Annotated in this window: 52 protein-coding genes (1 of these 52 cut by a window edge); 25 read left to right on the plus strand and 27 right to left on the minus strand. The window is 70.1% G+C overall.

The window, feature by feature from the left end; genetic code table 11:
* Positions 1-180: 180 nt before the first annotated feature.
* Positions 181-783, minus strand: coding sequence for a flavin reductase family protein (locus C8D81_RS11430; protein WP_094404284.1), 603 nt, complete (start codon positions 781-783; stop codon positions 181-183).
* Positions 784-825: 42 nt separating this feature from the next.
* A complete protein-coding gene (gene fahA / locus C8D81_RS11435; RefSeq protein WP_094426431.1) occupies positions 826-1998 on the minus strand; it encodes a fumarylacetoacetase in 1173 nt (390 codons plus the stop codon).
* Positions 1999-2092: 94 nt separating this feature from the next.
* On the opposite strand from fahA, the gene C8D81_RS11440 reads away from it, so the two are divergent.
* From C8D81_RS11440 to C8D81_RS11450, 3 genes are read left to right on the plus strand one after another with little or no spacing between them, the layout of a single operon-like run.
* Positions 2093-2557, plus strand: a complete 465-nt coding sequence (locus C8D81_RS11440) for an SRPBCC family protein (protein WP_094426429.1) — start codon at positions 2093-2095, stop codon at positions 2555-2557.
* 2 nt (positions 2558-2559) lie between these two features.
* On the plus strand, positions 2560-3270 hold the full coding sequence (locus tag C8D81_RS11445) for a histidine phosphatase family protein (RefSeq protein WP_094356909.1): 711 nt from the start codon (positions 2560-2562) through the stop codon (positions 3268-3270).
* A 10-nt stretch (positions 3271-3280) separates the two neighbouring features.
* Positions 3281-3994 carry a transporter substrate-binding domain-containing protein gene (locus C8D81_RS11450; protein ID WP_094426427.1) on the plus strand — a complete coding sequence of 238 codons (714 nt, stop codon included), beginning with the start codon at positions 3281-3283 and terminating at the stop codon, positions 3992-3994.
* A 60-nt stretch (positions 3995-4054) separates the two neighbouring features.
* Here C8D81_RS11450 and C8D81_RS11455 read toward each other — a convergent pair whose 3' ends face one another.
* The 5 genes from C8D81_RS11455 to C8D81_RS11475 form a co-directional block, all read right to left on the minus strand.
* Positions 4055-4723 carry a DUF4333 domain-containing protein gene (locus C8D81_RS11455; protein ID WP_094426425.1) on the minus strand — a complete coding sequence of 223 codons (669 nt, stop codon included), beginning with the start codon at positions 4721-4723 and terminating at the stop codon, positions 4055-4057.
* Between the two features lie 126 nt (positions 4724-4849).
* Positions 4850-5692 (minus strand): hypothetical protein, encoded by an 843-nt coding sequence (locus tag C8D81_RS11460; protein ID WP_208109237.1) that lies wholly within the window; start codon positions 5690-5692, stop codon positions 4850-4852.
* On the minus strand, positions 5685-6920 hold the full coding sequence (locus tag C8D81_RS11465; protein ID WP_094426422.1) for a homogentisate 1,2-dioxygenase: 1236 nt from the start codon (positions 6918-6920) through the stop codon (positions 5685-5687). The genes C8D81_RS11460 and C8D81_RS11465 overlap by 8 nt, the downstream gene beginning before the upstream one ends.
* A 173-nt stretch (positions 6921-7093) precedes the next feature.
* Entirely contained in the window at positions 7094-8320 is a 1227-nt protein-coding gene (locus C8D81_RS11470) for an NAD(P)/FAD-dependent oxidoreductase (RefSeq protein ID WP_094426420.1), read from the minus strand.
* Positions 8320-8637: a 2Fe-2S iron-sulfur cluster-binding protein gene (locus tag C8D81_RS11475; protein WP_094426418.1), complete on the minus strand. Its 318-nt coding sequence runs from the start codon at positions 8635-8637 to the stop codon at positions 8320-8322. The genes C8D81_RS11470 and C8D81_RS11475 overlap by 1 nt, the downstream gene beginning before the upstream one ends.
* 119 nt (positions 8638-8756) lie before the next feature.
* On the opposite strand from C8D81_RS11475, the gene C8D81_RS11480 reads away from it, so the two are divergent.
* Together C8D81_RS11480 and C8D81_RS11485 are read left to right on the plus strand one after the other, a co-directional pair.
* Positions 8757-9668, plus strand: a complete 912-nt coding sequence (locus C8D81_RS11480; protein WP_094426416.1) for a LysR substrate-binding domain-containing protein — start codon at positions 8757-8759, stop codon at positions 9666-9668.
* Between the two features lie 121 nt (positions 9669-9789).
* Positions 9790-10992 (plus strand): cytochrome P450, encoded by a 1203-nt coding sequence (locus C8D81_RS11485; RefSeq protein WP_094426414.1) that lies wholly within the window; start codon positions 9790-9792, stop codon positions 10990-10992.
* Here C8D81_RS11485 and C8D81_RS11490 read toward each other — a convergent pair.
* Positions 10976-12205 carry a GAF domain-containing protein gene (locus C8D81_RS11490; protein ID WP_229119580.1) on the minus strand — a complete coding sequence of 410 codons (1230 nt, stop codon included), beginning with the start codon at positions 12203-12205 and terminating at the stop codon, positions 10976-10978. The two genes, C8D81_RS11485 and C8D81_RS11490, sit on opposite strands and share 17 nt — an antisense overlap.
* Before the next feature lie 161 nt (positions 12206-12366).
* Here C8D81_RS11490 and C8D81_RS11495 point away from each other — a divergent pair, with 161 nt between their 5' ends.
* A complete protein-coding gene (locus C8D81_RS11495) occupies positions 12367-14217 on the plus strand; it encodes a flavin-containing monooxygenase (protein WP_094426410.1) in 1851 nt (616 codons plus the stop codon).
* Between the two features lie 34 nt (positions 14218-14251).
* On the opposite strand, the gene C8D81_RS11500 is transcribed toward C8D81_RS11495, so the two are convergent.
* Entirely contained in the window at positions 14252-15649 is a 1398-nt protein-coding gene (locus C8D81_RS11500; protein ID WP_208109238.1) for an MFS transporter, read from the minus strand.
* A gap of 161 nt (positions 15650-15810) precedes the next feature.
* Here C8D81_RS11500 and C8D81_RS11505 point away from each other — a divergent pair, with 161 nt between their 5' ends.
* From C8D81_RS11505 to C8D81_RS11535, 7 genes are read left to right on the plus strand one after another with little or no spacing between them, the layout of a single operon-like run.
* On the plus strand, positions 15811-17286 hold the full coding sequence (locus tag C8D81_RS11505; protein WP_094431429.1) for a fumarylacetoacetate hydrolase family protein: 1476 nt from the start codon (positions 15811-15813) through the stop codon (positions 17284-17286).
* A complete protein-coding gene (locus tag C8D81_RS11510) occupies positions 17283-17957 on the plus strand; it encodes a GntR family transcriptional regulator (protein WP_094431427.1) in 675 nt (224 codons plus the stop codon). The genes C8D81_RS11505 and C8D81_RS11510 overlap by 4 nt, the downstream gene beginning before the upstream one ends.
* 37 nt (positions 17958-17994) lie before the next feature.
* Entirely contained in the window at positions 17995-19509 is a 1515-nt protein-coding gene (gene hpaE / locus C8D81_RS11515; protein WP_094431424.1) for a 5-carboxymethyl-2-hydroxymuconate semialdehyde dehydrogenase, read from the plus strand.
* Positions 19510-19538: 29 nt separating this feature from the next.
* Positions 19539-20636 (plus strand): 3,4-dihydroxyphenylacetate 2,3-dioxygenase, encoded by a 1098-nt coding sequence (gene hpaD / locus C8D81_RS11520; protein ID WP_133626099.1) that lies wholly within the window; start codon positions 19539-19541, stop codon positions 20634-20636.
* Positions 20636-21436 (plus strand): 2-keto-4-pentenoate hydratase, encoded by an 801-nt coding sequence (locus C8D81_RS11525; protein WP_133626100.1) that lies wholly within the window; start codon positions 20636-20638, stop codon positions 21434-21436. Before hpaD ends, C8D81_RS11525 begins: the two co-directional genes overlap by 1 nt.
* Positions 21421-22215 (plus strand): HpcH/HpaI aldolase family protein, encoded by a 795-nt coding sequence (locus tag C8D81_RS11530; protein WP_133626101.1) that lies wholly within the window; start codon positions 21421-21423, stop codon positions 22213-22215. The genes C8D81_RS11525 and C8D81_RS11530 overlap by 16 nt, the downstream gene beginning before the upstream one ends.
* Positions 22216-24138 carry an FAD-dependent monooxygenase gene (locus C8D81_RS11535; protein ID WP_133626102.1) on the plus strand — a complete coding sequence of 641 codons (1923 nt, stop codon included), beginning with the start codon at positions 22216-22218 and terminating at the stop codon, positions 24136-24138.
* Positions 24139-24276: 138 nt separating this feature from the next.
* Here C8D81_RS11535 and C8D81_RS11540 read toward each other — a convergent pair whose 3' ends face one another.
* The 4 genes from C8D81_RS11540 to C8D81_RS11560 all read right to left on the minus strand — a co-directional run bounded on the left by C8D81_RS11540 (position 24277) and on the right by C8D81_RS11560 (position 28207).
* Positions 24277-24792 carry a MarR family winged helix-turn-helix transcriptional regulator gene (locus C8D81_RS11540; RefSeq protein WP_094426399.1) on the minus strand — a complete coding sequence of 172 codons (516 nt, stop codon included), beginning with the start codon at positions 24790-24792 and terminating at the stop codon, positions 24277-24279.
* A gap of 112 nt (positions 24793-24904) precedes the next feature.
* Positions 24905-26383: a PRC-barrel domain-containing protein gene (locus C8D81_RS21265; protein WP_208109239.1), complete on the minus strand. Its 1479-nt coding sequence runs from the start codon at positions 26381-26383 to the stop codon at positions 24905-24907.
* A gap of 195 nt (positions 26384-26578) precedes the next feature.
* On the minus strand, positions 26579-27112 hold the full coding sequence (locus tag C8D81_RS11555; RefSeq protein ID WP_133626103.1) for a helix-turn-helix domain-containing protein: 534 nt from the start codon (positions 27110-27112) through the stop codon (positions 26579-26581).
* 72 nt (positions 27113-27184) lie between these two features.
* Positions 27185-28207 carry a serine/threonine-protein kinase gene (locus C8D81_RS11560; protein WP_166646781.1) on the minus strand — a complete coding sequence of 341 codons (1023 nt, stop codon included), beginning with the start codon at positions 28205-28207 and terminating at the stop codon, positions 27185-27187.
* A gap of 67 nt (positions 28208-28274) precedes the next feature.
* Between C8D81_RS11560 and C8D81_RS20925 the strand changes: the two genes are divergently transcribed.
* Complete coding sequence (locus tag C8D81_RS20925; RefSeq protein ID WP_166646782.1) at positions 28275-29468, plus strand: hypothetical protein; 1194 nt, start codon at positions 28275-28277, stop codon at positions 29466-29468.
* Between the two features lie 47 nt (positions 29469-29515).
* On the opposite strand, the gene C8D81_RS11565 is transcribed toward C8D81_RS20925, so the two are convergent.
* Together C8D81_RS11565 and C8D81_RS11570 are read right to left on the minus strand one after the other, a co-directional pair.
* Positions 29516-30376: an NAD(P)-dependent oxidoreductase gene (locus C8D81_RS11565; RefSeq protein ID WP_133626105.1), complete on the minus strand. Its 861-nt coding sequence runs from the start codon at positions 30374-30376 to the stop codon at positions 29516-29518.
* A complete protein-coding gene (locus C8D81_RS11570; protein WP_133626106.1) occupies positions 30373-31896 on the minus strand; it encodes a four-carbon acid sugar kinase family protein in 1524 nt (507 codons plus the stop codon). The genes C8D81_RS11565 and C8D81_RS11570 overlap by 4 nt, the downstream gene beginning before the upstream one ends.
* Before the next feature lie 78 nt (positions 31897-31974).
* On the opposite strand from C8D81_RS11570, the gene C8D81_RS11575 reads away from it, so the two are divergent.
* From C8D81_RS11575 to denD, 3 genes are all read left to right on the plus strand, one after another.
* Positions 31975-32670 carry a DUF1345 domain-containing protein gene (locus C8D81_RS11575; protein ID WP_166646783.1) on the plus strand — a complete coding sequence of 232 codons (696 nt, stop codon included), beginning with the start codon at positions 31975-31977 and terminating at the stop codon, positions 32668-32670.
* Positions 32671-32740: 70 nt separating this feature from the next.
* Complete coding sequence (locus C8D81_RS11580; protein ID WP_094356884.1) at positions 32741-33133, plus strand: phage holin family protein; 393 nt, start codon at positions 32741-32743, stop codon at positions 33131-33133.
* Between the two features lie 158 nt (positions 33134-33291).
* Entirely contained in the window at positions 33292-34317 is a 1026-nt protein-coding gene (gene denD, locus C8D81_RS11585) for a D-erythronate dehydrogenase (protein WP_133626108.1), read from the plus strand.
* Positions 34318-34363: 46 nt separating this feature from the next.
* Here the strand turns inward: denD and C8D81_RS11590 are convergent, their stop codons facing one another.
* The 4 genes from C8D81_RS11590 to trxB form a co-directional block, all read right to left on the minus strand.
* A complete protein-coding gene (locus C8D81_RS11590) occupies positions 34364-35956 on the minus strand; it encodes a DUF3352 domain-containing protein (protein ID WP_133626109.1) in 1593 nt (530 codons plus the stop codon).
* Positions 35957-36010: 54 nt separating this feature from the next.
* Positions 36011-36661, minus strand: a complete 651-nt coding sequence (locus tag C8D81_RS11595) for a hypothetical protein (protein ID WP_133626110.1) — start codon at positions 36659-36661, stop codon at positions 36011-36013.
* 3 nt (positions 36662-36664) lie between these two features.
* Positions 36665-36985 carry a thioredoxin gene (gene trxA, locus C8D81_RS11600; protein WP_094356880.1) on the minus strand — a complete coding sequence of 107 codons (321 nt, stop codon included), beginning with the start codon at positions 36983-36985 and terminating at the stop codon, positions 36665-36667.
* 112 nt (positions 36986-37097) lie between these two features.
* Positions 37098-38081: a thioredoxin-disulfide reductase gene (gene trxB / locus C8D81_RS11605; protein WP_094356879.1), complete on the minus strand. Its 984-nt coding sequence runs from the start codon at positions 38079-38081 to the stop codon at positions 37098-37100.
* A 119-nt stretch (positions 38082-38200) separates the two neighbouring features.
* Here trxB and C8D81_RS11610 point away from each other — a divergent pair, with 119 nt between their 5' ends.
* Genes C8D81_RS11610 through C8D81_RS11630 form a run of 5 tightly spaced genes read left to right on the plus strand, consistent with a single transcriptional unit; the run spans position 38201 to position 46383 of the window.
* A complete protein-coding gene (locus tag C8D81_RS11610) occupies positions 38201-39985 on the plus strand; it encodes an outer membrane protein assembly factor BamB family protein (RefSeq protein ID WP_133626111.1) in 1785 nt (594 codons plus the stop codon).
* Positions 39982-41910, plus strand: coding sequence for a hypothetical protein (locus C8D81_RS11615; protein ID WP_133626112.1), 1929 nt, complete (start codon positions 39982-39984; stop codon positions 41908-41910). The genes C8D81_RS11610 and C8D81_RS11615 overlap by 4 nt, the downstream gene beginning before the upstream one ends.
* Positions 41907-43316, plus strand: coding sequence for an MFS transporter (locus C8D81_RS11620; RefSeq protein ID WP_166646784.1), 1410 nt, complete (start codon positions 41907-41909; stop codon positions 43314-43316). The genes C8D81_RS11615 and C8D81_RS11620 overlap by 4 nt, the downstream gene beginning before the upstream one ends.
* The gene (locus C8D81_RS11625) at positions 43313-45313 is read left to right on the plus strand and encodes a hypothetical protein (RefSeq protein WP_133626113.1); all 2001 of its coding nucleotides are present in this window, start codon (positions 43313-43315) and stop codon (positions 45311-45313) included. The genes C8D81_RS11620 and C8D81_RS11625 overlap by 4 nt, the downstream gene beginning before the upstream one ends.
* Positions 45310-46383, plus strand: coding sequence for a glycoside hydrolase family 88 protein (locus C8D81_RS11630; RefSeq protein WP_166646785.1), 1074 nt, complete (start codon positions 45310-45312; stop codon positions 46381-46383). Before C8D81_RS11625 ends, C8D81_RS11630 begins: the two co-directional genes overlap by 4 nt.
* On the opposite strand, the gene C8D81_RS11635 is transcribed toward C8D81_RS11630, so the two are convergent.
* The gene (locus C8D81_RS11635; RefSeq protein WP_094356875.1) at positions 46364-46978 is read right to left on the minus strand and encodes a hypothetical protein; all 615 of its coding nucleotides are present in this window, start codon (positions 46976-46978) and stop codon (positions 46364-46366) included. The genes C8D81_RS11630 and C8D81_RS11635 overlap by 20 nt on opposite strands.
* A gap of 46 nt (positions 46979-47024) precedes the next feature.
* Between C8D81_RS11635 and C8D81_RS20930 the strand changes: the two genes are divergently transcribed.
* Positions 47025-47177, plus strand: a complete 153-nt coding sequence (locus C8D81_RS20930; RefSeq protein WP_166646786.1) for a DLW-39 family protein — start codon at positions 47025-47027, stop codon at positions 47175-47177.
* Positions 47178-47487: 310 nt separating this feature from the next.
* Here the strand turns inward: C8D81_RS20930 and C8D81_RS11640 are convergent, their stop codons facing one another.
* From C8D81_RS11640 to C8D81_RS11655, 4 genes are all read right to left on the minus strand, one after another.
* The gene (locus tag C8D81_RS11640; RefSeq protein ID WP_133626115.1) at positions 47488-48183 is read right to left on the minus strand and encodes an RNA polymerase sigma factor; all 696 of its coding nucleotides are present in this window, start codon (positions 48181-48183) and stop codon (positions 47488-47490) included.
* A gap of 236 nt (positions 48184-48419) precedes the next feature.
* A complete protein-coding gene (gene ngcE / locus C8D81_RS11645) occupies positions 48420-49868 on the minus strand; it encodes an N-acetylglucosamine/diacetylchitobiose ABC transporter substrate-binding protein (protein WP_166646787.1) in 1449 nt (482 codons plus the stop codon).
* Positions 49869-49890: 22 nt separating this feature from the next.
* A complete protein-coding gene (locus C8D81_RS11650) occupies positions 49891-50778 on the minus strand; it encodes a carbohydrate ABC transporter permease (protein WP_094356872.1) in 888 nt (295 codons plus the stop codon).
* Positions 50775-51692, minus strand: a complete 918-nt coding sequence (locus C8D81_RS11655) for a carbohydrate ABC transporter permease (RefSeq protein WP_094356871.1) — start codon at positions 51690-51692, stop codon at positions 50775-50777. The genes C8D81_RS11650 and C8D81_RS11655 overlap by 4 nt, the downstream gene beginning before the upstream one ends.
* Positions 51693-52048: 356 nt before the next feature.
* Here C8D81_RS11655 and C8D81_RS11660 point away from each other — a divergent pair, with 356 nt between their 5' ends.
* Positions 52049-53452 (plus strand): aldehyde dehydrogenase family protein, encoded by a 1404-nt coding sequence (locus C8D81_RS11660; RefSeq protein WP_094426366.1) that lies wholly within the window; start codon positions 52049-52051, stop codon positions 53450-53452.
* Between the two features lie 20 nt (positions 53453-53472).
* Here the strand turns inward: C8D81_RS11660 and C8D81_RS11665 are convergent, their stop codons facing one another.
* Together C8D81_RS11665 and C8D81_RS11670 are read right to left on the minus strand one after the other, a co-directional pair.
* On the minus strand, positions 53473-54132 hold the full coding sequence (locus C8D81_RS11665; protein ID WP_094356869.1) for a response regulator: 660 nt from the start codon (positions 54130-54132) through the stop codon (positions 53473-53475).
* Positions 54133-54175: 43 nt separating this feature from the next.
* Entirely contained in the window at positions 54176-55441 is a 1266-nt protein-coding gene (locus C8D81_RS11670) for a sensor histidine kinase (RefSeq protein WP_094404316.1), read from the minus strand.
* A gap of 178 nt (positions 55442-55619) precedes the next feature.
* On the opposite strand from C8D81_RS11670, the gene C8D81_RS20935 reads away from it, so the two are divergent.
* The gene (locus C8D81_RS20935; RefSeq protein ID WP_094356867.1) at positions 55620-56198 is read left to right on the plus strand and encodes a hypothetical protein; all 579 of its coding nucleotides are present in this window, start codon (positions 55620-55622) and stop codon (positions 56196-56198) included.
* Between the two features lie 113 nt (positions 56199-56311).
* On the opposite strand, the gene C8D81_RS11675 is transcribed toward C8D81_RS20935, so the two are convergent.
* On the minus strand, positions 56312-56851 hold the 3' portion of the coding sequence (locus C8D81_RS11675) for an EamA family transporter (RefSeq protein WP_166646788.1). 366 nt of this gene lie beyond the right edge of the window; the window shows 540 of its 906 coding nt (coding positions 367-906); its start codon lies off the right edge, out of view; the stop codon is at positions 56312-56314.

A 56851-nucleotide genomic window follows, 5' to 3' on the forward strand; every position in this document is an offset into this window, starting at 1 on the left:
GGTCGCTGCGCGACCTACTCGATGAACGTGAGGGCGCAGGGGCGAAGGGGTTCATCTCGACACGGTCGCTGCGCGACCTACTCGATGAACGTGAGCGCGCAGGGGTGGTACGGGTTCATCTCGACACGTCGGCCATTGCTCCGCTTCGCTGCGCATGGCCGACTACTCGATGAACGGGGGTCAGTCGGGGCGGGTGAGGCGGAAAAGGTCGCCAGGGGCGGCCCATTCGTCGGGGCCGCCGAGGCGGGCGACGGGGTTCAGCTTCTGGTATGCGGGCCGCGGGCGTTTGGCGTCCGGGTCGAGCACCGACTCCTCGATCGCGACGCAGAGCACCTCACCGATGACCAGGAAGCTGTCACCGACCTCGACGATCCGGTGCAACCGGCACTCGATGGCGATCGGGGAGGCCGCGACCCGGGGCGGTGCGACCAACCGCGCCGGTTCGGTGGTCAGTCCGACCTCGGCGAATTCGTCAACGTCGGCAGGAAAAGTCGCCGAGGTGGCGTTCGCGGCCCCGGCCAGCTCCTCGCTGACGAAGTTGACCACGAACTCCCCGGTCTCCCGGACATTGGTCAGCGAGTCCTTGACCCCGTTCGAGGTGAACTGCACCATCGCCGGCCGCCGGGAGGCGACGGTGAAGAACGAATGCGGCGCCAGATTCACCACCCCGGCCGCGGACACCGTCGACACCCAGGCGATCGGGCGCGGCACCACGCTGGAGGTGAGCAGGGGATAGCCGGCCCGGGGATCCTCCTCGGCCAGCACGATCTCGCGTCGGGTCATGACCCCACTGTTGCCCGCCACCCGGGGGTCGGCAAACCGGTCTCACGCACAGGGCGCCGGCAGGATCTGCCCGCGTACCTCGCCGAAGCCGATCCGCGACCCGTGCGCCCCCGGTGCGGTCGCCGAGATCGCCACCTGATCACCGTCCAGCAGGAAGGTGCGCTCCTCACCGTTGACGGTGACCGGCTCCTTGCCACCCCAGGTCAGCTCGATGAACGCACCGCGCTGCTCCTTCTCCGGCCCCGAGATCGTCCCCGACGCATAGAGATCACCGGTCCGCGCCGTCGCCCCGTTCACCGTCATGTGCGCCAGCATCTGCGCCGGCGACCAGTACATCTCCCCGTACGGCGGACGCGAGACGACCTGCCCGTTCCAGGCCACCTCCAGCTCGATGTCCAGCCCCCAGCCGCGCTCCTCACGCAGATAGGGCAGCGGTGTCGGATCCTGGCCGGGCAGCTCCCGGCGGGCCTCGGTGAGCGCCAGCAGCGGTACCACCCAGGGCGAGATCGAGGTCGCGAAACTCTTGCCCAGGTGGGGACCCAGCGGCACGTACTCCCAGGCCTGGATGTCGCGGGCGGACCAGTCGTTGACCAGCACGCAGCCGAACACCGAACGTTCGAAATCGGCGGTGGTGAGCTGCTCACCGAGCCGCGACCCGGTGCCGACCACGAAGCCCAGCTCGGCCTCGATGTCCAACCGGGTGCTCGGCCCGAAGGTCGGCTCGCTGGCATCGGGTGCCTTCCGCTGCCCGCACGGCCGGCGGATGTCGGTGTCGGAGACCACGACCGTGCCCGAGCGACCGTGATAACCGACCGGCAGATGCTTCCAGTTCGGCAGCAGCGGCTCGGCATCGGGGCGGAACAACCGGCCCAGATTGCTGGCGTGGTGTTCGGAGGCATAGAAGTCGACGTAGTCGGCGACCTCGATCGGCATCTGCAGGGTGACCTCGCTCAGCGGGATCCGGGTCTCGGCGGGCAACGCCTGCTCGGTGATCCGCTCCTGCAGCTGCCGCCGCACCTCCACCCAGGACTCGTAGCCGCTGGCCATGAACGCGTTCAGCGACGGCTGCTCGAACCGCGGATCGCCGAACAGCTGTGCCAGATCGATCACCTCATCCCCGAGGCGTACGCCGACCCGCGGCGCACCGCCATCGACCGAGAACACTCCGTAGGGCAGGTTTTCCGGGCCGAACAGGGCGGCGTCATCGGCGGGCATGGCACTCCTTCTGGGCAGGTGCTGCGGGCGTACGCCGATCCTAACGGCCGCGGGTTTCGGCCGGCGCCGGTCACCGATGTGACACGATCGAGTGGTGAACCAGGACCAGCCGCGCTTCGTCACCGCCAGCCTCGACATCGCCGCCGAGCCCGCGGCGATCTTCGAGCTGATCGCCGATCCGGCGCAGCAGCCGCGCTGGGACGGCAACGACAATCTGGCCGAGGCCGCGCCCGGGCAGCGGATCCGCGCCGTCGGCGAGGTGTTCACCACCACCCTCACCAACGGGAAGGTCCGCGAGAACCACGTCGTGGAGTACGCCGAGGGCCGCCGGATCGCCTGGCGGCCGGCCGAACCCGGTACCGAACCACCGGGGCACCTGTGGCGCTGGGAACTGGAGTCGGTGCCGACCGGCGGCACCCGGGTCACCCACAGCTACGACTGGACCGAGCTGACCGACCCGGCGCGGCTGGAACGGGCCGGCAAGACCAGCGCGGACTGGCTGCTCGCCTCGCTGCACCGGCTCGCCGCCCTGGCCGACCCGACCCGGAGCGACCGCTGATCGTGGCCGAACCATCGGACTGCCCGGCACGCCGGTCCGCGCATCGCCCGCAGCGGATCATCCTGGTCCGGCACGGCGAATCCCAGGGCAACGCGGACGACTCGATCTATGAGACCGTGCCCGACCACGCGCTGACGCTGACCGAACGCGGCCGCGCCGAGGTGACCGAAACCGGGCACCGGCTGCGGGAGCTGATCGGCACCGAATCCCTGCGGATGTGGGTATCGCCGTATGTGCGGACCCGGCAGACCGCCGAACTGCTCGACCTCGGCGTACCCACCGACGAGATGCGGCTGGAACCACGGCTGCGGGAACAGGACTGGGCGAACTTCCAGGACCCGGTGCAGATCGCCGAGCAGAAACGGCTCCGCAACTCCTATGGCCACTTCTGGTATCGCTTCAGCGAAGGGGAATCCGGCAGCGACGTCTATGACCGGGTGTCGAGTTTTCTCGAGTCCCTGCACCGGAACTTCGACGATCCGGCGATGGAGGACAACGTCGTGCTGGTCACCCACGGTCTGACGATGCGGTTGTTCTGCATGCGCTGGTTCCATTGGAGCGTTGAGTTCTTCGAATCGATCAGCAACCCGCCCAATGGCGGATTCGTGGTGCTGAACCGGCAACCCGACAACCGCTACCAGCTCGCGGAACCCTTTGTGCAATGGGATTCCACGGTGCAACCGACACCGCGCGAACGCAGTTCCTGGCCCTAGGATCGGCCCCATGACCTCGAGCCCCGGCAGCGCACTCGCCCCGACCGGCACCCTGCGTGCGGTGATCAACCTCGGCAATCCGGTGCTCGCCGCCGGCACCGCGGACGCCCCGACCGGGGTCACCGTCGAGCTGGCCCGCGAGCTCGCCGAGCGGCTCGGTGTCCCGCTCGCACTGCGGACCGTCACCGGTGCGAAGGCCGCCTTCACCGCCCTGGTCGACGGGGAGGTCGATCTCGCCTTCCTGGCCGACGAACCCGCGCGCGCCGCGCAGGTCACGTTCACCGCGCCCTACCTGTTCATCGAGGGCGGATACGCCGTGCCGGCGGCCAGCGGGATCGACTCGGCCGACCAGGTGGACCGACCCGGCGTGCGGATCGGGGTCAAGGAGGGATCGGCCTACGACCTCTTCCTGACCCGTACGCTGCAGCACGCCGAGCTGGTCCGCGGGACCGACGGCACCGCCGTCTTCGCCGAGCAGGGCCTCGACGTGGCCGCAGGCATCCGCCAACCGCTCACCGCCTACGCCGCCGAGCACGGGCTGCGCATCCTGGAGCCGGCGTTCATGCAGATCCGCCAGGCGGTCGCCGGCCCGCGCGAGCTCCCTGCCGAAGCCGCGGCGTACCTCGCCGGATTCGTCGAGGACGCCAAGGCCTCCGGGCTCGTCGCCGCGGCCCTCGAACGCGCCGGCCAGACCGCGACCCTCGCCCCCGCCGCCGGAGACTGAAGGACCCGGCCCGCGGGGGAGAGTCCGCGGACCGGGTGGCCTTCGTGGGGTGCCTCCGGGTCAGGAGACGTTGCGGAAGGTGAAGTTGACCTTGCCGTCGGGGTCGATCGTGGTCACCTCGACCTCGACCTTGCCCCTGCGATCGAGTGAACTCCAGTCGCAGGTCATCGTGGTGCCGACCTTGGCGGCGAGATCGCGCGGGCAGTCGACGATCACCGTCTGCCCGCTCTGGTCCTTGACCTTGTTCATGATCGCCAGCTCGACGTTCACCCGGGCGACCTTGCCCCCGCTGGTCGTCGGCTCGTCGGTGGGCTCGTCGCTGGGCTCCGGGGACGGGGTGGAGCTGGGCTCCTCACTCGGGCTGGTCGTCGGCCTCGAGGTCGGGCTCGCCGAGGGACCGGTGTTCCCGCCGGCCGGCGTGCTGTCCATCCGGAAGCTGTAGTCCACGGTGCTGCCCCGGACGCCGCTGACACTGACCCGGACGGGGTAGACATTGCCGTTGATCAGGGCGCTGCAGTCCATCGACGTGCCCTGCTCACCCTTGAGGTCGCTCGGGCAGGTGACCGTCGGCTGGGTGTTGGTCTGGTTCGCGATCTCGGTGGTCAGCTTCGCCTCGACGTCGGCCTTCTTGACCGACTTGCTGCCGAACGAGAATCCCGCCGTGCAGCCGGTCACGGACAGGACCGCGGCCAGGGTGGCGGCGGCCAGGGAGATGGCGGTGCGGCTCATGTTCACTCCTTTGCAGTGCACCCGGGGTCCCGGGCGGTGCCGCGGTTGCCGGGCACGCGTGGAGTGACGCAGCCTCTTTGCACCCGGTTCCCGAATGCAAATACTTCTGCAAAGTTTTTTGTCTGGTCAGTTCAGACCCAGCAGCTCGTCCAGCTCCTCGACGGGTTCATCGATGCTGCAGGTGCCGAAGGACCGGAACGAGCGGCGGACTCCCGGATCCAGACCGGCCAATCCGGCGGCGACCCGTTTCGGGTCACGTTCGGCCAGCGCCGCCGCGACCTGGTCGTCGTCCGCACCGGTCAGCGCGGCGCCGGTGGCGGTGAGCAGGTTCGCGAAGCCGTGCTGTTCGAGCTCACCGGCCTCGCTGTCGGCGGTGTTGCGGATCGCGTGGTGGAGCCCGGCGGTGGCCTTGAACGGCACCTGTGATCGCACGGCCGCCCGGATCGCGGTGGCCAGCTGCGCATCGGTGGGATAGAGCTCGGGGGTCACCCCACCGGTCCGCAGCTTGGCCATCACCGGGGTACCGGCCAGGGCCTCGATCACCGCGGTGTCGTAGCCGCCGTCGGCACCCCGGGGGATCTCCAGGAACAGTTGGACCCCGGGCAGCACGGCGGCGAGCTCGGTGAGCCGCCAGGTCAGCCGGTCCGGTGCCGGGTCGCCGAGCACCAGTTCGAGCGCGGCCAGCCGGATCGAGGAGATGGTGATCGCGTCCTCGGCCACCGCGGCCGCCTCGGTCACCGGGACACCGGTCAGCGAGATCTCCAGCGCCCCGTCCGCCCAGCCGCGGGTGAGCCGGGGGATCTCGTCCAGTGCGGAGCGCGGCAGGACCAGCGGGCCGACCAGGTCGCGGTGCGCGGAGCGGCGGTGTGCCCGATGATCGGGGACGGCCTGTTCGAGCGGTTTGTTGCCGGGCGGGAAGACCGCGGCGTCGTCCAGAAGTCCTTGCAGCAGGGGATTCGCGTCAGCCACGATCGCCCCCGGGCTTCTCGTCGGCGGCCGCGGCGCCACCCGCGTTCCGGACCCAGCTCCAGGCGTACGAGTCGTCCTCGCTGGCGGTGGCGCCCTCACCCAGATCGAGCGGGCGGAAGGTGTCAACCATCACCGCGAGCTCGTCGAAGAACTCCGCACCGATGGAGCGTTCGTACGCCCCCGGCTGCGGCCCGTGCACGTGGCCGGACGGGTGCAGGGAGACCGATCCCTGGCCGATGCCGGAGCCCTTGCGGGCCTCGTAATCCCCACCGCAGTAGAACATCACCTCATCGGAGTCGACGTTCGAGTGGTAGTAGGGCACCGGGATCGACAGCGGGTGGTAGTCGACCTTGCGCGGGACGAAGTTGCAGACCACGAAGTTGGTGCCCTCGAACACCTGGTGGCTGGGCGGCGGCTGGTGCACCCGACCGGTGATCGGCTCGTAGTCGTCCACGCTGAACTTCCACGGATACAGGCAACCGTCCCAGCCGACCACGTCGAAGGGGTGGTTGGCGTGCACCATCTCGGTGCCGGTGATGCCGGCCCGGCCGTGGTGCTTGGTGAGCACCGGCACGTCGGTACCGGTCATCTCGAAGGTCTCGTTCGGCCCGTGCAGGTCGCGCTCGCAGTAGGGCGCGTGCTCCAGCAGCTGGCCGTAGCGGGACAGGAACCGCTTCGGCGGGGCGATGTGCGAGTTCGCCTCGATGATGTACGCCCGCACCGGCTCGGAGCCGTGCGGCAGCCAGCGGTGGATGGTGGCCCGCGGGATCAGCAGGTAGTCGTGGCCGGTCGCCTCGATCACCCCGAAGACGGTCTCCAGCCGGACATCCCCGGATTCGATGTAGACCAGCTCGTCACCGGTGGCGTTCTTGTAGAGCGGGCTCTCGGCGCGGGCGACGACGTAGCCGATCCTGACATCGTTGTTGCCGAGCAGCAGCCGCCGACCGTTGACCATGTCGGTGCTCGCCCAGCTCTCCTCGGCGAACAGGTCGTGCAGCTTGAAGTGCCGGGGCAGCAGCGGATCGTTGGGCCGGGTCTGCTGGTCGGGCAGCTGCCAGGGCCGAGTCGCCGAGATCGCCGAGGGGATGTTGCGGTGGTAGAGCAGCGAGGAATCGGCGGAGAACCCCTCCTCACCCATCAGCTCCTCGTAGTAGAGGCCGCCGTTGCTGTTGCGGTGCTGGGTGTGCCGCTTCGGCGGAATGCTCCCCACGCTGCGGTAGTACGCCATCGATCCTCCCTGACCGGTCCGGACTCCCACGACTCAGTTAGTACATGGATGTACTAAATTGTACCCGACCCTCCGCACCATGTCAGCAGTTATCGCCCGTCTGAACGACGAACACCGGCGGATGGGGCCCAAGAGATTGCTCGGGCGAGTCGATCGGGGAATTGCCCGGTCGTTCAGGCCAGGGCCTTGGCGGCCGCCTTCAGGGTGAACCCGGGTTCCCGGGCCTGCTCGGGGGTGACCCCACCGCCGCCGGCGGCGATCAGCTTCCGGGCGGCCAGGTGATCACCCGGGGCGCCGACGCTCTCCACGCAGACCAGCCGGCCGTCGATGAAACCGAGCACGCTGCCCTTCCCGGCGTCCAGCTCCCCGGTGGTCACGGTCTCCATCTCCGGCACCGCCAGGCCCGCGATCTGCAGCTTCGTGCCGCACTGCACGGTCCAGAACCACGGCACCGCGGTGTACGCCTCCGCGGTCCCGGTCAGCGTCCGGGCCAGTGCCCGCGCCTGATCGGTGGCGTTCTGCACCGCCTCCAACCGGACCCGGCAACCGGCGTACCCGCTCGGATAGGAGGCCACGTCACCGATCGCATAGATGTGCGGGTCGCTGGTCCGCAGCTGCTCGTCCACCGCGATCCCGTTGTCGATCCTCAGGCCCATCTCCCGACCCAGCTCGTCGGCCGGGGTGATGCCCAACCCGAGCACCACCAGATCGGCCTCGTACCGGGCCCCGCTGCTGCCGATCACCGCGCTCACCCGGCCGTCGCTGCCCTCCAGTTCCGCCAGTCCCTCGCCGAAGACCAACCGCGCGCCCGCGGCCTGATGCCGCGCGCGATAGTGCTCGGACATCGCCGGGCTCAGCACCCGCTGCATCGGCCGCTCGGCCAGCTCCAGCACGGTCACCGCCAGGCCGCGCTTCTCGGCGGCCGAGGCGAACTCCAGCCCGATGAAACCGGCACCGACGACCACCACCCGCCGGGCGTCCGCGAGCATCGAGCGGACCCGGATCGCATCGTCCAGGGTGCGCAGGATCAACACCCCATCCAGCTCGGACCCCGCACAGGGCGCGGGCCGGCCGTGCGCCCCGGTCGCCAGCACCAGGTCGTCGTAACCCAGTTCGGTGCCGTCGGCCAGCCGGACGATCCGGGCCTCGCGGTCCACCCGCTCGACCGGGGAGCCGAGCAGCAGGCGTACCCGCTGGTCCGCCCAGAACTTCGCCGCCCGCATCGGCAGCGGGCTCGCGTCCGCGCCCGGATCGACGTAGTCCTTGGACAGCGGCGGCCGCTGGTAGGGCTCGTGGGTGGCGCCGTCGACGATCGTCAGCTCCCCGTCGTAACCCTGCCGGCGCAGCGCGTCGGCGGCCTCGACCCCGGCATGCCCGGCGCCGATGATGACGATCGCCATCAGACCTGCTCCTCGGGCAGGCGCACCGCGAGGGTCTCGAAGTCGGCGCCGGCGGTGAGCTGGCAGCCGAGCCGGGACTCCTCGGTCCGCTCGCTCGCGGTCTCCTCGAGCATCTCCTCCTCATCCTCGGAGATCTCCGGGAGGCCGGTCTGGTCGGCGACGTAGACGTGACAGGTCGCGCACATCGCCTGGCCACCGCACTCGCCGACGATCCCGTCGACCCCGTTCGCCAGCGCAGCGCGCATCACCGAGACCCCGGCCTCGACGTCGACCTCGTCGACGGAGCCGTCGGAATGGGTGTACGAAATGTGGGGCATCGTTGCTCCTCCTCGCCGGGCCGCACCTGCGCGGCGTCGTGGCACCGAGTGAAGCACGTCCCCAATCCTCGGGAAAAGCGCCTATTCTCGGGTTGCAAACACGACTGGATCGAGGAATCGTGCCCGACTTCACGCTGCGCCAGCTCGAGTGTTTCGTCGCGGTCGCCGACGCGGCCACCATCGCGGCCGCCGCCGAGCAGCTGCACGCCTCGCCGTCGGCGGTCGGGGCCGCCATCGAGGAGCTGGAGCGGCACCTGGGCGAGCGGTTGACGGTACGCCGGCGGGCGCACGGGGTCACCCTCACCTCCGCGGGTTCGGCCCTGCTGCCGCGGGCCCGGGCGTTGCTGACCGCGGCCGCCGACCTGCAACCGGCCGCCGACGGTGCGCTGGCCGGCAGTCTGGTGGTGGGCTGTTACGAGACCCTGGCGCCGTCGCTGCTGCCGCGCATCGTCGAGGGGTTCGAGGCGGAGCATCCGGCGGTGCGGGTACGCCTGGCCGAGGGCTCCCAGTACGAGCTGCTGGACGGGCTGGAGTCCGGTCTGATCGACGCGGCGATCCTCTACGAGCGCGATCTGCGCGGCGACCTCGACACCATCGTGCTCTACCGGTTGCCCGCGCACGTGCTGCTGCCGGCCGATCATCGACTGGCCGGCGCGGACCGGGTCCGGCTCGCCGACCTGGCCGAGGAGCCCTTCATCCAGTACAACGTCGAGCCCGCCTGGCAGAACACCCAGGCCCTGTTCACCGCGACCGGCGTACGCCCGAACGTCCGGTACGTGACCGGGAACTACGAGCTGGCCCGGTCCCTGGTCGGCCGCGGTCTCGGCTACACCGTGCTGGTGCAGCGGCAGGCCACCGACCGCACCTACGAGGGCGGCCGGGTGGCGGTCTGCGAGATCGATCCGCAGCCGCAGCCGACCACCATCGTGCTCGCCTGGCCCAGGGAGACGGGCCGCTCGCGGCTGCTGCGGACGCTGGTGGGGTGGGCGCCCGGCCAGGTGCAGAAGTGGCGGACCGGCGTACGCGGTTGACCGTGGGCCGCCCCGGGTGATTCCACGACTCACTCGCGTTTCCACCCCTGATATCTGCGCGTGCGCCGATGAAGCGGCGGTGCGAGACTCGGCACAGGCCTCCCGAGGAAGTGAGTACGCCATGCAGGATGCAGCAGCGCCGACCACCGCACCGGTCATCGACTGGTTCGACCCGCACGAGATGTTCGCCGACCCCTACCCCGGGTACGCCCGGCTGCGCGAGGTCGGTCCGGTCGTGCAGGTGCCGACCATCGGGCGCCACCTGATGACCAGCCAGGCGGCGGTACTGGCCGCCGAGCACGATCCCGAGACCTTCTCCTCGCACAGCTCACCCAATCTGATGGTCGAGGCCCTCGGTGGCCGGCCGATGCTGCGCCTGGACGACCCGGCACACGCCGAGGAGCGCGGCGCGGTGAACCCGACACTGCGGCCGAAGGCGATCAAGACGGTCTGGTCGGCGAAGTTCGAGAAATCCGTCGACCGCTGGCTGGACCGGCTGGCCGAGGTGTCCGACCCCGACCTGAACCGGGACTTCGCGGCCCCGGTCGCCAGCCAGAACCTGATCGACCTGGTCGGCTTCGACGTGGTCGACGGGGTCACCGTCGATGACATGGCCCGCTGGTCGACCGACTACATCGCCGGGATCGGCAACATCCTCGACGACCAGGACATCTGGGCTCGCTGCACCCGCTCCCGCGAGGAGGTGGACGCGGTCCTCGACGAGCTGATCCCGCGGCTGGCCAAGGAACCGAACGGCTCGGTGACCAGCCACCTGATGCAGGCCGGGCTGTCCGAGGACCAGGTCCGGGTGAACACCCGGCTGACGATCTCCGGCGGGATGAACGAACCCCAGCACATGATCACCGCGATGGTCTGGGCACTCGAGCAGCACCCCGAACAACGCGCGATGGTGCTCGATGACCCGTCGCTGTTCGGCGGCGCCTTCGAGGAGACCGTCCGCTGGCAGTCACCGATCGGCATGGTGCCCCGGCAGACGACCCGGGACGTCGAGGTGCTCGGGGTGCAGATCCCCGAGGGCGCCCAGGTCGGTGTGCTGCTCGCCAGCGCGAACCGGGACCCGGAGGCCTTCCCCGACCCGGACCGCTTCGACATCACCCGGCACGCCCGCGGCCATGTCGGCTTCGGCAACGGCGCCCACATGTGTGCCGGTCGCTGGGCCGCCAAGACCGCGGTCGGTGAGATCGCGCTGCCGCGGCTCTATCAGCGGTTCCCCGACCTGGCGCTGGCCGCCGACCGCCCGGCCAGCTGGGCCGGCTGGGTTTTCCGCGGGATCACCGAGCTGCCGGTCACGCTTCGGGCGTGACCCCCTCCTCGATGCGGAACCGGACATCCCGGGAGATCCGATAGGGGTGTGACTCCACCAGCGCGCCCACGCTGCGCCGCAACCGGGACAGCTCGGCGCGGATGGTGACGGCATGGTCGGGGTCGCCGTAGACCAGGTTGCTCAGCTCGGCCGCGGTCAGACCCGCCGCCGGAGCACCGGCCAGCAGCCGGAGCAGCTCGACGTGCCGGGCGGTCAGCGGCGCCCGCCACGGGCCGTCGGCGGAATCGACCTCGAGCACCCGCTCGGCGGCGATCAGCCGCGCACTCATCCGGGCCTCGGCGGCCTCCGGGCGCAGCAGCCACCCCTCGGCCAGCCGTTCGGGCAGGCAGATACCGAGACCGGGGACCGCCAGCGGGTGCTGCTGCTGCGGCACCTGGACCCGGTCCCGGCGGGCCAACCCGGCCTGGTGGGCCACCCAGCCCAGGTCGTCGACCACCAGCAGCGGGCCGCGGGCCCCGACCAGCAGCGGTTCGGCGGTCCGCCGCAACCGGTCCAGCCGCTCCCGGTGCAGGTCGCCCAGCCGGGCCTCGGCCAACCGGACCGCGCTCTCCACCAGCACCCGGATCGTCGGGTGCAGGGTGAGCGCCGGGCCGCTGACATCGACCACACCCAGCAGCTCACCGGTGCGCGGGTCGTGGATCGGCCGGGCCGAGCAGTACCACGGGTGCTGGGCCTGGGCAAAGTGTTCGGCGGAGAACAGCTCGACCGGCGCGGCCTCGGCCAGTGCGGTGCCGATCGCGTTGGTACCGACCGTCTGCTCGGTCCACAGCGCGCCCTCGGCGAAACCCAGGGAGTCGGCCTGGCGGCGTACCCGGGTCGATCCCTCGCGCCACAGCACCACCCCGTCCGCGTCGGTGACCACCATCAGATAGCTCGATGCATCGGCCACCGAGGTCAGCACGTGCCGGAGCTCGTCGATCACCAGGGTCAGTGCGGAGGCGGTACGCCGCCGCTCGACCTCGGCGAGCGGCAGCGGATCCCGGGCATTGCTCGCGTCCGCGGCCAGCCCGGTGGCCATCACCCGGCGCCAGGAGCGGACGACCAGCTCCCGCACCGGTGGGGCCTTCGTCGGCCGCAACCCCGACAGGATCGCGTCGTGCAGGACGCGGAGCTCCCGGGCACGCAGGCTCAGATCGGTCCCCGGCGCGACCGCGCCACCCCGCCTCGTTCGGTCCTGCATGGTTCGGGCCATCGTCGTCCTTGTCGTCGGCTCGCCTTCGAGGATAGATGCCGGATGTGACGGCCGCCACGCCCGCGCCCCGGACGTTGCAACACGATGCAACGCTGTCGCCCCCGCTGTGGTCGGGGTGTGATGTGACCCTCGCCACAGATGACCGACCAGGGAGGCACCGCATGACCCAGACCCTCGATCCGGCCGCCGACGCCACGACCGACACCGGGGCTCCCAGCGACCCGCAGGCCCGCGTCGACGCCTGGTTGGCCCGTTTCCAGCAGGCGCTGTCCGCCGCGGACGGTGCGGCGACCGCGGACCTGTTCGCCACCGAGAGCTACTGGCGCGACCTGATCGCGTTCACCTGGAACCTGAAGACCGTCGAGGGGCGGGAGCAGGTGGCGGACCTGGTCACCCAGACCGGCGAGCGGACCGCCGCCACCGGTTTCGCCACCTCCGAGCCGCCGGAGGAGGCCGACGGGGTGATCACCGCCTGGCTCCGCTTCGAGACCGCCGTCGGCCGCGGGATGGGCCTGGTCCGGCTCGTCAGCGAGGACGGTGAGGACCGCGCCTGGACCCTGCTGACGGCGATGTATGAGCTGAAGGGCCACGAGGAGCCACGCGGCACGCACCGCCCGATGGGTGCCGAACACGGTGCGAACAAGCAGCGCAAGACCTGGCAGGAGCGCCGGCAGGAGGAGGCCGAGAACCTCGGGTCGACCACCCAGCCCTATGTGCTCGTGGTCGGCGGCGGACAGGGCGGCATCGCGCTGGGCTCGCGGTTGCGGCAGCTCGGCGTACCCGCACTGGTCGTCGACAAGCATCCGCGCCCCGGTGACCAGTGGCGGCAGCGCTACAAGTCGCTCTGCCTGCACGACCCGGTCTGGTACGACCACCTGCCCTACCTGAAGTTCCCCGACAACTGGCCGGTGTTCGCGCCCAAGGACAAGATCGGTGACTGGCTGGAGAGCTACGTCAACGTGATGGAGGTGCCCTACTGGTCGAGCACCCAGGTGAAGAGCGCCTCCTTCTCCGAGGAGGCCGGCGAGTGGACCGTCGAGCTGGAGCGGGAGGGCCGGGCGCTGACCCTGAAGCCCACCCAGTTGGTGTTCGCGACCGGGATGAGCGGCAAACCGCGGATCCCGGAGATCCCCGGGGTGGAGAAGTTCAAAGGCGATGTGCACCATTCCTCCGCGCATCCCGGACCGGACGCGTACGCCGGGAAGCAGGCGGTGGTGATCGGCAGCAACAACTCCGCCTTCGACATCTGTGGGGCGCTGTGGGAGCACGACGCGGACGTGACCATGGTGCAGCGCTCGTCGACCCACATCGTGAAGAGCGGCAGCCTGATGGAGTACGGGCTCGGCGATCTCTATTCCGAGCGGGCACTGGCGGCGGGGGTGACCACCGAGAAGGCGGACCTGATCTTCGCCTCGCTGCCCTACCGGATCATGCACACCTTCCAGATCCCGGCGTACGAGAAGATGGCCGAGGCCGACAAGGACTTCTACGACCGGTTGGAGAAGGCCGGATTCTGGCTGGACTGGGGCGATGACGGGTCCGGGCTGTTCATGAAGTACCTGCGCCGCGGCTCGGGCTACTACATCGACGTCGGGGCCGCCGACCTGGTCGCCGACGGTCAGGTGAAGCTGGCGCACGGGCAGGTCACCGAGTTCACCGAGAACGGGGTCCGGTTCGACGACGGCACCGAGCTCCCGGCCGATGTGGTCGTCTTCGCCACCGGTTACAACTCGATGAACGGCTGGGTCGCCGACCTGATCGACCAGGAGACCGCCGACCGACTCGGCAAGTGCTGGGGGCTCGGCTCGGACACCACCCTCGATCCGGGTCCGTGGGAGGGCGAGCAGCGCAACATGTGGAAGCCGACCCAGGTGCCGAATCTGTGGATGCACGGTGGCAACCTGCACCAGTCCCGGCACTACTCGCTCTATCTGGCGCTGCAGCTCAAGGCCCGCCTGGAGGGCATCGACACACCCGTCTACGGCCTCCAGGAGGTGCATCACACCGGTTGAGAAGGGCACCGCCGCATCGGTGGATTCCGTTACCTCACACGGAATCCGCGCGGTGCCGCGGGGTCTCCTCGACCTCGGTCGGGTCACCGGGCCGCCAGCTGTCCCACTGCCCGGAGCGCTCGAAGCCGATGTCCAGAGGGATGTGGCTGCGGTCCTTCAGCAGGATCGCCGCCGTGGTGCCGATCGCGATCATCACCACCAGGTAGGCCACGATGGCCCAGGTGGTGCCGGTGGCCTGCAGCAGCGCCTGGGCGATCGAGGCGGCGAAGGCGCCGCCGAAGATCGCGCCGATCGCATAGCTGATCGAGACCCCGGAGAAGCGCACCGAGGCGGGGAACATCTCGGCGTACCAACCGGCCTGCGGACCATAGGTGAGGCCGAGCCCGATCGCCAGCAGGGAGGCGCCGAGACCGATCCCGGTGACGCCCTGCTTGACCAGCTCGAACAGCGGGATCGCCGCGGCCAGCAGCAGCACGTAACCGAGGATGAAGGTGCGCTTCCGGCCGAAGCGGTCGGAGAGCCAGCCACCGAAGAGGGTGGAGAGGAACCAGACGAAGGCGCTGACCAGGATCGCCAGCTGGACGCCGACCGGGTTGAATCCGTACCCGCCCTGGGCCGGTGGGCGGGAAGCCAGGCCCTGGATGTAACCGCCGGTGGTCATGTAGCCGAGCGCGTTGTTGCCGGCGAAGAGCATCGCCGCGAGCACGACGATCCCGCCGTACCGCTTGAACAGCACGCCGATCGGGGCCGACTCCTGCTCCTTGTGCTCCTGGATCTCCTGGAAGACCGGCGATTCCTCGACGGTGCGCCGGACCACGTAACCGACGACGATCAGCACGATCGAGACCAGGAAGGGCACCCGCCAGCCCCAGGCCAGGAAGGCCGGACCGGGCGCGACGCTGCGCATGATCGCCAGCATCGCGGAGGCGAGCATCATCCCCAGCGGTACGCCCAGCTGCGGGAACATGCCGTAGAGGCCGCGCTTGCGGGCCGGCGCGTGCTCGACCGACATCAGCACCGCGCCACCCCATTCGCCGCCGGCGGAGATGCCCTGCAGGATGCGCAGCAGCATCAGCAGCACCGGGGCGGCGACGCCGATGGTCTCGTAGGTGGGCAGCAGGCCGACCAGGGTCGTCGCGCCACCCATCAGCAGCAGCGTGAGCACCAGCATCGGGCGGCGGCCGAGCTTGTCGCCGAAGTGGCCGGCGAGGAACGCGCCCAGGGGCCGGAAGAGGAAGGACAGGCCGATGGTGAGCAGCGAGAGGATCGTCGCGAACTCCGGCCCGGCCGGTTTGAAGAAGAGTTCGGCGAACACCAGGTTCGCCGCGAAGGAGTAGATGAAGAAGTCGTACCACTCGATGGTGGTCCCCACGATCGTCGCCGCGACGACCTTCCTGCGTTCTCTGGGACTGCTGTGCACCGCTGTGTTCACGGGGAGACTCCCTTGTCTCGGTATGTCGGCGTCTCGGCTGTATCGGCCGCGGACGATTCGTATCATATACGATCCGGTACGCCGCGGCGAGAGTCAACAGTCGGATCCGGATCGGGCTCGAACCGTTGTCAGCCCTCGATGGATCGTATACGATGCATCCCATGGCGACGACGCACACCCCCTCGGTACCGGCTCCGGCCCAGCTGGCCTGGGAGCTGCTGGGCACCCGCCCCGGCACCGTGTTCGCGATGCACATCTCCTATCCGGCCCGCGCCGCGCAGAAGGGGCGTACGCCCGAGGCCCCCGGCTACTTCCTCAAGCCGCCCACCTCCCTGGCGCCGGCGGGGGAGGTCGAACTGCCGGCCGGCTGCGAGATCCTCGGTTTCGAGGGCGAGATCGCGCTGGTGATCGGCACCGGTGGCCGCCGGATCCCGGTCGAACAGGCCTGGGACGCCGTCGCCGCGGTGACCGCCGCCAACGACCTCGGCGTCTTCGATCTGCGCTGGGCCGACAAGGGGGCGAACGTCCGCTCCAAGGGCGGCGACGGTTACACCCCGATCGGCCCGGACCTGCTGCCGGCCGCCGAACTCGACCCGGCCGCCCTCGAGATCCGGGTCTGGAAGAACGGCGAGCTGGTCCAGTCCGACGACACCTCGACGCTGCTGTTCTCGCTGCCGCAGATCGTCTCCGACCTCTCCCAGCTGATCACCCTCGAACCGGGCGATGTGATCCTCACCGGCACGCCCGCCGGCGCCTCCACCTTCAGCCCCGGTGAGACCGTCGAGGTCGAGGTGCGCGCGGGTGAGCGGTCCACCGGCCGGCTCGCGACCACCGCGGTTGCGGGCAGCGAGCCGCTGCCGGCGTACAGCCCGCAACCGAAACCGACCCCCGAGCAGTGGGCGGATGCCTCCGGCCGGCCCATCGAGGAGTTCACCGGACCCGCGGAAACCACGCTGAGCAAGGAGACCGCCGAGCGGTTGCGCGGGGTCGCGGTCGCCACCCTGGCCCAGCTGATGCGCAAACGCGGGCTGAACGATGTCACCATCGACGGGCTGGCACCGCTGCAACCGGGCGCCCGCCTGGTCGGGACCGCGCGCACCCTGCGCTACGTCCCCGGCCGCGAAGACCTGTTCGCCTCCCACGGCGGCGGATACAACGCACAGAAACGGCTCTTCGACTCCCTGCGCCCCGGTGAGGTGGTGGTGATCGACGCCCGCGGCGAACGGGACGCCGGCACCCTCGGCGACGTGCTCGCGCTCCGGGCCCGGCAGCTCGGCGCCACCGGGCTGATCACCGACGGCGCGGTCCGGGACGCCGACGTGGTCGCCGAGATCGGCGTACCCACCTGGTCGGCCGGCTCCCATCCCGCCGTCCTCGGCCGCCGGCACGTGCCCTGGGCGCTCGATGAGACCGTCGCCTGCGGGGGCACCACCGTGCAGCCCGGGGACGTGATCGTCGGCGACGGTGACGGCCTGCTGGTGATCCCACCCGGAATGGTCGAAGAACTCCTCACCGCCGCCGAACAGCAGGAGGCCGAGGAGGAGTTCATCGCCGAGATGGTCCAACAGGGCCACAAGGTCGACGGGCTCTTCCCGATGAACGCCGAATGGCGGGCCCGCTTCCAGGAGCAGCGATGACCCGGGCGACGGCGAGCAAATCCCAACAGGCGTACGAGATCCTGCGTGCCCGGATCGTCGAGGGTCGCTACGAACCGGGGATGCGGCTGGTCCTGGCCCAGCTCGGCGCCGAGCTCGGTGTCAGCGTGGTCCCGGTCCGCGAGGCGATCCGCCGGCTGGAGGCCGAGGGCCTGGTCACCTTCGAACGCAATGTCGGGGCCCGGGTCGCCGAGATCGACGAGCGGGAATACCTGGAGACCGTGCAGACCCTGTCGATCGTCGAGGGCGCCGCGGTGATGTACGCCGCGGAGGTCCCGGACGCGATCGATCTGGAGCAGGCCCGCGAACTCAACGACCTGCTCCGCGACAGCCTGGCCGACCTGGAACCGGTCCAGTTCACCCGGCTCAACGAGGCCTTCCACCGGGCCCTCAGCGATCCCTGCCCGAACAGCCATCTCCGTGATCTGGTGGATCGCGGTTGGCACCGGCTCGCCCGCCTGCGCCGCTCCACCTTCGCCTACGTGCCGACCCGCGCGGCCGCCTCGGTCGCCGAGCACGACCGGATCCTCGAACTGATCGGCACCGGTGCCGACCCGCGGGCCATCGAACTCGCGGTCCGGGAACACCGGCTCGCCACCCCGCAGGCCTTCCTGCACCGCCCGGGCCACGAGGCGCCGGCGGACCTCCGATGACTCAGAAACCGTTCCACCGAAAGAAAGCAGGGCATCCATGAGCCAGCGACCAGCGAATCTGCCGAGCCACCTGCAGCACTACATCGGCGGACGGCACGTCGACTCCGTCGGCGGTGAGAAGTTCGACGTGCTCGACCCGGTGACGAACGAGGTGTACGCCACCGCGGCCGCCGGTCAGCAGGCCGACATCGACGCCGCCGTCGCCGCGGCCACGACCGCGTTCAAAGAGGGCCCCTGGCCGGGGATGAAAGCGCGCCAGCGGGCGAAGATCCTGCAGCGGATCGCCGACATCGTGACCTCCCGGGACGCCGAACTGGCGGCCTTCGAGACCTTCGACTCCGGCCTGCCGATCACCCAGGCCAGGGGTCAGGCGCAGCGCGCCGCCGAGAACTTCCGCTTCTTCGCCGACCTGATCGTCGCCCAGCGTGACGACGCCTACCAGGTGCCGCACAGCCAGCTGAACTACGTCCACCGCAAACCCAAGGGGGTGGCCGGGCTGATCACGCCGTGGAACACCCCGTTCATGCTGGAATCCTGGAAGCTCGGCCCCGCACTCGCCTCCGGTTGCACCGTGGTGCTCAAGCCGGCGGAGTTCACCCCGCTGTCGGCCTCCCTGTGGGCCGGGATCTTCGAGGAGGCCGGACTGCCCGAGGGGGTGTTCAACCTGGTCAACGGCATCGGCGAGGAGGCCGGTGACGCACTGGTCAAGCACCCCGGCGTCCCGCTGATCTCCTTCACCGGTGAGTCCCGGACCGGCCAGCTGATCTTCCGCAACTGCGCCGAGGGATTGAAGGCCATGTCGATGGAGCTCGGTGGCAAGTCCCCGGCCGTCGTCTTCGCCGACGCCGACCTGGACGCCGCCATCGACTCCACGCTGTTCGGGGTCTTCTCGTTGAACGGTGAGCGCTGCACCGCGGGGTCCCGGATCCTGGTCGAGCGGTCGATCTACGACGACTTCGTCGAGCGGTACGCCGCCCGGGCCCGCAACGTCGTGGTCGGCGACCCGTCGGACCCGAAGACCGAGGTCGGTGCGCTGGTCCACCCCGAGCACTTCGAGAAGGTGATGTCCTATGTCGAGATCGGCAAGGGCGAGGGCCGGTTGCTGGCCGGCGGGGGCCGGCCCGAGGGACTGGAGACCGGCAACTACGTCGCCCCGACCGTGTTCGCCGATGTCGCGCCCGAGGCGCGAATCTTCCAGGAGGAGATCTTCGGCCCCGTCGTCGCGATCACCCCGTTCGACGACGAGTTGGAGGCGCTCGAGCTGGCGAACGACACCCGCTACGGCCTGGCCGCCTACATCTGGACCAGTGATCTGGTCCGCGGGCACACCTTCGCCCAGGGCGTGGAGGCCGGGATGGTGTGGCTGAACAGCCACAACGTGCGCGACCTCCGCAGCCCCTTCGGCGGGGTGAAGGCCTCCGGTCTCGGCCAGGAGGGCGGCTACCGCAGCCTCGACTTCTATTCCGACCAGCAGGCCGTGCACATCACGCTCGGCGACGTCCACACCGCCCGCTTCGGCTCCGTCGAGGACGCCGCCGAACTGGCCGAATGACCTTACCCAGCAGCAAAGGAGCCGCACCCATGAGCGAGACACCCAGCACCGAGATGCCGCCGCCACCCGACATCGTCCGGTGCGCATACCTGGAGCTGGTCGTCACCGACCTGGCCGCCAGCCGGAAGTTCTACGTCGACCTGCTCGGCCTGCACGTCACCAAGGAGGACGACGAGGCGATCTACCTGCGCTCGCTGGAGGAGTTCATCCACCACAACCTGGTGCTGCGCAAGGGCCCGGTCGCCGCGACCGCCGCCTTCGCCTTCCGGGTGCGTACGCCCGAGGACGTGGACCGGGCCGAGGCCTGGTACCGGGCATCGGGGTGTCGCACCGAGCGTCGCGCCGACGGTTTCGTCGACGGGATCGGTGACGCGGTGCGGGTGGAGGACCCGCTCGGTTTCCCCTACGAGTTCTTCTACGAGGTCGACCACGTCGAGCGACTCACCCAGCGCTACGACATCTACGACGCCGGCGAGCTGGTCCGGCTCGACCACTTCAACCAGGTGACCCCCGACGTGCCGCGCGGGCGAGCGTACCTGGAAAGCCTCGGATTCCGTGTCTCGGAAGACATCCAGGACTCCGACGGGGTCACCTACGCCGCCTGGCTGCACCGCAAGCAGACCGTGCACGACACCGCACTCACCGGTGGCGACGGGCCGCGGATGCACCACATCGCCTTCGCCACCCACGAGAAGCACAACATCATCCAGATCTGCGACAAGATGGGCGCGCTGCGGATCTCCGACCGGATCGAGCGCGGGCCCGGCCGGCACGGGGTGTCGAACGCGTTCTACCTCTACATCCTCGATCCCGACGGGCACCGGGTGGAGATCTACACCCAGGACTACTACACCGGCGACCCGGACAATCCGACGATCACCTGGGACGTGCACGACAACCAGCGCCGGGACTGGTGGGGCAACCCGGTGGTGCCGTCCTGGTACACCGAGGCCAGCCTGGTGCTCGATCTGGACGGCAACCCGAAGGAGGTCGTCGAACGCTCCGACGCCCGAGAGATGGATGTCACCGTCGGCGCCGACGGCTTCTCCTACACCCGGGCCCCCGGGGACGCGGTCGCCGCCGAACCCGACGAGGAGGTCGGCTTCAAGATGGGTCATCAGGTCTGATGGCCGGCGGGGGGCGCGGCCTGGACGACCGGACCGTGGCGCAGCTGGCCGACGAACTCGCCGCGGCGAGCGAGTCGCGGACGACGATCGAGCTGATCACCGCCCGGTACCCGGAGATGACCATCGAGGACTCCTATGCCGTGCAGCGGGTCTGGCGGTCCCGGCGGGAGGCGGCCGGGCGGACGCTGGTCGGCCGCAAGATCGGCCTCACCTCACGGGCGATGCAGCAGGCGACCGGGATCGACGAACCCGACTACGGGGTGATCTTCGACGACCAGGTCTTCGACTCCGGCGTACGCATCCCCTTCGACCGCTACTCGAACGTGCGGATCGAGGTCGAGCTCGCCTTCGAACTCGGCGCCCCGGTCGCCGCCGGTGCCTCGGTCGAGGAGGTGCTGGCCGCGACCTCCGCGGTGATCCCCGCGCTGGAGGTGCTGGACTCGCACATCCAGCTGCAGGGCCGCACCATCGTCGACACGATCAGCGACAACGCCGCACTCGGGGCGATGGTGCTCGGCGAGCGGATCCCGCCCGGGCAGATCGACGACCTGCGCTGGGTCGGGGCGATGCTCTCCCGTGGTGAGGTGATCGAGGAGTCCGGGGTCTCCGGTGCGGTGCTCGGGCATCCGGCCCGCGGCGTCGTCTGGCTCGCCGACCGGCTCGCCGGACACGGCGATCAGCTGGCGGCCGGTGAGATCATCCTGGCGGGCTCCTTCACCCGGCCGATGTGGGTCGAACGCGGTGACCTGGTGAGCTGCGACTACCACGAGTTGGGACGGGTGACATGCTCCTTCGACTGAAACCGACCTTCGCCGACCGGCTCCGGGAGCGGACCGAGCCGCTGGTCGGGCTCTGGGCGGCCAGCGGCAGCCCGGTCGCCACCGAGATCGTCGCCGGTTCCGGTGCCGACCTGGTGCTGATCGATGCCGAGCACGGTCCGATCGACGCCAGCACCGCCCTGCCGCTGTTGCAGGCGGTCGCCGGTCACGACGTCACCGCCCTGGTCCGGGTGCCGTGGAACGACGCGATCGCGATGAAACGGTTCCTCGACATCGGCGCCCAGAACCTGATCGTGCCGACCGTCTCCAGCGCCGCCGAGGCCGAGGCCGCGGTCCGCGCGATGCGCTATCCGCCGGCGGGCGTACGCGGGATCGGCTCGGCGCTCGCCCGCGCCTCCCAGTGGACCCGGGTGCCCGACTACGTGCCGAACGCCGATGCGTACGTATCGCTGACCGTGCAGATCGAGACCGCGGAGGCGGTCGAGCGGGCCGCCGAGATCACCGCCGTCGACGGTGTCGATGCGATCTTCATCGGCCCCTCGGATCTGGCCGGGTCGATGGGGCAGCCCGGTCCCGAGGTGGTCGGTGCGGCGGTGCTGCGGACCATCGAGACCGTCCGGGCCGCCGGCAAACCGGTCGGGGTGAACGCCTTCGTGCCCGCCGACGCCGAGCGCTATCTGGCAGCCGGGGTGGACTTCGTCGTGGTGCAGGCCGATGTCACCGTGCTGGCGCGCGGGCTCGACGCCGCGGTGTCGCAGGCCCGCGGCGCCGTCCGGGAGGAGCAGGGAGGGGTGTACTGAGTGCAGTTCCACCATTTCGGTTATGTGACCAGCGATCCGCGGGTCCTGCCCGCGGCCGGGATCGGGCTGGACCGCCCGGCCGAGCTCCCCGATGAGATGGATGTGCTGGTCGTCGGCACCGGTCCGGCGGGGATGCTGCTCGGTGCCCAGTTGTCGATGTACCCGGGCGTGCATACCCGGATCATCGAGCGCCGCGCCGGACGGCTGGAGCGGGGCCAGGCCGACGGGTTGCAGCCGCGCTCGATCGAGACCTTCCAGGCCTTCGGTTTCGCCGACCGGCTGCTGGCCGAGGCGTACCGGATCATCGAGATGCAGTTCTGGCGACCCGATCCCACCGACCGGGCCCGGATCGCCCGCGCCGAGAAGGTGATCGACAGCGCCGCCCTGCCGGGGAGCGCGCTGAGCGAGTTCCCGCACGTGATCTGCAACCAGGCCCGGGTGCAGGACTACTTCGCCGAATACATGGCCAACTCGCCGAGCCGGATGACCCCCGACTACGGCTGGGAGCTGGCCGAGCTGCGCGTCGAGGAGTCGGGTACGCATCCAGTGGTGGCGACGCTGCGGCGTACCGCCGGTGACGAGGTGGGGGAGGAGCGGGTGGTCCGCGCCCGGTACGCGGTCGGCTGCGACGGTGCCCGCAGCCAGGTCCGCACCGCGATCGGCGGAACCCTGCGCGGCGACTCCCGGAACCATGCCTGGGGGGTGATGGATGTGCTGGTGAAGACCGACTTCCCCGACATCCGCACCAAGTGCGCGATCTCCTCCGATGCCGGCAGCATCCTGCTGATCCCGCGGGAGGGCAACTCGCTGGTCCGGATCTATGTCGACCTGGGGGATCTGGCGCCCGACGACGCGCACCGCATCCGGGCCACCCCGATCGAGAAGATCATCGAGATCGCCCAGCGGATCTTCCGGCCCTACCGGCTCGAGGTGCCGCACGTCGCCTGGTGGAGCGTCTACGAGGTCGGCCAGCGGCTCACCGACACCTTCGACGACGTCCCGGCCGAGCGGCGCGGTGCGCAGCGGCCGCGGGTGTTCATCGCCGGCGACGCCTGCCACACCCATTCGGCGAAGGCCGGGCAGGGGATGAATGTGTCCATGCAGGACACCTTCAACCTGGGGTGGAAACTCGGCTCGGTGCTGACCGGGCTGAGCCCGGCGGAGCTGTTGGACAGCTATTCCAGCGAACGCCAGGTGGTGGCGCAGAAGCTGATCGACTTCGACCGCGAATGGTCGACGCTGATGGGTGCGCGGACCTTCGACCCGGCGCATCCCGAGCTGGGTGGCATCGATCCGCAGGAGGTCTACGACCACTACGTGCGCTCGGAGATCCAGGCCTCCGGCTTCGGCGTGCACTACCAACCGTCGGTGCTGACCGCCGGGGCGGAGTACCAGGGGTTGGCGACCGGTTTCCCGATCGGGCAGCGGTTCCGCTCGGCACCGGTGACCCGGGTCTGCGACGCGGTACCGATCGAGCTCGGCCATCATGCGCGGGCCGACGGGCGGTGGCGGTTGTACGCCTTCGCCGGGCCCGAGGCGCCGGGACAGGGTGGCGCGATCGAGGCCTGGGCGGACTGGCTGCGCACCGCACCGGAGTCGCCCTATGTCCGCACCCGGGTCGACGGCGCGGATGCCGGGGCGGTTTTCGACGTGAAGGTGATCTGGCAGCAGGACCATGATCAGATCGAGCCCGGTGACGTGCCGGCGGTGTTCCGGCCCGAGTTCGGGCCCTTCGGGGTGATCGACGAGGAACTGGTGTACGCCGCCGACCCGGCCGAGGACATCTTCACCGCCCGCGGCATCGACCGCGCGGGCTGTGTCGTCGTGGTCCGCCCCGATATGTACGTCGGCGCCCTCCTCCCGCTCGACCGCCCCGACCTGCTCGCCGCCTACTTCGCCCCCCTCCTCCTCCCCGCCCCGTAGCAGTTGATCATGGTTTTACCCGACCCCGATGGGACTTTGTCAGCAGTTATCGCCCGTGTTCGAGCCCGGGACCGGCCGATCATGCCCAAGAGGTCAATGATCATGGATAGCATGATCATGGAACCACAACGAGTTTGATCATGGTCGGCCGCGGACCGGGAAATCGGTCCGGGTGATCAACTTCTCCAGCAGCCGGGTGAGGGTGGCCCGCTCCTCGGCGCTGAGGGCCTGGGCCCACTGCTGTTCGCGGCGGTGGTGCTCGGCGAAGAGTTCGGTGATCTCGGTCCGCCCGGTCTCGGTGAGTGCCAGGCGAACCGAACGTCGATCCTGTGGATCCGCGGACCGGGAGACCACGCCCGCCTCGACCAGTGGGGCGGTGAGGTTGGAGATGGCGGCCCGGCTCTGACCGGTCAGCTCGGCGGCGCGCTTGGATTCCAGGGGGCCGGCGAGCCAGAGCACGAACATCAGCCGGAACGCCGCCCAGGAGCGGCCGCGCGGCCGGTGGATGGAGGCCTCCAGGTCATAGGTCACGACCGCGGACGCGCGGTTCAGGGTGAGCAGCAGCCGGGTCGCCGACGGGTCCGTGCTGTGCCCGCTGTCGCTGAGCGTATTGCTGGCCGCCTCGACGAAATCCCAGAACTCACCGGCCTCCATGGCCTCGAGTCTGGCAGAGATCTGCGGGTCCGACCCCGGACACCACGAACGCCCCGGCTAGGTGCCGGGGCGTTCGCAGGTTGGTTGGTTGGCTGTACGCCGACCGAGCGGCTCAGCGGCCGCCGGGCAGGTCGCCGCGGCCGACGTTGCCGTCGCCGTCGCGATCCAGCTTGTCGCGCAGGTTGCCCATCTCACCGATCGGGGTCCCGCCGAGACCGTGCTTGTCGCCGGCCTGGCCCTGACCCTGCTGGGTCGGGTCCTGCTGGCCCTGGCCGCGCTGACCGGTGAGGTCATCGGCGCCGAGGCGGCCGTCGTTGTCGCGGTCCAGACGATCCTTCAGCCCGCCCTGCTGGCCCTGATCGCGATCCTGGTAGCCACCCTGCTGGCCCTGGTCGTAACCGCCCTGGCCGGTGCCCTGCTGGTATCCGCCCTGGCCCTGGTCGTAACCCTGGCCCTGACCCTGCTGGTAGCCGCCCTGCTGACCGGGGACCTGCTGGCCCTGACCATGCTGGTGACCGCCCTGCTGGGTGTAGTCCTGATCGGCGGAGCGCTGCGGGGCGCCACCGGCACCCTGCTGGTACCCGGACTCGCCCTGCATTCCCTGCCCCTGCAGGTTCTGCTGGCTCTGCACGCCCTGGCTCTGCTGGTAACCCGGCCCGCCCTGGACACCCTGGTCCTGCTGGTAACCACCCTGCTGGCCCTGCTGGTAACCGCCCTGCTGCTGCGAGGCCGCGCCGGCCGCACCACCGGCCGCGCCGGCGACGCCAGCGGCACCCGCCGCACCGGCCGCACCGTGGCCCTGCTGGCCCTGGCCGTAACCGGCGCCCTGCTGGTCGCGGTCCCGGCCGCGGAGGTCGTCGGAGTCGAGGCGGCCGTCGTTGTCGCGGTCGAGCTTGTCGCGTACGCCACCCTGCTGGTTGCCCTGGTCGTAACCGGCGCCCTGCTGACCCTGGCCGTAACCGGCGCCCTGCTGGTCGCGGTCGCGGTCGCGGCCGCGGAGGTCGTCGGAGTCGAGGCGGCCGTCGTTGTCGCGGTCGAGCTTGTCGCGGAGCCCGCCCTGCTGGTTCCCGGTGCGGTCGTCGTACTGACCGTCGCGGTCGCGATCCCGGCCACCGGCGGCAGCCCCGGCCGCACCCGCGGCACCTGCCGCGCCGGCAGCACCCGCAGCGGCGCCGGTTCCGACACCGCCGCCCTGACGCTCGTGGCGACGCAACCGCTGACGCTCGTCGGCGCCCTGGCCCTGGTTGGCGGTCATCCCGGTCTGCTGACCGCTCTTGTCGGCGATCCCGTAGTGGCTGTAGAGGCGGGCCTCCGAGTCGGGGGTCAGGTGCTCATCGACGTCGAGACTCGGGGCGTCCTTGATGGTCGCCTTGTCGTGCGGTACGCGGATCTCACCCTCGGTGTAGGTGGCGTCCTGGAGCGGGACGAACGTCTCCTTCGTGCCGAACAGGCCGGTCGACACGGTGACCCAGCTCGGTTGGCCGGTGTCATCATCCAGATAGAGCTGACCCACACTGCCGACCTTGGACCCGTCCCTGTCATAGACGGTGGCGTTCAGTAGGGCATCGATCTCGTTGTTGCTGTTCGTCATGCTCGCTCCTTGAACTGGGCTTAGCTGCCGATCGAGAAAGAAGATCAACCTTCCGGAAAATCACTATATCTCCGGGTCTCCGCGCACTGTCGAGACCTCAAAGTGAAGGGGGATTGACCCGACGAAAAGTGGGTAACTGTGAGAAGTTCCTCAATCAGGGCAGCAAATGCGGCGGGTTCGCCGTGTCCAGCGGATTCACTCGGCGAGGATGTTGTCGGTGTGCTGCACCGCGCGATCGGCGCGTTCGGCGCCATAGATCGACAGGAACTCCGCGATCTCCGGATACCGGTCCCGAACGAGTTCCGCGGCACCCATGAAATCGCTCGCCGATGCGGTCCGCCGGCAGATCTCCTGGATCTCGGTGGCCAGGTGACGGGTACGCCGGGGGGCGCCGGTCGTGGTCGTCGCGCCGAGCACCTCGGAGGACTCCGCATTGCGCTGCAGTTCGACCAGGGCGTCCGGCAGTGGGATCGTCCCGGTCTCCACCTGCTGGGCGATCTGGATCATCCACTGCAGCCGCTGCGCGGCGGCCGGGTTGCCGATCTTGATCCGGTGCCCGTTGATCAGCTGGGACAGCATCGGGGCGGAGATGCCGAGCAGTTCCGACATCCGTGCCTGGGTCAGATTGAGGGCGCGGGCGCAGCGGCCGAGCACGTCCTGCAGCGGTTCGCCATAGAGCTCGACCTGCCGAGCTCGGGTCTGTGTGACTGCGGCGTCCCCGCGCTGCATCGGACCTCCCAGGTGAGCCGAACATTCCACTCTTTGCACTGACCCCGAAATTTTACTCAAGCAAAGATCGGCTCAGAAGATAGCAAGCACCAGGGCCACCAGCAGACAGATCAGGCCGGAAATTCCCAACACCCACACCGATTTCGGCGTACGCCGCCGCGGTGCCGTCTCGACGGTGGTCCCGCCGGCCGGCGTACCAGTCCCCGTCCCTGTGATCGCAACCGTCGCCGCCGACGCACCCACCCGCGGCCCGGGGCCGTTCGGCCCCCAGCCCTCGGGCAGCGGGCCGATCTGGTCGAACACCTCGATCGGGTCGCTCTCCGCCGCACCGCTCGCGCGGATCCCGCGCAGCGCCCGGCGGGCCTCGGCGGCCGAGCCGAAACCGTGCCCGGACTCGGCGGCCAGCCGCTCCACGAATTCGGTCAACGGTGCGGAGACCCCGGCCGCGGCCAGGTCCACCGGCGGATCGGTCTCCCGGGGCCGCTGGCCGGTGAGCATCTCGCCGAGCACCATGGCGGTGGCATAGAGATCCTGGGCCGGTTCCGGATCGGTGCCCATCCGGGCGAGGGCGGACATGTAACCGGGCGTACCGACGACCTCGGTGGTGTGGGTGAGCCGTGGGTCGTCGATCCGGGCGGCGATCCCGAAGTCGGCGAGCCGGACACTCGGCAGCGCCGTCCCGGTCGCCGCCAGCAGCAGATTGCCGGGTTTGATGTCGCGGTGGATCAGGCCGCTGGCGTGCACGGTCTCCAGCGCCGACAGCAGCTGATCGATGATGATCATGGAAAACCAGTCGGGCAGTGGGCCATAGTCGTTGATCATGGTTCCCACCGAGCCGCCGCTGACCAGGTCCATGGTGAACAGCACCCGGTCGTCCTCACCGACCCAGGAGGTCGGGGCGAGCACGTGCGGGTGGTCGATCCGGGTGCCGGTCTCCCGGATGAAGCGCAGCAGCGCGATCGAGTCCGACTGCTTCATCAACTTCGCGGCCCGGTAGCCGAACTCCTTCCAGTCCCAGACCCGCCAGACCGTCCCGGCGCCGCCGGCGCCGATGGGGTCGACCAGCTCGAACCGCCCGCCGAACACCTCACCCATGCCGTCAGCATGCCAGCAGCCCCGCGCCGCTCCGGCGTACCGGGCCGGGCTGCGACACAATGGCGCGGTGAATCCTGGATCGCGCGGCCGGCTCCGCCGGTTGCTGGCGGGTACGCTCGCGGGCGGCCTGCTGCTCGGTGGTGCCGTCGCCGGCGCCCCGCTCGCCGCCGCCGCTCCCGGCGAGATCATCGGCAGCACCGACCCGGCCAATGCGACCGCGCTGCCGCTCGGGGACAGCCGCAGCAGCCTGGGCAACGGATTCGATCAGGTGGATCGGAACCGCTACTACCGAGTGCAGCGCAGCCAGCCGGACAGCACCATCCATCTGGGTGCGGTGATGCTGCCGCCGGGGCAGGGCCGGGACGGGTTCTCCATCGACACCTCGCTCGGTCAGGGCCGGGACTGCTTCTCCGGCAGCGAGTTCACCCCGACCCGCGGCGGTGGGGTGGTCGCGGTCAGCGGGGATGCGCTGGACGGCTGCGGCCCCGAACCCTCGGTGCAGGCCCGGGTGCAGCGGGTCAACCTGCCCGAGATGACCCGGGCCGCCGAACCCGCTCAGACGCTGCTGCGGGTGATCGAGGTGCCGCGGGCCCGCAACTACGACCAGCTGCCCGGCCCGGCGCCCCGGCCGAACCCCGATGAGCTGCCCACCGACAACCAGGCCCAGGTCACCGCGGGCACGCTCATCGACCCGGCTCCGATCGAGTCCGAGCGCAGCTATCGGCTGCGGCTCACCTCCGGACAGTTGCAGGTCTTCGCCACCGATCTCGACTGGGGGCAGTGGCTGCAGGTGCAGGCCCGGATCGCGCCCTCGACCGAGACGGCTCGGGTCGCCGATGCCGCCCCACAGTTCGGGATCACCGCACTGGGTCCGGATCTCGGCACGGTGGCCGAGACCTCGGCATCGCTGACCGGTGACGCCGACCAGGCCGACCTGGTCACCGACCCGGTGGCGCTGCGGGCCTACCGCGGTCGCGGCGGCACCCCGTTCCTGGCCGGCCGGCACCTGATCGCGGTCTGGCTGTCGCCCGATGCGCTGCCCGGTCCGTTGACGGTGGACTACACCCTGACCACCCGCGTCGGCGGCGCGGTCAGCGGTGTCCCGGACTTCGGCGGCGACCAGATCCGCGGGGCCGGTAGTGGCCGCCCGGCCTGGCGGATGCCGGCCGCGATCGGTGTCGGTGCGGTCGGGGTGGGACTGCTGGTCGCCGCCGGTGCCGTGTGGTGGGTGAGCCGGTGGCGTACCGGCGCGGCGCCCTAGCGAGCCGACCAACGCACCGGGTCGGGCGCCTTGACGGTCCCGACCCCTCAGCCGGGTCCGGACTCCCGGGCCAGTCGGGCGACCTCGACCAGCGCCGAGTCGTCGGTACGCCCCAGCCCCTCGCTCTGGCCGTCGCGGAACAGCCGCAGGGCGGTGTCGGCCAACGGAACCGGTTGGCGTACGCCCTCGGCGGCGTCGGTGACCAGGCCGAGATCCTTGGCGATGATGTCGACCGCGGAGGACACCGGCACCTCGGGATAGTCGAGCATCCGGGCGCCCCGGTCGTTGAACATGAAGGACTGTGCCGCACCGCTCCGCAGCACCTCCCAGCAGGTCCGCGGATCCAACCCCATCGCCTCGGCATAGGCCAGGGCTTCCCCGGCCACCGCGACGTGTATGCCGCAGAGCAGCTGGTTCACCAGCTTCAGCCGCTGCCCATCGCCCGGTTCGGGACCGACCACGTGCACCGACCCGAGGGCGTCCAGCACCGGTCGGGCCCGCTGCACAGCGGCCGGCTCCCCGCCGACCATCAGCAGCAGCTCACCGGTGCCGGCGCGGACGGTGCCGCCGGAGACCGGGGCGTCGACCATCCCGATCCCGCGTTCGGTCAGCCGCAGCGCCGCCTCCCGTGCCGAATCGGGGCCGATCGTGGCGAACACCAGCACCACCGCGCCCTCGGTGAGCGCGTCCAGCACCGAATCGAGCACGGCCTGCACCTGTGCCGGGGTGGCCACCATCAGCCCGACGACCTCGGCACCGGCGACCGCGGCAGCCGCGTCGGGGGCATCGGCGACGCCGGCCAGCCCGCGCACCACCGGGTCGAAACCGGTCACGGTGAAACCGCTGCGGGCCAACTGACCCGCCATCGGGCCACCCATCGCACCCAATCCGATCCACCCGACGTTCATCGCGCATTTCCTTCCTGGGCGTCATTCCCGGCGTCTGCATCGGAACGGGGGCGCTCCGCGGCGAAGCGGTCCAGCACCTTCGCCAGCGCGTACTCGTCGCCGACGTTGCCGGCGAAGACCACATAGGGCACGCCGACCACCTCCGGTGGTGCATCGAGGGCGCGGACCACCGACACCATGCCCTCGAAGAGCTGCCCGAGCACCAGCCCGCGGCGGATGCCGAGGCCGCGGACCGCGACGTCGTGGGAGGTGATGCCGCCCTTCGCGACCACCCAGGCCGGCCGGGCGTCGCGCACCTGCTTCACCACCTCGACGATCGCCTGGGAGACCTTGCGGGCGATCGCCAACGAGTCCTCGGGATCGTCGACGGCGACCAGTTCCCGGCTGGTGAGCAGCAGCACGTCGCTGTGCGTCAGCGAACGCGTCACCAGGCTGATCGTCGAGGCGAGATGGGTGTCCGCCTCCTTGCCGAGCAGGTCGGGTACCGAGAGTTCCACCTCGACCAGTCGCCCGCGCGCCCGCGCCCGGTCGAGCTGGCGGGTGGTCATCCCGACGTGCGAACCGACCACGAGCAGTCCGTGCCCGTCGTCGCGGCGACCCTCGGGCCAGATATCGGCGGCGGTGAGCACCGTCCGCGGTTCGATCCCGCTGAGCGCCCGGACATAGCTGGGCCCCGAGCGGGCCAGGAAGCTCGCCCCCTCGGCCTGCACCTGTTGCTGGGCGAGTGCGACGGTCTCCAGGTCGGCGTAGTCGGTGGCGTTCACCACGAACCAGGTCGGGCCGTCCGCGGTGGCGATTCCGATCGCGGCGCGCAGTGCGTCGGCCACGGCGGCGACCCCGCCACCGCGGATCAGCTCCAGCGACAGCGACCGGACCCGGTCACCGGCGAGTTCACCCGCGCTGAGTTCGGCCAGCAGCTCCTTCAGGTCGGAGGAGCGATAGCCGAAGGTGCGGTCCTTCGCGAACTCGGTCTCGCCGACGGGTACCGCCTCACCGCCGACCATCGCCCAGTGCACGTCACCGGCGGTGAACCGGCCGGCCTCGAGATAGGCCGGCACCAGCAGGACACCGTCGAAGCCGTTCCCGGTGACCTCGCGGCGGGCCCGGTCCAGTGCGGTCACCTCGGTGAGGATGTGCCCGCGCAGCGTGGAATCGCTGCGGCTGACCAGATCCAGCGGCCAGCCACCCTCGGCGGCCAGCGAGAACAACCCCGTGCCGAGCCGTTCGTTCAGCGTCATCGCCACGTTGCGGGCCAGGCTGCGGGAGTTGGTGAGCAGGAACGCGGTGGCACCGGGCTCGGCGAGCGCTGCGGCGTACTCGCTGCGCTCCAGCACGGTGACCACCTCCACCCCGTGCACGCTCTGCGAACCAGTGGGGTCGTCGTCGAGGGCGACCGTCCGTCGGCCCTGTTCCGCGCGCAGGCGCCGGATCTCGGCCCGCCGGCCCTCCTCGGGGACCGGTCCGGGTACCGCGTCGAGAATCGCCGTCAGGTCGGGAGAGCCCGCCGCATCGCTGGTCATGGCCCGATCGTTCCGGTTGCCGACCCCTCGGTCAAGGGACGTGGGCTGCGCTCCCGGACCCCTAGGATGACGCCGGTGATGAGCGAAGAGCACGCGGTGCGGCGGACCTGGATCCACAAGGAGATCAGTCGAGCGCTGGTGGCGATCGCGATCGCGCTGGTACCGGCGGTGATCGGTTACCTGGTCTTCGCCACCCTGCGCGGTGAGTTCTCCTCCAAGGAGATCGGCGCGGTGATGCTCGGTTGGGTCTTCTACGGGGTGGCCTACGGATTGCTGACCTGGCAGGCATTCCGGCGCGCCTCGGCGGCGGAGCTGACGGCGTTGGTCCGTCGGCCGCGCGGTGAGACGCGCGCGCTGCGCTGGTTCCTCGGTGGCGGCGACGGCCCGGACTCGGCGCTCGCGCTGGCCCTGGTCGCCTTCGCCGGCGCGTCGATCCTCCCGCGCATCGAGGCGGTGGGCAATCCGAGCGACCGCTCGATCCTCAGCGGGTTGGCGATCGGTGTGGTCGCGGTCAGTTGGATCATCGTGGTAGTCAGCTATGCCGTCTACTACGCGCGGTTGCAGGCCGACCACGGCGGTCTGGACCAGCCCGGCGGGAAACCGCAGGTCTTCTGGGACTTCCTCTATTTCGCGCTGATGGTCAGCACCACCTTCGGCACCACCGATGTCGACGTGCAGACCACCCGGATGCGCAAGGCCGTCTGCGGCCACGCGGCGCTCGCCTTCGTCTTCAACACCGTCATCCTGGCGCTGGTCATCGGCGCCCTCACCTGAGCAGGATCTCAGGGAAAACAGGGGGACATTCCCGCTGGTACGCCACCCGCCCGGCCACCAGCATGGAGACATGCGCACCGTCATCCAGATCATCGCCACCGCAATCGCCGTCTTCGTCGCCACCCTGGTCCCGGGCATCGACGTCACCGGCAGCAGCACCGCGGCCGTGATCGGGACCCTGCTGGCGGTCGCGGTGATCATCGGCGTCGTCAACGCGTTCGTGAAGCCCGTGGTGTCCTTCTTCACCGGCTGCCTGATCTGGCTCACCCTGGGGCTCTTCCTGCTGGTCATCAACGCGCTGATGCTGATGCTCTCGTCCTGGCTGGCCGGTGTGCTGGGCCTCGGCTTCCACGTCTCCGGCTTCTGGGCCGCGCTTTTCGGCTCGATCGTGATCAGCCTGGTCTCCGGCGTGGTGATCGGCCTCTTCGAGCGCTCCGGGGCGCGTACCCGCAACGCCGGCTGAGCGAGCGCAGCGAGTCGAAGCCACCGCTGGGGACCAACCCTCCCGCACGCTACGGAACTGCTGCCACTGTGGCAGCAGTTCCGTACACGTTCCGAGACGTCCTTCCTCGAACAGCGCACTAGGGTGATCCCAGCACCCGACTCGACGAGGAGGTCAGCATGCGCATCGTGATCACCGGCGGCCACGGATTTCTCGGCAACGCGGTCGCCCGCGAACTGTTGCAGCGGGGGAGTTTCGACGGCCGGCCGATCGACCAGCTCGTGCTCGCCGACCGGATGGCGCCCGACCCGGACCCGTTCGCCGACGACGAGCGCGTGACCACCGTGGTCGGCGATCTGACCGACACGATCGATGAGCTGTTCGCCGAACCGGTGGACGTGCTCTTCCATCTCGCGGCCGCCGTCTCCGGTGAATCCGAGCGGGATTTCGACCTCGGCATGCACGCCAACGTCGACGTCACCCGCGCGGTGCTCACCGCCTGCCGCGCCCAGCAGCAGGCCGGCGGTCCGCTGGTCCGGTTGTTCTTCGCCTCCAGCCTGGCCGTCTACGGCAGCGACGACGCCCTCCCGCTCGCGGCGACGATCGATGAGACCCAGCTGCCGATGCCGCAGGGCAGCTACGGCGCCCAGAAGGCGATCTGCGAATACCTGGTCAACGACCACACCCGCAAGGGATTCCTGGACGGCCGGGTCGCGCGGTTGATGACGGTCTGCGTACGCCCCGGCCGGCCGAACGCCGCCGCCTCCAGCTTCGTCTCCGGGATCATCCGCGAGCCGCTCGCCGGCGAGCAGGCGATCTGTCCGGTCGAACCCGAGCTTCCGGTGCTGCTCGCCTCACCCCGGCGTACCGTCGAAGGCATCCTCACCCTCGCCGAGGCCACCCGCGGTGACGGTCCCGGTGAGCTCACCGGACGGCTTCCGGTCAACCTGCCCGGGCTGCGGGTCACCGTCGGCGAGATGGTGGCCGCGCTGCGCCGGATCGCCGGCGACGAGGTCGCCGATCGGGTCGTCGTGCAACCCGACGACACCATCCGGGCGCTGGTCGTGACCTGGCCGCGGGATGCCGACAACTCCCGCGCCGCGACGCTCGGCCTGGAACCGGATCCGGACGTCGACACGGTGATCGAGCAGTACATCACCGATCACCCCGAGGCCATCGCCGGCTCCGACGATGAAGCTCGCTAGGCCTATCTAGGTCAGAAGCTAGAGAGTCGAATACGAGCCGATCGGGTCAGCGCGCGGTCACCCGGATCACCGAGGAGGACCAGTTGTCCCCGGCGTCGGTGGAGCTCACCCCGATCGACTGCAGCGGCTCGACGTTGCGTGCCTGCTCGGGATCCATGTTCCCGGTCAACTGCGGCTTGAACGCGTTCAGGTCCAGATAGAACACCGCCTGGGCCCCGCCGGCGTTGGCCACCGCGGCCTTGAAGTTCGGCGAGTCCTTCAGCTTCTGCGCCGGGTTGCTGAGCTTCTGGGCGTACGCCGGGCTGAGCGAGACATAGGTGGGTTTGTCACCGACCTTCGTCAGCTGCAGGCCGCTCTGCTCGAACTTCGCGAGCAGCGCGTCGAGTTTGGCCCGGTCGGTGTCCATCGCCAATCCGATCGGGATGGTGTCCGGATTCGTCGGGTCCACCCGGTTCGGGTCGAAACGGTCCGCGGCGATCACCAGATCGTCACCCAGCAGCGTCTCCAGATCGCCGGGGAGCTGCAGGCCGGTCTGCGCGGCGACCGTGCTGGGGTCCATGCCGGCCTTGGTGAGGGTGTCCATGATCTGCGGCACCAGGGTGCGGCCGCCGGCGATGCCGAGCGCCATGGTGGTCTCGGCCGGCAGGTCACCGACCTTCGTCTTCGCCGAACCGAGCGAGGTCCCACCGCGGGTGACGGCGGTCAGCTCGGGATTGCCACCGGTGAACCGCAGCGTGCCGGCGGTGGTCTCGAAGGGCGTCTGGGGGGCCGCCATGCCGATCCCGCCGGTCAGCCCGCCGGCGGCCTGCTGCAGGCCCGCACCATCGGCCCAGAAGCTGGCCACGCCGGTGCCACCGAGCTTGTCGATCGCATCGGTGAACGGCTTCTGATCGGCCAGCGACCCCTGGTCGGCGGCCCGGGCGGCGTCATCGGCGCTGCCCTGCCCCTCCGCCAGCACCAGGTGTCCGTTGCTGAAGGCCACGTTCATGTTCGAGCACTGGGCGAGCGGGGCGATGCCGTCGCGGGCCTGCTGCTCGTTCTTGGCGGCGAGCAGCACGATCGGCGACTGGGCGCCGCGACGCAGCGCGAACCCGGCCTGATCACCGAGCCACGGCTTGATCTGATTCTCGTAGTCGACCGGGCAGTTCTGGTCCTTGGTGATCGACTCGAACAGCTGCTGCTTCGGGTCACCGCCCTCACGCAGGTTCGTCTTCTCCCGCACCGAGGGGAACTTCAGCGCGAAGCGGATCATCTCCACCTGCTGGGCGGCTCCGGGGTTCAGATTGATGTTGGCGTACGCGATGGTGTCCGCCGGCGCGGCCTTGGCGGTCTCGGTGTTCGCGCGCATCCCGAGCGGGTCGACGGCGACGAAGGCGCCGACGCCGACCAGCACCAGCGCTGCCGCACCGGCGCCGATCTTCGCACCCAGCGGGATGCCCTTCTTCGCGGGCTGGCCCGGGCCTCCCGGCGGTACCGGCTGACCGGGCTGCTGCGGCGGGAACTGCTGCCCCTGCGGGTACTGCGGCTGTCCCTGCGGGTACTGCGGCTGTCCCTGCTGGTACTGCGGCTGCCCCTGCGGGTACTGCCCATAAGGCTGGCCGGGCTGCTGCCATCCGCCGTTGTTGGGTGGCTGGGTCACCGTTCCTCCTGAGGGCCGCGCGTTCGTCGCGCTCAGCCTAGGGGAGGAGGGCGGTCACTTCGTGCCCTGCAGGATCTCCTTGCCGGCCGCGACGAGCTCATCGACCGGCTGGCTGCGCAGCCCGACGACCAGCACCGCGGTCTGGCCGCGGCGTACCACGCAGACATCGAGTTCGTTGTCCGGCATCCGCCCGCACCAGGCGTCACCGATCTGGCGTACGCCGTTGGCCTTGATCTGGGTGAGCAGCGCGCGGCCGTCGGGCACCGGGCGGGCGCCGATCGCGATCAGCGCGGGCTGCCCGTTCTGCCGGTAGTTGGCGCTCGAGGTCTGCACGCTGCGGTCCACGCCGAACTCGGGCGGGGCCTCCACATTGCCCGGGTCGCGGGAGTACGCCCCGGCGGTCACCGGGAGGTCGGGCTTGCCGGTCGGCTCCGGGGCGAGCGGGGTGCTGGCCGGTGTCGGTGCCGCGGACTGCCGGGTGACCAGATAACCGACCCCGCCGAGGGTCGCCAACAGCACGACCAGGGCGACCACCATCACCACGACCGGGATGTTGCTGCGCTTGTGCGGCTCGTCCTCACCGGCCAGGCCGGGCAGCTCGGTCGGTTCGTCGGGCTTGTTCGCGGTCCCGGGTTCCGGGTCGGGCCGGCCGGACTGGCCCGGGGACCAGGGCGTCGAGCCCTGCGGCGGTTTGCTGTCACTCATGGATCAGACGTACTCCTCGATGGCCCGGGTGATGGTGGCCTTGGTCCGGGCGCCCTGCAGGCTCTGGACGAGTTCCCCGTCGACGAAGAAGTGCACCGTCGGCAGCCCCTTGACCGCATAGTTGGTCGGGGTGACCTGGTTGTCGTCGGTGTCCAGCTTCACGAAGTCCATCCGGTCGCCATAGGCGTACGACAACTCGTCCAGGATCGGCTCGAACTGCTTGCAGGGCGAGCACCACTCGGCCCAGTAGTCGACCAGCACCGGACGCTCGGAGCGCAGCACCATCTCATCGAAGGTGGTGTCGGTCACCTCGGTCACGGCCATTGCGGCGCCCCCTGGTCTGTCCAGTCGGTCGAAATCGTCGCCCCAAGTCTGCCGCGCCGGTCAAGTCGCGCCAACCCGCGCCTCCCACGTTCATCGAGTAGCAACCCCGGCCTCAGCCGACGACCGGGAGCTCCTCCTCGAGGACCACACCGGGGGTGGCCTCGTCGTCGAGTTCGGCCAGGTAGGCCTCCGCGTCCAGGGCGGCGGCGCAACCGGTCCCGGCGGCGGTGATCGCCTGCCGGTAGTGGTGGTCCACCAGATCGCCGCAGGCGAAGACGCCGCGCACATTGGTCCGGGTGGAGGGCGAGTCGACCAGCACGTAGCCGTCCTGGTTCAGCTCGACCTGGCCGTTGACCAGCTCCGAGCGCGGATCGTGGCCGATCGCGATGAACAGCCCCTGCACCGGCAGCTCGCGGGTCTCCCCGGTCACGGTGTCCTTGAGCGTCAACCCGGTCAGCGAGTCCTCACCGTGGATCGCGGTGACCTCGGAGTTCCAGGCGAAGTGCAGCTTGGGGTCCTTGACCGCGCGGGCCGCCATGATCTTGGAGGCGCGCAGCTCGTCGCGGCGGTGCACCAGGGTCACCGAGCGGGCGAAGCGGGTCAGGAAGGTGGCCTCCTCCACCGCGGAGTCGCCACCGCCGACGACGGCCAGATCCTTGTCCTTGAAGAAGAATCCGTCGCAGGTCGCGCACCAGGAGACGCCGCGGCCGGAGAGCCGGTCCTCATCGGGCAGCCCGAGCTTGCGGTAACCGGAACCGGTCGCGAGCACCACCGAGCGGGCCCGGTAGGTGCCGGACTCGGTCTCGACGACCTTGACGTGGCCGGTCAGGTCGAGCTTGATGGCGTCCTCGGTGAGGATCTCGGCGCCGAAGCGCTCCGCCTGCTCACGCATGTTCGACATCAGATCGGGGCCCATGATGCCCGTCGGGAAGCCGGGGAAGTTCTCCACCTCGGTGGTGTTCATCAGCGCCCCGCCGCCCTCGAGCGCACCCTCGATGACCAGCGGCTTCAGCTCCGCGCGGGCGGCGTACACCGCGGCGGTCCAACCCGCCGGGCCACTGCCCACGATGATGATGTCGCGCACCTCGTCCGTCATGTCCTCAACTCCCAATTGCGACCCGTTGCAGATCGCTTGCTGCAACAACCTTGCCGACCATATCCAACCGCCGCCACGGCACCGGTATTCCCAGACCGTTCGCTGGTTAGAGTCATCGCATGCGGACCGCGGCGACCAGGACCCCTCGGGGCTCCGGCTGGCTCGCCGGGGTGGTCGCGATCCTGCTGCTCGCCGGCCTGGTGGTGGTCACCGCGGTCGCCTTCGCGCCGATCTCGGCACTGCCGGCGAACGAGGGGGCCCGGTACGCCGCCACGCCCGGCAGCACCGAACGGGTCGGTCTCGGTCGCGCCGAGTTCCCCGCCTCGGTGGAGAACCGCCTGCTGGACGGCACCGCGGTCGCCCTGGCCGTGCCACCGGTGGTGCTGGCCGGGACCGGACCGGTCGGGCCGGTGACCACGATGCGCTGGCTGGAGGAGGTGGTCAGCCCCGATGTGCCCGGCGGACCGGGGGCCGAGGAGGTCACCGCCCAGGCCACCCTGCGCTCGGCCACCGATGCCGGGCTCTCCCTGCACGCCCGCTACGGGCGGGAGAATCTGGCGCTGGAACCGGCCCTGCTGGAGCTAGCGGCCCGGGTCGCCGTCGGCGAGCGCTGGTCCTCCGACGGCACCGTGACCAGTCCCCAGGGGCAGGGCCGCTACGCCAACCAGTCCGTCGCCCGGCCCGGGCCCGAGGGCTGCCTGGTGGTGGAGTCGACGACCACGCTGCGACTGGCCACCGAGACCACCCGGACCGATGTGGCGACCTGGTGCCGCGACCGCGGCATCGTCGACGGGACGCCGACCCTGGCCGGTCTGTCGCGGCAACCGTTCACCGACCGCTGGCCCGAGCCTGGTCCGGCGCTGCCCGCCGACTGGACCGGTGTCCGGGAGGAGCTGACCCGCCGCCCCCCGGTGGTGGTCCGCGGCCCGGCCGGCGGCACCGAACCCTGGCCCCGGATCGTCGACAGCGCCCGGCCCGCCGTGCTCAGCCGCAGCGGCACCCTGTTCAGCGTCGGTCAGCTCAGTGACGACATCGCCGGCCACCGCCCCGCCGGGGAGACCCTGCTGACCCGCTGGTGGGGGCTGCCCGCCGGCGGCGTACTGAACCTGAACACCACCGGAGACATCGTGCTCGCCACCAGCGGGGACCGCCGGCTGGTGGCGTACACCGAAGCCGGGCTGCGGCTGTGGTCGACCCGACTCAGCGACATCGCCCCCGACGGGGCGGTCGGCCTCGGATCGGACCGGGTGGTGCTGAGCACGCTGAGCGGCACCCTGGAGGCTTACGAGTTGCGCACCGGGCGGCGGCTGTGGCGCACCGAGGTTCCCGACGGCGCCGACGGGCGGCCCTGGGTGATCGGCGACACCGTCTATGTCAGCCGCAAGGCCGATGCCGGGCTGGCCGCCGTCGACGGCCGGACCGGTGCGCTGCGCTGGAGCAACAACGACCTCGCCTACGAGCTGGCCGGGGTGGCCGAGGACCGCGGGGTGCTGCTCGCGGTCTCCCGCTACGGCACCCTGTTGCGCATCGACGCCCGCAGCGGTGCCTCACGGAGCAGTGGGGTCGCCGGGCTCGGCAGCCGCCCGGACCGGCTGGTACCCGGCATCGACGACCCGGCGGTCTCCGCGCTGCGCACCCGGGACGGGGTGCTGCTGCTGGACACCGCGACCGGCGGCGTGCTCACCGAACTGCCCGGCGCGCGCGACGTGGTCGCCGCCGGCGAGGGCTGGTGGATCCGGGAGGACGGCTCGGTCCGGCTGCTCGATCCGCGCGGCCGGGAACTGCGCCGGCTCGCGGTGAGCGGCCCGGTGCCCGCCGATGCCCGGATCCTGCTCGGCCCCGACCGGATCTGGCTCGTCGGCAGCACCGATTCCGCTCTGGACGTGGTCTGGGTGGGCCGATGACGATCCTCACCCGGCTCTGGCAGGTGCTCCGCTTCATCGTCCTGCACACCTTCATCGACCCGATCCGCAGCGGCCACCTCAAGGAGAACCCGCAGCATCCCTGGCCGCGGGGGATGCGCTGGCTGGTCGGGATCAGTGTCGGGTTGTACGCCCTGCTGACCGTGCTCGGCCTGGCCGCCGGCCGGTTGCGGATGCTGGATCTGGCCACCGGGCGGGGCCAGTCGATCCCGTGGGCGACCGGGCCGTTCCTGCTGCTGGCCGCGATCGTCGGCCTCAGCCTGGCCTACCTGGCCGCGCTGCATGCGGGCTGGCGGTTGCAGCTCCCGCTGGCGGTGCTGCTGGCGGTCGTGCTCGGTGGTACGCCGACCAGTCCCGGACTGAGCGGGCTGCTGCCGACCGCGGTCGCGCTGCTGGTGCTGATCGGCTTCGGACTGTGGCGCCGGCGCCGGCCGCTGAATCCCTGGGAGTTCGTGGTCGCGCTGCTGGTGATCGGGTCGTTGCTGGCCAGCCGGTTGCTGGCGCCGCTGTTCATCGGGGCGGGGATGCAGCAGTGGGGCCTCACCCTGCTCGGCTACTGGATCAGTCTGCTCACCGTGATCACCGCTCCCTCCGCGCTGCTCGCCGGTGCGGCGATGACCGAGCTCACGGTCCGGCTCGGTGCCTGGACCGCCCGCGGCGTCTGGGAGGCGGTGCCCGGTGCCGATCCCGGGACGCGGACCCGCCGGCTGATCGGTGGCTGGTTGTTGGCGGTCGTGGTGGTCGGTTCGCTCGCCCGCGAGGTCTGGCTGGCGGTCACCGATGTGAACATGGAGCCGGCCGGGATCGCGTTGGCGGCCGGTTATCTGCTGCTGGTGGCGGCCGCCGGGTTGGCGGTGCTCCGGTTCGCGCCGGGCTCGGTGGCTCGCGGCGTACCCACCGATGTCGACGACCTGGCCAGTGCCTGGTCGCGGACCTCGTGGCCGCTGGCGCTGCTGCTGGCGCTGTCGGTGTTCGGCGGGGTGGTGCTGCAACTGCTGTTCAGCCTGTTCGGGCTGCGCCGGGTCCGGTTGGACTCCTTCTGGACCGGTGGCCTGGCCGCGGTCGCGGCGGCCGCGGTGGCGATCGGCCTGGGGGTGTTGTGGGCGCGCCGGGGCCGGACCGCGGCCGCGTTGCTGGCGACCGTGTTCGGCGGTGGGCTGCTGGTCACCCAGCTGGTGCTGCTGCTGCAGGTCACCTTCGACACCCGGCAGATCGTCTCGGCCTCGGTGCTGCTGGCCACCGGGGTGCTGATCTGGTTGCTCGCGACCCGGCGGCTCACCGCGGACCGGGGGCTGGCGATCGCCTCCCTGCTGCTGATCGGGCGGCTGCACGAATACCGCGACATCATCGACGAACCGTTGGCCGCCATCTTCGCCGCCACCGGTGGCGGGGCGCTGTTGCTGCTCGGTCTGCTCTGGCGCCAGCTCACCGAATACCAGATGGCCCGCGGCCACAGCCGGACCCTGCCGCACTACGTCCGGGTGCTGCTGGCGCTGGCCAACATGACCCTGATCGGGATGACCGTCTCGCACTTCGCGCTCAGCGGATCCCCGGGCACCGCGCAGCTCAAGGTGCTGGAGAACGGCGGCGACGACCAGCTCGGCGGGGCCCTGCTGCTCGCCGCCCTGGTCGCCGGGCTGCTGCTCGCGGTCCGCGGCCGCGAGGGCGGCGATCAACGCCCCGGTGAGGAGTTCCGGGTCGATCACCCGATCCTCGTCGAACCCAAGTCCCCGCTGGCTGCCAGCAGCGACCGTGTCCCCCCACGTTCCTCGAGTAGGTCGCGCAGCGACCGTGTCCCCCCACGTTCCTCGAGTAGGTCGCGCAGCGACCGTGTCCCCCCACGTTCCTCGAGTAGGTCGCGCAGCGACCGTGTCGAGAGGAATCCCCCCACCCAGGAATTCCCGTGACCCGCATCCCACCGGGTCCCGGGCGCGCGGAGCGGACCGTCTTCGCGCTCGGCGATGCGTACGCCGGGGGCGCGTCCTCGCTGATCGCGGTGCTGCACCTGGTCTTCCTCACCGACATCGTCGGGTTGAATCCGGCGCTCGCCGGGACCGCGGCGCTGCTCGCGAAACTCTGGGATGCGATCAACGACCCGCTCACCGGTGCGCTCAGCGACCGTACCCGGACCCGGATCGGTCGGCGCCGGCCGTGGATCATCGGCGGCGGGTTGCTGCTGATCGGCGGGATGACCCTGCTCTGGTGGCCGCAACCCCCGGTCCGCGACCAGCTCGCCCTGGCAGCGTGGGCGATGGGCACCTACATCGTCTACAACACCATCCAGACGACGATCGCGGTGCCCTATGCCTCGCTGAGCACCGAGTTGAGCACCGACCCGGCGATCCGCAACCGGATCAATGTGCTTCGGCTGCTCTGTTCCACCGTCGCCAGTGCCTCGCTCACCCTGATCGCCACCCAACTGGTCACCCTCTACCGCGAGGGGTCGCTCTCCGCCCGGGGCCTGCAGCTCGCCCTGGTCGGCGGCTTCGGGTCGGTGTTCACGATCCTGGTGCTGCTGGTCGGAATCTGTTGCCGGGAACGGGTTCCGCTGCCACCGAGACCGACGCGACTTCGCTTCTTCAGCGGGTTCGCCGCACCGCTGAAGGTGCCGGCCTTCCGGGTGCTGCTCGGCATGTACCTGGCGCAGGCGATCGCGATGGACATCATCTCCGCGACCCTGCTCTACTACTCCGCCAACGTGGTCCGCGGCATCAACCCGACCGTCTTCCTGGGCACCTTCATCGCCATCAACCTGATCGCCTTCCCGATCGTCGGGCAGCTGGTGAAGCGGGTCAGCAAACACACCATCTATCGCACGCTGCTGCCGGTGGCACTGGTCGCGATCTGGGTCGTCGCGCTCTATCCGCGCGGTGGCTCGCCGCTGGGGGTGTACGCCGCAGCGGCCCTGCTGGCGATCGGGATGTCGGGTGCCCAGCTGCTCAGCTGGGTGATCTTCCCCGATGTGCTGGACGCCGCCGAGTTGGCCACCGGACGCCGCGACGCCGGCTCCTTCGGCGGTCTGATGACCTTCACCCGGGGCGTGGCGGCGGCGATCACGATCCAGCTGATCGGGCTGATGCTCTATCTCACCGGTTACCGCGTCCCGGTCGCCGGGCAGCTCCCGCCGCAGCAACCGGAGTCTGCGATCTGGGGCATCCGGCTGGTACTGCTGGTCGGGGTGTTCACGCTGCTTTCCGTTGCCTGGTTCATTTCCCGACGCTATCCCCTCACCCTGGACCGCACCCGTGGGATCGCCGCGGAGCTGGATCGGCGCCGCGGCGCCACCGTGACCGACACCCTGGAGCAACGATGACGAGCGACTGGACGATCAGCGGAGCGACCGATGAGGCGCGGGCGCCCAGCGGTGGCGAGGATCCGGGGATGGCGGTCAAGATGACCGGCGCCTCCTTCGCCGGTATCACCGATCTGGCCGCCGGGCGGCGCATCGATGAGACCGAACTGCTCGCGCTCTGCGACTTCGTCGATGCCCGCATCGACTGCGCCGACTTCCGGATGATCACCCTGCTCAAGGTGCGCTATGAGTGGGCAGAGCTGATCTCGGTGGCGACGCTGGCCCGGATCGACGCCAGCATCCTCGGATTCCGCTACTGGATGGACGAACCGGGCGAGGACTCGATGTGCTACTGGTCGGAGAACCACCAGTGCCTGTTCGCGGTCTGCGAATACCTGGCCGGAAACCTCTTCCCGGACAGGATTTTCGGGAATCTCGGTGTCAACGGACTGCGGCGCCGGGAACGGGGTGCGGCACGGTTGCGGGTCTGGCTCGCCGACCGGTTCCGGTTCGGGTTCACCGAGTGGCTGTCGAACACCTACTACGAGGAGGACATCGCCCCGCTGGCGCTGCTGGTCGACCACGCCCCCGACGAGTCGTTGCGCACCGAGGCGACGATGGTGCTCGACCTGCTGCATCTCGATCTGGCGCTGCACCGATTCGGCGGGCGGTTCGTGGGCAGCGCCGGGCGCTGTTACGAGGCGCAGAAGCAGGATCCGGCGACGGCCGATGTGAACGACATCCTGCGGGATGCGTTCGGCGGGCCGGGTGAGCCCGATCCGACCCGGATCTCTGCCGCGTACATCTTCCGCAGCCGGTATCGGGTTCCCGAGGTGATCGCCGCGATCGCCGCTGAACAAGGGGATCTCCAGGTCCGTGCCAGCCACGGACTGGACCTGGCCGAGGTCACCACCGCGGTCGGCGGGGACCGGGTACGCCGGGGTCTCTTCTTCTGGTTGATGGAGGCCTTCACCACCCCGGAGTCCATCGACGACACGATGACGCTGTTCGACCGCTGGCGGTTGCGCAGCAACTCCTTCCTGGCCCCGCTGGCACCGTTCGCACCGCTGCGGCGTACCGGCCTGCTGCCGGTGCTGGTCCGGTTGCTCAACCCGGCCACCCAGGGCGTTGCGATCCAGCGGGCGAACGTGCTCACCACCCGGACCCGGGGTTGGCTGCTGTCGGCCGCACAGCGTTACCAGCCACGGAAATTCGGCGACCAGCAGCATCTGTGGCAGGCCACCCTGCCCGGTGATGTCACGGTCTTCGCCAACCACCCCGGGGCGCCGATGTTCGACGACACCGCCCGCGGCTTCTCTCCGGCCTACTGGGTCGGCAACGGCATCAACCCCGACGTGGTCGCCGACGGCAACGCGCTGCTCGCGGTGCACGATCTGCGCGTCCGGGGCGGTTATCTGGAGTCGACCAGGCCGCTGTTCAGCCATCTGTGGTTCCCCACCGAGCGCTTCGATGAGGTGCTGCGTGGACCGGACTGGATCTGTGGCCGGGCGGGGGACTCGCTGATCGGCGTCCGCGCCGCTCACCCCCTCACGTCGGCTGAGCGACGAGGAACGAGGAGTCGAAGCCACGTCCCCGCCCCGTCGGCTGAGCGAGGCCACCTCCCCCCGTCGGCTGAGCGAGCGCCAGCGAGTCGAAGCCACGCCAGCGACTTCGTCCAGTCCGGCGAACTCACCGGCTGGGCGGTGCTCTGCTCCGACATCGGCGAATCCGGCAGCCTGGCCGAGTTCGCTCGGGGCATCGCCGCCAGCCCGCTGCTGCTCGCCGGCGACCTCGCCAGCTGGCGGTTGCCCACCGGTCCGGCGGCCCGCGGCCGGACCACCCTCTCGCTGCGCCGCGACGGGCCGGCGCTGGTCGACGGGCAGCCGATCGAGACCGAGTATCCCCGGTTGGACAGTCGGTTCGCCACCGTGGCCAGGGGACCGGAGCAGATCGAGATCTCCCATGCCGGCAAGGGATTGCGGCTGGACTGGACGAATCGTCGAAGGGAAGCATGGTGACCACTCCCGATCCGCTGCGCACCGCGATCGCGCTCTGCGACGACCTCACCGCCCGGGACCTGGCACAGGGCCGGATCCGCCGGTGGAGCTGGGGTCCGGCGCTGCTCGGCTTCGCGCTGACCGAGCTGGAGGCGTACGCCCCCGGGCACTATGACGACTGGCTGGGTGCCTGGGCCGAGCACCATCTCACCCATCCGCCGCGGATCGACCAGTCCGACATGGCCGCGCCCGCGCTGATCACGCACCCGCTCGGGCGGCGTACCGACGATCCGCGACTGGCCGAACTCACCGAGCGGGTGGTGCACTATCTGCGGCACGAACCGCGGCTCGTCGACGATGTCACCAACCATCTCGGCCCGAGTGCGATCGGGCGGCTCTATCCGCGTTCGGTCTGGGTGGACAGCCTGATGATGTTCGGGGTGTTCGCCGCGATCCGCGGCCGCGACCGGGGCGAGGCCGATCTGGTCGAGCTGGCCGCCCGGCAGCCGGAGCAGTACGCCCGGTTGCTGCAGGACGAGCGGACCGGACTGTGGGCGCACGCCTGGTGGGCGGGTCGCCGGAAGCCTTATCCACAAGGGGTTTTCTGGGGTCGCGGCAATGGCTGGGTGCTGGCGGCGTTGCCGATGATCGTCGAGGCGATCGGGGTGGCGCACCCGCGCGCCGATGTGATCGCTGGCCTGCTGGGGCGTACTTCGTCGGCGATGGTGGCCCGGCAGCGACCCGACGGGGCGTTCAACACCCTGCTCAGCCAGCCCTCCTATCGGGAGCTGTCGGCGACCGCGCTGGCGGCGGCCGGCTGGTTCAGCGGGGTACGCCTGGGGCTGCTGCCGGCCTGGTATCGGGAGCCCGCCGAGCTGGCACTGGCCGCGGTCACCGCTGCGGTGCACACCGAGCGCGGCCAGTGGGTGCTACCGGAGATCTCCGGGCCGACCATTCCGCTGCCGCTGTTCCCGCGGACCGGTTATCTGCTGGTCCCGCGGGGCGCGAACTGGGACTACGGGGTGGCCGCGTTCGTCTTCGCGGCGATCGCCCGCGAGCGACTGCTCGGGGCTACTGCACCGGGCCGCTGAACTGGACCGGGCCCTTGTCGGCGGCGCCACCGTCGATCATGATCGTCACGTTCTGCAGCTGGTCGGCCGGGATCGCGAAGCCCATCGTCGCCTTGGCCTGCGCACCGGGTTGGACGACACCGGAGAAGGAATCGCCGAGCTGCTTGGTCTCGTCGACGATCTTGGGGGCGCCGACGTCGTCGTAGTAGCCCCAGACGGTGATCGCGGAGGTGTCGTAGGGCTGGCTGGACTGGTTGGTGACCAGGATCTCCGCGACCACCATGCTGCCCTCGGTGCCCTCGGCGCCGTGCTGCTGCGGATTCGTCACCGCCTTGGCGATGGTGGCGATCTCGACCAGCACCCCGTCGTCGTAGCGAGCCGCCTGGTCGAAGGTGAACTTGTCACCGGTCGGCGGATCGGTCGGTGCCGCCACCGGATCGGCGCGCGTCGGGCTCGAGCTCGGGATCGTCCCCGGCCCGTCCGCACCGGCCGAGGCGCCCGGTGTCGTTGCCCCCGGGGCGGGCGGCTTGCCGCAGCCGGCCAGTGGCAGCACGGCCAGGCAACCGATCGTCACTGCCACCAGGATGCCGTGTCGCGCGGTACGCCTCTGCTGCATGCGACCACCGTAGACCGCTTGGGAGCACCCCCGTAGCCTTTGCCCCATGAAGAAGCTGCTCGTGTTGCTGGCCGGGGTCGTCGGGACGCTCGGGGTGGTCATGGTGCGGCAGAACCGCAAGGCCCAGGCCGAGGCCGAACTCTGGGCCGAGGCCACCGACCCGCTGAGCCCCACCGAACGCCCCCCGCACGCCGGCTGAGCACTCGCCCCGCTCGTCGAGCAGCTCGCGCAGCGACCGACCCCCCACGTTCGTCGAGTAGGCCGCGCAGCGCCGGCCCCCCACGTTCGTCGAGTAGGTCGCGCAGCGACCGTGTCGAGACGAACTGGCTCATCTCGACACGCGATCCATTGCTCCGCTTCGCTGCGCATGGCTCGCTACTCGATGAGCGTGGGGGTGTCCGCTGGGCATGGCTCGCTACTCGATGAGCGTGGGGGTGTCCGCTGGGCATGGCTCGCTACTCGATGGGTGTGGGGGTGTCCGCTGGGCATGGCTCGCCATTCGATGGGCGTCAGGCGATCTCGGCGAGTTCGGCGGCGTGGGCGCGCATCCGGCGTACCGCGACATGGCAGCGCTGCCGGACGGCGCCGGGGTTGGCGTGGTGGCGTTCGGCGGCGGCCGCCCCGCTGCAGCCCTCGGCGTACACGGTGGCGAGCAGGGCGCCGGTGGCCCGGTCGATCAGGCCGAGCCGGCGGGCGGCGCGGATCAGCCGGCGGGCGGTGAGCTCGTCGGCGGTCTCCAGCACCGGCGGCAGCAATCGCTCCAGCTCGGGCTCGGCCACGGGGACCAGCTGCTGGTGCCGCTCCGCACGCACCGCCTTCAGCGTGTCCAGGGCCAGGTTGGCCGCGATCCGGCGTGGCCGGCGGTCCAGCGGATACCGCCGGATCACCAGCCACAGCTGCGCGAGATAGTCATCGATTCCGGCCGACGGGTCCCGCCGCGCCATCCGTCGCAGCTTCGGCAGCATGGTCTGCAGCACCACCCGCCCGGCCAGCGGGCAACCGGCGGCATCCTCGGCGAGCAGCGCCGCCAGCGTCGCATCGGGCTGCTCGGCGATCCGCTCCAGCACCGCCAGGGGCCCCTCGCAGCCGGCCAGCACCGGGTGTCGCTCGGCCCAGCCGCGGACCCGTGCCCCGCTGTGTTCGACCAGGTACGCCCAGTCCTCGGCGAGGTGGTCGAGGTGTTCGCGATCGCTGCTGCTGTTCATCATCTGCTCCCTTCGTCGGCCCTGGGATGAGCCTGTCCGGGGAGCGTTGCGGCAGGTGTTGTCCGAAACGTGCAGGTGTTGTCCGGACCCCGACACGCCGCCGGGAAACGTGACGAGGCGGCGCCATCCGCTCGGATGACACCGCCTCGTTTCGGTCCGGGACCCCGTGGCTTCGACTCGTTCCTCGCTCAGCCGACGGGGGATCTCGTTCCTCGCTCAGCCGATGGGGACCGGCATCACTTGACCTGGTACTTGGTGATCTTCGGATCCGCCTTCACCTGATCGGCGGCCTTCTGCATGTTCTCGCAAAACTGCTCCGGGGTCGCCTTGCCGGTGAGCAGGTTGCGGACCTGGTCCTTGGAGGCGTTCTTGATCGGCGCGTACCAGGTGTCGTACTGCAGGTTGAAGACATTGCTGCCCGCCGCCTGCTGGGCGTCGGCCACCGACTGCAACGCGGTCGAGGGGTTGGTCAACCGCTTGCCGGCGTCCTTCACCGCGACCAGGCTGCCGGTCAGCTCGGCGAACTTCGAGGTCGCCTCGTTGGACAGCATCTGGCGCATGTACTCCAGGCCGCCAGCCTTGTTCTTGCTGGCCTCGGAGACCACGAAGGGCTCACCCGCGCTGCCGCGGATCGCGGTCTGCGGCATCTTGTCACCGGGCAGCGACGGGGTGGTGAACACCTTCATGTCGAAGCCCGCCGGCGCCTTCGACTGACCGGTGGACTTGTCCTTGAGCTCGTTCTCCAGCCAGGACCCGACCGGGATCATCGCCGCCTTGCCGAGCGCCCACTCGGCCTGCGAGGTGGTGTGGTCCAGACCCTCGGCGCCCGGTGCGATGAAGCCCTTGTCGTAGTACTCCCGCCAGGCCTTCGCGACGGCGAGCATCGAGTCGTCGGTCCAGGCACCGTCCTCGAGGTTGTCCAGCTTCTTGGCGTACTCCAGGCCACCGTTCTTGACCGCCATGGTGGCGATGATCGACGCCATGTACTGGGTGTGCACACCGGTGTGGATGTAGGGCGCCATCGCGCCGTCGGCCTTGATCTTCTCCGACAGCGCCATGAACTCGTCCCAGGTCTTCGGCACCGTCCAGCCCTTCTCGGTGAAGAGCTTGGAGGAGTACCAGATGCCCCACATCGAGAAGACGTAGTTCAGCTCGCGCATGATGCCGTCGAAGGAACCCTGCTGGACGGTACCCGGGGTGAGGATGTCGCGGATCTTGGTGTTCGGGTCGTCGACCGTGGGCGCATCGAGCAGCGGGGTCAGGTCGGCGACCTGCTTCTGCGCAACCAGCTGGGCGCGGGGCAGCGCGTCGGCGCCGGAGTTGTCGAACACCTCCGGCGGATTGGCCGCCTGGAACCGCGGCTGCAGCTCGGTGGCGATCTTGGTGGTGGACTTCATCTTGGCGACGTCGCCGCCGGCCCACTTGTTGTAGAGCGCCACCTGCTCGGTGCCGTACTTGTCGCCGTAACCGCCGTTGAAGATGACCACCTCGATCGGGGCCGACTTGTCCACCCCGAACGGGTTGTCGGGCGACTTCTGCTCACCCCCGGAGCTGCCGCTGCTGCCCGAGGTGTTGCCGCCGCCGGTCGCGCAGGCGCTGAGGGAGCCGAGGCCGATCACCGCGGCGCCACCGACGGCGATCTGGAAGAGGCTGCGGCGGCTGATGTTGTGTGGATCTGGGCTCATCATCGAGACCTTTCTGTGGGAATTACTTGACTGCGCCGGCGGTCATACCGGTCTGGATCTGCTTCTGGAAGATGAAATAGAGGATGAGGACCGGCGCCATGCCGATCACCAGTCCCGCGAACAGGCCGGAGAAGTCGGACCGGTAACCGGCGTCGGCGGCCATCCGGGCCAGGCCCTGGGTGATCACGTACCGGCTCGGGTCGGGGTTCAGGAACAGCGGGATCAGGTACTGGTTCCACAACCCGACGAGGTTGAAGATGCCGATCGAGACCAGGCCCGGGCGGGCCATCGGCAGCATCACCAGGAAGAACGTCTTGAAGTGCCCGGCCCCATCGACGAAGGAGGCCTCGTAGACCTCCTTGGGCAGCGCCCGGAAGAAGGAGGTCAGGAAGAACACGGTGAACGACAGCGCCCAGGCGGTGTAGACCGCGATCATCCCGCGGTAGGTGCCGAGCAGTTCCAGCCCGCGCATGATCCCGAACAGCGGCACCAGGGCGACGAACATCGGCACCGCGTTGGCGCCGACGAAGATGCCGAGCAGGATCTTGCGGCCCGGGAACTCGTAACGGGCCAGGCAGTAGGACACCATCGAGCCGAGCACCATCACCAGCACCACCGAGCAGCCGACGATGATCACCGTGTTCAGGAAGTAGGACGCGAACCCGGACTCACCCCAGGCCCGCGCATAGTTCTGGAACATCAGCGTCTTCGGCAACTTCCAGGAGTCGACGAAGATCTCGTTGTCGGTCTTCAGCGAGCTGGAGAACACCCACAGCACCGGGATCACGGTGACCAGGGTCCAGATGATCAGCACCACCTGGGTGACCACGCTGAGTCCCCGGCCCGTGCGCTCCCGGCGCAGCGGCTGCTGCGTCGGCGCCTGCTCGACCTGCTCATCGGTGAGGGTCACAGTTCCACCTGCTCTCGTCGGGTGATCCGGAAGGCCAGGGCGAGCAGGATCGAGGTGAGGAAGAAGACCACCACCGCCTGCGCGGAGGCGTACCCGATCCAGGCCTGCTCCTTGAAGGACCGGTAGACCGAGAGCGCCATCACCTCGGTCGCGCCGTTCGGTCCGCCCGGTCCGACGGTCATCACCTGGATGATCGCCAGCCCGTCGAGGCAGAAGATCGCCAGATAGATCAGCGCGGTCTGCACCGCCGGCCAGAGCAGCGGCAGGGTGATCCGGAAGAAGGTCTGGAACTTGGAGGCCTGGTCGATGGAGGCGGCCTCCAGCAGTTCCCGCGGGATCGCGGCCATCGCGGCGGAGAAGTAGACCATGTAGAAGCCGACGTGCATCCAGACCATCACCGTGATCACCGCGCCCAGGGCGAAGCGGTCATCGGCCAGCCAGGTCGGCCCGTCGATGCCGACGACGGAGAGCAGCGAGTTCAGCAGCCCGCGCGGCTGGAAGACCTGCTGGAACATGATGCCCAGGGCGGCCACCGAGATCACCTGCGGCACGAAGAACAGGAAGCGGTACGCCGGGGCGCCCCAGACGCCGCGGATCTGGCCGGCGCGGGCGCCGGAGAGATTGAGCATGGTGGCGAAGAACAGCGCGATGGCGATCGTGATCAGCGGCACCAGCACCAGCAGGATCAGGTTGTTGCGCAGGCCCCGCCAGAAGGTCAGATCGGGCGGTGCGCCGATCCCCAGGATGTATTTGTAGTTCTGCAGCCCGACGATGTTGAAATCCGGGGTGAGGCCCGTCCAGTCGGTGATCGACAGATAGAAGGCCTGCGCGAACGGGGACAGCACGAAGATCCCGAACAGGACCAGCGGCGGCACCAGGAATGTCAGCAGGAACGGGACGCGCCCTCGCTTCATCTACTCGGCCCCATCGTCGTCGGTGGGTCACCCTGGTGGTGACATCCGTGGAACAGATTTCTGTCAAACTACAAACTCGCGGGCCAAAGTTCCACCAACTCCGGTAACGATTCCCTCACCAACTCGTTTCCGGGTGGGTTCACCGAACCGGTGACCGTGCCCGAGCGAACACGAGCGGCTCGAGCGGACACGAGCGGCTCGAATCGGCGTACGCGCAGGGTCCAGCCCGGTGCCGAAGCCACCGTGCGCCCGGTCGTGCACATTCTGCATCGAGCCGTGCGCTGCCGGACAAGCGTGGGTGCCGCCCGGCGGCGGATACTCGGTCCATCCTCGTTCAAGGGAGAGGTTGGGGATCGATGGAGACCTACGAAAGTCTGCTGGCAGCGGTGAGCGTCGAGGACGGCGAACCGATCACGAATCCGGCCACCGATGAGGTGGTGGGGCGGGCACCGCAGGCCACGGCCGATGATCTGACGCGGGCGGTCGCGGCCGCCGAGAAGGCCCAGCCCGGCTGGGCGGCCCTCGGTCACGAACGCCGATCGCAGCTGCTGAACGAGGCCGCGGACGCGGTGGATCGTTCGGCGGAGGCGCTCGCCGAGCTGATCGCCCGCGAGCAGGGCAAGCCGCTGAACGGGCCCGGTGCCCGCTTCGAGGCCGGTGGGGTCGCCGCCTGGCTGCGCGCCGCGGCGGCCACCCCGTTGGAGCCGGAGCAGGTGCTGGATGACGAGACCGGTCGCGCGACCCTGAGCTACCGGCCGATCGGTGTGGTCGGCGCCATCGGGCCCTGGAACTGGCCCGCGCTGATCGCCAGCTGGCAGTTCGCGCCGGCGTTGCGGATGGGCAACACCGTGGTGCTGAAACCCAGTGAGTACACCCCGCTGTCGGTGCTTGCGCTCGGCGCGATCGTCAACCAGGTGCTCCCCGAAGGCGTCCTGCAGGTCCTCTCCGGTGGCCGTGACCTCGGCGCCGCGATGACCAATCAGCCCGGTTTCGGCAAGCTGATGTTCACCGGTTCGACCGCCACCGGCAGGGCCATCGTCGCGGAGAGTGCTGAGCAGCTGCCCCGCCTCACCCTCGAGCTCGGCGGCAACGATCCGGGAATCGTGCTCCCGGATGTGGATCCGGAGGCGATCGCCGAGGACCTGTTCTGGGGCGCCTTCATCAACACCGGTCAGACCTGTGCCGCGCTGAAGCGGCTCTATGTGCACGAGGACGTCTATGACGCGGTCGTCGCGGCGCTCACCGCCGTCGCGGAGAAGATGGCGATGGGACCGGGTACCGACGAGCAGAACGTGCTCGGCCCGCTGACCACCCCCCAGCAGTTCACGATCGTCGATCGCCTGGTCGAGCAGGCCAAGGCATCGGGTGCGCGGATCGTCCTCGGTGGCGAGCCGGACCGGGATGCACCCGGAAACTTCTATCCGGCCACCCTGGTCGCGGACATCGATCCCGATCAGCCCCTCGTCATCGAGGAGCAGTTCGGACCGGCACTGCCGATCATCCGCTACCGGGATCTGGATGAGGTGATCGGGCTCGCCAACGCACTCGACGCGGGCCTCGGTGCCTCGGTCTGGTCGAGTGATCCGGGGGCCGCGCGAGAGATCGCCACCCGGATCCAGTCCGGCACCGTGTGGATCAACAGCCACGGTGGGGTGCACCCGATGGTCCCGTTCGGCGGGGTGAAGGGGTCCGGATACGGCTTGGAGTTCGGCGTCGAGGGCCTCAAAGCGGTGGCCGTGCCCCAGGTGATCAACGGATAGGGCCCATTGGCGGGTACGCCTCAGCGACCGGCGATACCGGTCTCGTAGGCGAACAGCACCAGACCCACCCGGTCCCGGGCCTGCAGCTTGGACAGCAGCCGCCCGATATGGGTCTTCACGGTGCCCTCGGCCATGTAGAGCCGGGCGCCGATCTCGGCGTTGGTGGCGCCGTGGGCGATCTCGGTGAGCACCTCCAGCTCGCGCTCGGTGAGCACCTCCAGCCGCGGGTCGGGGCCGCTCTGCCCCGGGTTGGCGGGCAGGCTGGGCGCGATGTGATCGAGCAGCCGCCGGGTCGCGCTGGGGGCCACCACGGCATCGCCGGCGGCGACGTCGCGGATCGCGGCGAGCAGTTCCGCCGGCCGGGCGTCCTTGAGCATGAAGCCGGAGGCGCCGGCCTTCAGGGCCGCGAACACGTATTCGTCCAGATCGAAGGTGGTCAGCACCAGGACCCGGGTCGGGTTCTCCGAACCGACGAGCCGGCGGGTCGCCTCCACCCCGTCCAGCACCGGCATCCGGATGTCCATCAGCACCACATCGGCCGGGCGGGCGGTCAGCGCGGTGACCGCCTCCTGCCCGTCCGCTGCCTCCCCGACGACCTCCATGTCGTCCTCGGCCTCGATGAGCATCCGGAAGCCACTGCGTACCAGCGACTGGTCGTCGGCCAAAAAGACCCTGATCATGCGAAGACCCTGATCATGCGTACCTCTTCTGTGCGTGTGCGGGTCAGCCCCGGGCGGGCATCCCCGGCTGGGGCTGGGTGCGGATGCTGCCGGTGGGCAGCACCGGTACCAGTGCGCGTACCCCGAATCCTCCCGCAGATCGGGGTCCGACCTCCAGCACCCCGCCCATCGCACCGACCCGTTCGGCCATGCCCTTCAGCCCGTTGCCCATCCCGTCGGAGGCCGAACCCTGTCCGATGCCGTCGTCGACGACCTCGGCGATGATGCTCTCCCCGGAGTAGCGCAGCGTGACGAGCGCGCGGGCCTGCGGGCCGGCGTGCTTGAGGAAGTTGGTCAGCGCCTCCTGCACGACCCGGTACACGGTGAGCTGGGTCGCGGCACCGCAGGGTGGTGGTGTCCCCTCGACGCGCAGTTCGACCCGGTCACCCATCCGCTGCACCATCTCGGGGATGTCGCCCATGCCGGGCATCGGGGCGTACGCCTCACCCTCGTCGGATCCGGAGCGCAGGACGCCGACGATCCGGCGCATCTCGGTGAGCGCCTCGCGGCCGGTGCTGGCGATGGTGTCCAACACCTCGGCGGCCTTCTCCGGCTTCTTGGCCGCCATCGCGCGGCCGCCCTCGGCCTGCACGACCATCACCGACACCGAGTGGGCGACGATGTCGTGCAGTTCGCGGGCGATCTGCTGCCGGGCGCTGATCTCGGCCATCCGGGCCCGCTGGTCGCGTTCGGCGAGCAGGTTCTGGATCCGTTCGGCCTCGGCATTGGCCTGCTGCAGCTTGGCCCGCTCCGATTCCCGCAGCCGGCGGCCGACCACGTAGGGGGTCAGCACCATGCCCAGGCAGACCAGCACGGCGAGCACCGCGACGTTGACGTCCCAACCGGTGTCGGCCTTGTACCAGCTCATCGGACCGAGGGCGGAGGCCGCCCCGCCGATCACCAGCGCGATCCGCGATTCCCGGGCATCCACCCAGCGGGCCACCGAATAGACGACCAGCGGGATCACGATCAGGCAGGGCAGCGGGGTGTCGGACAGCAGCAGGTGGAACACGCCACCGACGCTGACCAGGCCGAGCATCAGCATCGGGAAGTGGCTGCGCAGCGCCAGCGGGGTGACCATGGTCAGCCCGACCAGGATCTGCCCCCAGCCGGAGAACCCCCAGTAGCCGTAGGTGAGCACCAGGAAATAGGGGAACACCGTGGTGAGCAGCAGGAATCCGGTCAACGCCAGATCACCGATCCACCCACGCGGGTGGTCGGTCAGCTCACCGTCGGGGGTGAGCGTCGTGGCGCGGCGCAGCATGGACATGGCGCGTCCAGACTAGGCGTACGCCGCTGGCGGGACATCGGTCTGTGGTCGCTCGGTGCGGGCCCGGTGATCGGTCCGTGGAACGGGATTGCGCTCATATAGGAAGACCCTATAAGGTCATCGCATTCATCAATGAGGTGTCGGCGATGGCCGGCGCCCGTCAGCGAAAGGGACCGCCGTGGCCATCATCTTCAGCCACACCGTCGACGATCTGCTCCGGGCCCGGGTGGCCCAGATGGCGTCCGCGGTGGACTGTGGGGCGATGGCGCCGGACGAGGCGGTGGACCAGATCGCGGCCGCCGGGCTGCTGGGCCGCCCGGTCGGGGCCGGTCTGCAGCGCTCGGCGGACACGGTCGCCGCGCTGGCCGAGGAATGCCCCACCACGGCGTACGCGGTGCTGCGGTCGCTGGGTGCCGAGGGGATCGCGGCCGATGTGCTGGAGCTGTCCTGGTACGCGGGACTGATCCGGGGCGGGCTGGCCGATGCCGAGACCGTGGTGGACCGCGGGACCCACGAGCGGTACCGGGTCGAGGTCGACGAGCTGCGCGCGGAGAGCTATTCGCTGCTCGGCGGCTGGCAGCGCTGGGCCTGCAACACGATGGCCGGCAGCATCAGCGAACTGTGGGTGCTGCTCGGTGCCGCCCGGCTGCTGGCGCGGCGGGCCGGTGAGCTGGCGGTCGAGCTCGATGGCCGCCCGGCCGCCCGCCGCCGACTGGCCGCCGTCTCCGCCCCGGTCTCCTTCGCCCTGGCCGGCTGACCCCGACCCCCCGTTCATCGAGTAGCCGCCCCGGCACCGCGTCAGCGGGGCCGGGGCGGCGTGTCGAGATGAACCCTGCTTTCCGGGGGCCTACCAACCGTCGGTCCGCCCGCTCACGGGGTCCGGACCGGTGCGTTGACCGGATCGGCGCGCCGCCGCAGCCGCAGGGAGGCGTACAGCACGCCGCCGACGACCAGGCAACCGCCGAGCAGCTCGGCCCAGGCTGGTACCTCGTCGAAGGCGAGCCAGCTGGAGAGCACGCCGACCACCGGCACCAGCATCGACCAGGGCGCGACCTGGCTGGAGGGGTGCCGGGCCATCAGGCTGTTCCAGATCCCGTACCCCAGGATCGAGGCGCAGACCACGATGTAGAGCATCCCCAGGTTCGCCGGCAGGGCTGCCGGGGTGAGCGCGGTGCCGAGCGCCTGGCCGATCCGGTGCGGACCCTCGAAGAGCAGCGACAGCCCGAGCATCGGCAGCGGCGGGATCAGCGACATCCAGAAGGTCAGCTGGATCGGCTTGGGCGCCTTCGCCTGCCGGGAGCAGATGTTGCCGATCGCCCAGCCGAGCCCGCCGCAGAGTGTCAGCAGCACCGGCAGCAGGGCGGCGGCCTGGGCGCGGTGCCAGGCGATCACGCTCAACCCCGCGACCGC

Source organism: Enemella evansiae (genome assembly GCF_004362375.1).
Taxonomy (GTDB): domain Bacteria; phylum Actinomycetota; class Actinomycetes; order Propionibacteriales; family Propionibacteriaceae; genus Enemella; species Enemella evansiae.

Bases quoted from the DNA above. Each gene is read 5' to 3' on its own strand.
- C8D81_RS21265 (WP_208109239.1), bottom strand. From the start codon at position 26,383: ATGACGAACAGCAACAACGAGATCGATGCCCTACTGAACGCCACCGTC.
- C8D81_RS11525 (WP_133626100.1), top strand. From the start codon at position 20,636: ATGGCCGGCGGGGGGCGCGGCCTGGACGACCGGACCGTGGCGCAGCTG.
- C8D81_RS11530 (WP_133626101.1), top strand. From the start codon at position 21,421: ATGCTCCTTCGACTGAAACCGACCTTCGCCGACCGGCTCCGGGAGCGG.
- C8D81_RS11615 (WP_133626112.1), top strand. From the start codon at position 39,982: ATGACGATCCTCACCCGGCTCTGGCAGGTGCTCCGCTTCATCGTCCTG.
- C8D81_RS11555 (WP_133626103.1), bottom strand. From the start codon at position 27,112: ATGCAGCGCGGGGACGCCGCAGTCACACAGACCCGAGCTCGGCAGGTC.
- C8D81_RS11610 (WP_133626111.1), top strand. From the start codon at position 38,201: ATGCGGACCGCGGCGACCAGGACCCCTCGGGGCTCCGGCTGGCTCGCC.
- C8D81_RS11665 (WP_094356869.1), bottom strand. From the start codon at position 54,132: ATGATCAGGGTCTTTTTGGCCGACGACCAGTCGCTGGTACGCAGTGGC.
- trxA (WP_094356880.1), bottom strand. From the start codon at position 36,985: ATGGCCGTGACCGAGGTGACCGACACCACCTTCGATGAGATGGTGCTG.
- C8D81_RS11505 (WP_094431429.1), top strand. From the start codon at position 15,811: ATGGCGACGACGCACACCCCCTCGGTACCGGCTCCGGCCCAGCTGGCC.
- C8D81_RS11660 (WP_094426366.1), top strand. From the start codon at position 52,049: ATGGAGACCTACGAAAGTCTGCTGGCAGCGGTGAGCGTCGAGGACGGC.
- C8D81_RS20930 (WP_166646786.1), top strand. From the start codon at position 47,025: ATGAAGAAGCTGCTCGTGTTGCTGGCCGGGGTCGTCGGGACGCTCGGG.
- fahA (WP_094426431.1), bottom strand. From the start codon at position 1,998: ATGCCCGCCGATGACGCCGCCCTGTTCGGCCCGGAAAACCTGCCCTAC.
- C8D81_RS11655 (WP_094356871.1), bottom strand. From the start codon at position 51,692: ATGAAGCGAGGGCGCGTCCCGTTCCTGCTGACATTCCTGGTGCCGCCG.
- C8D81_RS11430 (WP_094404284.1), bottom strand. From the start codon at position 783: ATGACCCGACGCGAGATCGTGCTGGCCGAGGAGGATCCCCGGGCCGGC.
- C8D81_RS11470 (WP_094426420.1), bottom strand. From the start codon at position 8,320: ATGGCGATCGTCATCATCGGCGCCGGGCATGCCGGGGTCGAGGCCGCC.
- C8D81_RS11495 (WP_094426410.1), top strand. From the start codon at position 12,367: ATGACCCAGACCCTCGATCCGGCCGCCGACGCCACGACCGACACCGGG.
- C8D81_RS11475 (WP_094426418.1), bottom strand. From the start codon at position 8,637: ATGCCCCACATTTCGTACACCCATTCCGACGGCTCCGTCGACGAGGTC.
- hpaD (WP_133626099.1), top strand. From the start codon at position 19,539: ATGAGCGAGACACCCAGCACCGAGATGCCGCCGCCACCCGACATCGTC.
- denD (WP_133626108.1), top strand. From the start codon at position 33,292: ATGCGCATCGTGATCACCGGCGGCCACGGATTTCTCGGCAACGCGGTC.
- C8D81_RS11580 (WP_094356884.1), top strand. From the start codon at position 32,741: ATGCGCACCGTCATCCAGATCATCGCCACCGCAATCGCCGTCTTCGTC.
- C8D81_RS11640 (WP_133626115.1), bottom strand. From the start codon at position 48,183: ATGAACAGCAGCAGCGATCGCGAACACCTCGACCACCTCGCCGAGGAC.
- C8D81_RS11510 (WP_094431427.1), top strand. From the start codon at position 17,283: ATGACCCGGGCGACGGCGAGCAAATCCCAACAGGCGTACGAGATCCTG.
- C8D81_RS11565 (WP_133626105.1), bottom strand. From the start codon at position 30,376: ATGAACGTCGGGTGGATCGGATTGGGTGCGATGGGTGGCCCGATGGCG.
- C8D81_RS11450 (WP_094426427.1), top strand. From the start codon at position 3,281: ATGACCTCGAGCCCCGGCAGCGCACTCGCCCCGACCGGCACCCTGCGT.
- C8D81_RS11575 (WP_166646783.1), top strand. From the start codon at position 31,975: ATGAGCGAAGAGCACGCGGTGCGGCGGACCTGGATCCACAAGGAGATC.
- C8D81_RS11635 (WP_094356875.1), bottom strand. From the start codon at position 46,978: ATGCAGCAGAGGCGTACCGCGCGACACGGCATCCTGGTGGCAGTGACG.
- C8D81_RS11465 (WP_094426422.1), bottom strand. From the start codon at position 6,920: ATGGCGTACTACCGCAGCGTGGGGAGCATTCCGCCGAAGCGGCACACC.
- C8D81_RS11570 (WP_133626106.1), bottom strand. From the start codon at position 31,896: ATGACCAGCGATGCGGCGGGCTCTCCCGACCTGACGGCGATTCTCGAC.
- C8D81_RS11455 (WP_094426425.1), bottom strand. From the start codon at position 4,723: ATGAGCCGCACCGCCATCTCCCTGGCCGCCGCCACCCTGGCCGCGGTC.
- trxB (WP_094356879.1), bottom strand. From the start codon at position 38,081: ATGACGGACGAGGTGCGCGACATCATCATCGTGGGCAGTGGCCCGGCG.
- hpaE (WP_094431424.1), top strand. From the start codon at position 17,995: ATGAGCCAGCGACCAGCGAATCTGCCGAGCCACCTGCAGCACTACATC.
- ngcE (WP_166646787.1), bottom strand. From the start codon at position 49,868: ATGAGCCCAGATCCACACAACATCAGCCGCCGCAGCCTCTTCCAGATC.
- C8D81_RS11490 (WP_229119580.1), bottom strand. From the start codon at position 12,205: ATGGCCCGAACCATGCAGGACCGAACGAGGCGGGGTGGCGCGGTCGCG.
- C8D81_RS11540 (WP_094426399.1), bottom strand. From the start codon at position 24,792: ATGGAGGCCGGTGAGTTCTGGGATTTCGTCGAGGCGGCCAGCAATACG.
- C8D81_RS11485 (WP_094426414.1), top strand. From the start codon at position 9,790: ATGCAGGATGCAGCAGCGCCGACCACCGCACCGGTCATCGACTGGTTC.
- C8D81_RS11670 (WP_094404316.1), bottom strand. From the start codon at position 55,441: ATGTCCATGCTGCGCCGCGCCACGACGCTCACCCCCGACGGTGAGCTG.
- C8D81_RS11560 (WP_166646781.1), bottom strand. From the start codon at position 28,207: ATGGGTGAGGTGTTCGGCGGGCGGTTCGAGCTGGTCGACCCCATCGGC.
- C8D81_RS11625 (WP_133626113.1), top strand. From the start codon at position 43,313: ATGACGAGCGACTGGACGATCAGCGGAGCGACCGATGAGGCGCGGGCG.
- C8D81_RS11595 (WP_133626110.1), bottom strand. From the start codon at position 36,661: ATGAGTGACAGCAAACCGCCGCAGGGCTCGACGCCCTGGTCCCCGGGC.